General features: G+C 60.3%; 60 protein-coding genes (2 of these 60 cut by a window edge). 32 read left to right on the top strand and 28 right to left on the bottom strand.

The window, feature by feature from the left end; all coding sequences use genetic code 11:
- Both VW35_RS06540 and VW35_RS06545 read left to right on the top strand, forming a co-directional pair.
- Positions 1-1,102 carry the 3' portion of a THUMP domain-containing class I SAM-dependent RNA methyltransferase gene (locus VW35_RS06540; RefSeq protein ID WP_046142157.1) on the top strand. It extends 2 nt beyond the left edge of the window, so the window shows 1,102 of its 1,104 coding nt (coding positions 3-1,104); its start codon straddles the left edge of the window (only 1 of its three bases is visible, at position 1); the stop codon is at positions 1,100-1,102.
- Positions 1,103-1,228: 126 nt separating this feature from the next.
- Positions 1,229-1,597, top strand: a complete 369-nt coding sequence (locus VW35_RS06545; RefSeq protein ID WP_046142158.1) for a response regulator — start codon at positions 1,229-1,231, stop codon at positions 1,595-1,597.
- 362 nt (positions 1,598-1,959) lie between these two features.
- Here the strand turns inward: VW35_RS06545 and VW35_RS06550 are convergent, their stop codons facing one another.
- Entirely contained in the window at positions 1,960-2,937 is a 978-nt protein-coding gene (locus VW35_RS06550; protein WP_046142159.1) for a magnesium transporter CorA family protein, read from the bottom strand.
- A 386-nt stretch (positions 2,938-3,323) separates the two neighbouring features.
- Here VW35_RS06550 and carB point away from each other — a divergent pair, with 386 nt between their 5' ends.
- Together carB and catB are read left to right on the top strand one after the other, a co-directional pair.
- On the top strand, positions 3,324-6,635 hold the full coding sequence (gene carB, locus VW35_RS06555; RefSeq protein WP_046142160.1) for a carbamoyl-phosphate synthase large subunit: 3,312 nt from the start codon (positions 3,324-3,326) through the stop codon (positions 6,633-6,635).
- Between the two features lie 300 nt (positions 6,636-6,935).
- Positions 6,936-7,559, top strand: a complete 624-nt coding sequence (catB, locus tag VW35_RS06560) for a type B chloramphenicol O-acetyltransferase (protein ID WP_046142161.1) — start codon at positions 6,936-6,938, stop codon at positions 7,557-7,559.
- On the opposite strand, the gene VW35_RS06565 is transcribed toward catB, so the two are convergent.
- The 4 genes from VW35_RS06565 to VW35_RS06580 all read right to left on the bottom strand — a co-directional run bounded on the left by VW35_RS06565 (position 7,556) and on the right by VW35_RS06580 (position 10,723).
- Positions 7,556-8,167, bottom strand: a complete 612-nt coding sequence (locus tag VW35_RS06565) for a hypothetical protein (protein ID WP_152662505.1) — start codon at positions 8,165-8,167, stop codon at positions 7,556-7,558. The genes catB and VW35_RS06565 overlap by 4 nt on opposite strands.
- 66 nt (positions 8,168-8,233) lie before the next feature.
- Positions 8,234-8,599, bottom strand: coding sequence for a hypothetical protein (locus tag VW35_RS20480; RefSeq protein ID WP_052951546.1), 366 nt, complete (start codon positions 8,597-8,599; stop codon positions 8,234-8,236).
- A 76-nt stretch (positions 8,600-8,675) separates the two neighbouring features.
- Entirely contained in the window at positions 8,676-9,695 is a 1,020-nt protein-coding gene (gene ltaE, locus VW35_RS06575; RefSeq protein WP_046142163.1) for a low-specificity L-threonine aldolase, read from the bottom strand.
- A 50-nt stretch (positions 9,696-9,745) separates the two neighbouring features.
- The gene (locus VW35_RS06580) at positions 9,746-10,723 is read right to left on the bottom strand and encodes a class I SAM-dependent methyltransferase (protein ID WP_046142164.1); all 978 of its coding nucleotides are present in this window, start codon (positions 10,721-10,723) and stop codon (positions 9,746-9,748) included.
- Between the two features lie 498 nt (positions 10,724-11,221).
- On the opposite strand from VW35_RS06580, the gene VW35_RS06585 reads away from it, so the two are divergent.
- The 8 genes from VW35_RS06585 (at position 11,222) to VW35_RS06620 (ending at position 18,606) form a co-directional block, all read left to right on the top strand.
- Positions 11,222-11,431 (top strand): cold-shock protein, encoded by a 210-nt coding sequence (locus tag VW35_RS06585; protein WP_035080396.1) that lies wholly within the window; start codon positions 11,222-11,224, stop codon positions 11,429-11,431.
- A 233-nt stretch (positions 11,432-11,664) separates the two neighbouring features.
- Entirely contained in the window at positions 11,665-11,946 is a 282-nt protein-coding gene (locus tag VW35_RS06590; protein WP_046142165.1) for a hypothetical protein, read from the top strand.
- Between the two features lie 256 nt (positions 11,947-12,202).
- Positions 12,203-12,676: a transcription elongation factor GreA gene (gene greA, locus VW35_RS06595; RefSeq protein ID WP_046142166.1), complete on the top strand. Its 474-nt coding sequence runs from the start codon at positions 12,203-12,205 to the stop codon at positions 12,674-12,676.
- A gap of 155 nt (positions 12,677-12,831) precedes the next feature.
- The gene (gene trxB / locus VW35_RS06600; RefSeq protein WP_046142167.1) at positions 12,832-13,782 is read left to right on the top strand and encodes a thioredoxin-disulfide reductase; all 951 of its coding nucleotides are present in this window, start codon (positions 12,832-12,834) and stop codon (positions 13,780-13,782) included.
- 114 nt (positions 13,783-13,896) lie between these two features.
- Entirely contained in the window at positions 13,897-14,790 is an 894-nt protein-coding gene (locus VW35_RS06605) for a LysR family transcriptional regulator (RefSeq protein WP_046142168.1), read from the top strand.
- 140 nt (positions 14,791-14,930) lie between these two features.
- Complete coding sequence (locus VW35_RS06610) at positions 14,931-15,638, top strand: HAD family hydrolase (RefSeq protein WP_046142169.1); 708 nt, start codon at positions 14,931-14,933, stop codon at positions 15,636-15,638.
- 36 nt (positions 15,639-15,674) lie between these two features.
- Positions 15,675-16,163, top strand: a complete 489-nt coding sequence (locus tag VW35_RS06615; RefSeq protein WP_046142170.1) for a hypothetical protein — start codon at positions 15,675-15,677, stop codon at positions 16,161-16,163.
- 1,312 nt (positions 16,164-17,475) lie between these two features.
- The gene (locus VW35_RS06620; RefSeq protein ID WP_046142171.1) at positions 17,476-18,606 is read left to right on the top strand and encodes a hypothetical protein; all 1,131 of its coding nucleotides are present in this window, start codon (positions 17,476-17,478) and stop codon (positions 18,604-18,606) included.
- Positions 18,607-18,726: 120 nt separating this feature from the next.
- On the opposite strand, the gene VW35_RS06625 is transcribed toward VW35_RS06620, so the two are convergent.
- Complete coding sequence (locus VW35_RS06625) at positions 18,727-19,929, bottom strand: pyridoxal phosphate-dependent aminotransferase (protein ID WP_046142172.1); 1,203 nt, start codon at positions 19,927-19,929, stop codon at positions 18,727-18,729.
- A gap of 82 nt (positions 19,930-20,011) precedes the next feature.
- Entirely contained in the window at positions 20,012-20,428 is a 417-nt protein-coding gene (locus VW35_RS06630) for a DUF4864 domain-containing protein (RefSeq protein WP_046142173.1), read from the bottom strand.
- A 138-nt stretch (positions 20,429-20,566) separates the two neighbouring features.
- Here VW35_RS06630 and VW35_RS21265 point away from each other — a divergent pair, with 138 nt between their 5' ends.
- Positions 20,567-20,872: a hypothetical protein gene (locus VW35_RS21265; protein ID WP_152662506.1), complete on the top strand. Its 306-nt coding sequence runs from the start codon at positions 20,567-20,569 to the stop codon at positions 20,870-20,872.
- A 176-nt stretch (positions 20,873-21,048) separates the two neighbouring features.
- Here the strand turns inward: VW35_RS21265 and VW35_RS06640 are convergent, their stop codons facing one another.
- The 5 genes from VW35_RS06640 to VW35_RS06660 form a co-directional block, all read right to left on the bottom strand.
- The gene (locus VW35_RS06640) at positions 21,049-21,621 is read right to left on the bottom strand and encodes an SH3 domain-containing protein (RefSeq protein WP_046142175.1); all 573 of its coding nucleotides are present in this window, start codon (positions 21,619-21,621) and stop codon (positions 21,049-21,051) included.
- Between the two features lie 109 nt (positions 21,622-21,730).
- The gene (locus VW35_RS20485; protein ID WP_052951547.1) at positions 21,731-22,396 is read right to left on the bottom strand and encodes an SH3 domain-containing protein; all 666 of its coding nucleotides are present in this window, start codon (positions 22,394-22,396) and stop codon (positions 21,731-21,733) included.
- A gap of 123 nt (positions 22,397-22,519) precedes the next feature.
- Positions 22,520-23,152, bottom strand: a complete 633-nt coding sequence (locus tag VW35_RS06650; protein WP_046142176.1) for a beta/gamma crystallin domain-containing protein — start codon at positions 23,150-23,152, stop codon at positions 22,520-22,522.
- Between the two features lie 82 nt (positions 23,153-23,234).
- A complete protein-coding gene (yciA, locus tag VW35_RS06655) occupies positions 23,235-23,624 on the bottom strand; it encodes an acyl-CoA thioester hydrolase YciA (RefSeq protein ID WP_046142177.1) in 390 nt (129 codons plus the stop codon).
- Positions 23,624-24,220: a thymidine kinase gene (locus tag VW35_RS06660; protein WP_046142178.1), complete on the bottom strand. Its 597-nt coding sequence runs from the start codon at positions 24,218-24,220 to the stop codon at positions 23,624-23,626. Before VW35_RS06660 ends, yciA begins: the two co-directional genes overlap by 1 nt.
- A 292-nt stretch (positions 24,221-24,512) precedes the next feature.
- On the opposite strand from VW35_RS06660, the gene VW35_RS06665 reads away from it, so the two are divergent.
- The gene (locus VW35_RS06665) at positions 24,513-24,902 is read left to right on the top strand and encodes a DUF2147 domain-containing protein (protein ID WP_046142179.1); all 390 of its coding nucleotides are present in this window, start codon (positions 24,513-24,515) and stop codon (positions 24,900-24,902) included.
- Between the two features lie 3 nt (positions 24,903-24,905).
- On the opposite strand, the gene VW35_RS06670 is transcribed toward VW35_RS06665, so the two are convergent.
- From VW35_RS06670 to VW35_RS06680, 3 genes are all read right to left on the bottom strand, one after another.
- Entirely contained in the window at positions 24,906-25,811 is a 906-nt protein-coding gene (locus VW35_RS06670; protein WP_046142180.1) for a DMT family transporter, read from the bottom strand.
- 117 nt (positions 25,812-25,928) lie between these two features.
- Positions 25,929-27,149, bottom strand: coding sequence for an aminotransferase class V-fold PLP-dependent enzyme (locus VW35_RS06675; protein ID WP_152662508.1), 1,221 nt, complete (start codon positions 27,147-27,149; stop codon positions 25,929-25,931).
- Positions 27,150-27,392: 243 nt separating this feature from the next.
- Positions 27,393-27,989 carry a Spy/CpxP family protein refolding chaperone gene (locus VW35_RS06680; RefSeq protein ID WP_046142181.1) on the bottom strand — a complete coding sequence of 199 codons (597 nt, stop codon included), beginning with the start codon at positions 27,987-27,989 and terminating at the stop codon, positions 27,393-27,395.
- Between the two features lie 338 nt (positions 27,990-28,327).
- Here VW35_RS06680 and VW35_RS06685 point away from each other — a divergent pair, with 338 nt between their 5' ends.
- A complete protein-coding gene (locus VW35_RS06685) occupies positions 28,328-28,729 on the top strand; it encodes a hypothetical protein (RefSeq protein ID WP_046142182.1) in 402 nt (133 codons plus the stop codon).
- Positions 28,730-28,771: 42 nt separating this feature from the next.
- Here the strand turns inward: VW35_RS06685 and VW35_RS06690 are convergent, their stop codons facing one another.
- Complete coding sequence (locus VW35_RS06690; RefSeq protein WP_046142183.1) at positions 28,772-29,413, bottom strand: dihydrofolate reductase family protein; 642 nt, start codon at positions 29,411-29,413, stop codon at positions 28,772-28,774.
- Between the two features lie 115 nt (positions 29,414-29,528).
- On the opposite strand from VW35_RS06690, the gene VW35_RS06695 reads away from it, so the two are divergent.
- Positions 29,529-29,882: an ArsR/SmtB family transcription factor gene (locus VW35_RS06695; protein ID WP_046142184.1), complete on the top strand. Its 354-nt coding sequence runs from the start codon at positions 29,529-29,531 to the stop codon at positions 29,880-29,882.
- On the top strand, positions 29,875-30,345 hold the full coding sequence (locus VW35_RS06700) for an SRPBCC family protein (RefSeq protein ID WP_200896878.1): 471 nt from the start codon (positions 29,875-29,877) through the stop codon (positions 30,343-30,345). The genes VW35_RS06695 and VW35_RS06700 overlap by 8 nt, the downstream gene beginning before the upstream one ends.
- A 6-nt stretch (positions 30,346-30,351) precedes the next feature.
- On the opposite strand, the gene VW35_RS06705 is transcribed toward VW35_RS06700, so the two are convergent.
- From VW35_RS06705 to VW35_RS06725, 4 genes are all read right to left on the bottom strand, one after another.
- Positions 30,352-31,101, bottom strand: coding sequence for a phosphotransferase enzyme family protein (locus VW35_RS06705; RefSeq protein WP_046142186.1), 750 nt, complete (start codon positions 31,099-31,101; stop codon positions 30,352-30,354).
- Between the two features lie 5 nt (positions 31,102-31,106).
- Positions 31,107-31,628, bottom strand: coding sequence for a MarR family winged helix-turn-helix transcriptional regulator (locus tag VW35_RS06710; protein WP_052951549.1), 522 nt, complete (start codon positions 31,626-31,628; stop codon positions 31,107-31,109).
- A 9-nt stretch (positions 31,629-31,637) separates the two neighbouring features.
- Positions 31,638-32,324, bottom strand: a complete 687-nt coding sequence (locus VW35_RS06715; protein WP_046142187.1) for an FMN-dependent NADH-azoreductase — start codon at positions 32,322-32,324, stop codon at positions 31,638-31,640.
- A gap of 445 nt (positions 32,325-32,769) precedes the next feature.
- The gene (locus tag VW35_RS06725) at positions 32,770-33,018 is read right to left on the bottom strand and encodes a PilZ domain-containing protein (protein ID WP_046142189.1); all 249 of its coding nucleotides are present in this window, start codon (positions 33,016-33,018) and stop codon (positions 32,770-32,772) included.
- A gap of 313 nt (positions 33,019-33,331) precedes the next feature.
- On the opposite strand from VW35_RS06725, the gene uvrB reads away from it, so the two are divergent.
- Positions 33,332-35,818 (top strand): excinuclease ABC subunit UvrB, encoded by a 2,487-nt coding sequence (gene uvrB, locus VW35_RS06730; RefSeq protein WP_425283758.1) that lies wholly within the window; start codon positions 33,332-33,334, stop codon positions 35,816-35,818.
- Positions 35,819-36,108: 290 nt separating this feature from the next.
- Here the strand turns inward: uvrB and VW35_RS06735 are convergent, their stop codons facing one another.
- The 3 genes from VW35_RS06735 to VW35_RS06745 form a co-directional block, all read right to left on the bottom strand.
- Entirely contained in the window at positions 36,109-38,568 is a 2,460-nt protein-coding gene (locus VW35_RS06735) for an SIR2 family protein (RefSeq protein ID WP_161796866.1), read from the bottom strand.
- Between the two features lie 149 nt (positions 38,569-38,717).
- Complete coding sequence (locus VW35_RS06740) at positions 38,718-39,197, bottom strand: hypothetical protein (protein ID WP_046142191.1); 480 nt, start codon at positions 39,195-39,197, stop codon at positions 38,718-38,720.
- 2 nt (positions 39,198-39,199) lie between these two features.
- On the bottom strand, positions 39,200-39,679 hold the full coding sequence (locus VW35_RS06745; RefSeq protein ID WP_152662509.1) for a hypothetical protein: 480 nt from the start codon (positions 39,677-39,679) through the stop codon (positions 39,200-39,202).
- A gap of 116 nt (positions 39,680-39,795) precedes the next feature.
- On the opposite strand from VW35_RS06745, the gene VW35_RS06750 reads away from it, so the two are divergent.
- The 3 genes from VW35_RS06750 to VW35_RS20490 all read left to right on the top strand — a co-directional run bounded on the left by VW35_RS06750 (position 39,796) and on the right by VW35_RS20490 (position 41,232).
- The gene (locus VW35_RS06750) at positions 39,796-40,179 is read left to right on the top strand and encodes a hypothetical protein (protein WP_046142193.1); all 384 of its coding nucleotides are present in this window, start codon (positions 39,796-39,798) and stop codon (positions 40,177-40,179) included.
- Positions 40,180-40,561: 382 nt separating this feature from the next.
- Positions 40,562-40,855, top strand: coding sequence for a hypothetical protein (locus VW35_RS06755; protein WP_046142194.1), 294 nt, complete (start codon positions 40,562-40,564; stop codon positions 40,853-40,855).
- Positions 40,856-40,920: 65 nt separating this feature from the next.
- The gene (locus VW35_RS20490) at positions 40,921-41,232 is read left to right on the top strand and encodes an SH3 domain-containing protein (protein WP_052951551.1); all 312 of its coding nucleotides are present in this window, start codon (positions 40,921-40,923) and stop codon (positions 41,230-41,232) included.
- 3 nt (positions 41,233-41,235) lie between these two features.
- Here the strand turns inward: VW35_RS20490 and hemH are convergent, their stop codons facing one another.
- From hemH to VW35_RS06775, 3 genes are all read right to left on the bottom strand, one after another.
- A complete protein-coding gene (gene hemH / locus VW35_RS06765) occupies positions 41,236-42,258 on the bottom strand; it encodes a ferrochelatase (protein ID WP_052951552.1) in 1,023 nt (340 codons plus the stop codon).
- 86 nt (positions 42,259-42,344) lie between these two features.
- The gene (locus VW35_RS20495) at positions 42,345-43,961 is read right to left on the bottom strand and encodes a HoxN/HupN/NixA family nickel/cobalt transporter (RefSeq protein WP_161796867.1); all 1,617 of its coding nucleotides are present in this window, start codon (positions 43,959-43,961) and stop codon (positions 42,345-42,347) included.
- Positions 43,962-43,974: 13 nt separating this feature from the next.
- Positions 43,975-44,871 (bottom strand): LysR family transcriptional regulator, encoded by an 897-nt coding sequence (locus VW35_RS06775; RefSeq protein WP_046142572.1) that lies wholly within the window; start codon positions 44,869-44,871, stop codon positions 43,975-43,977.
- Positions 44,872-45,067: 196 nt separating this feature from the next.
- On the opposite strand from VW35_RS06775, the gene VW35_RS06780 reads away from it, so the two are divergent.
- Together VW35_RS06780 and VW35_RS06785 are read left to right on the top strand one after the other, a co-directional pair.
- The gene (locus tag VW35_RS06780) at positions 45,068-45,490 is read left to right on the top strand and encodes a MarR family winged helix-turn-helix transcriptional regulator (RefSeq protein ID WP_046142195.1); all 423 of its coding nucleotides are present in this window, start codon (positions 45,068-45,070) and stop codon (positions 45,488-45,490) included.
- A gap of 177 nt (positions 45,491-45,667) precedes the next feature.
- Complete coding sequence (locus VW35_RS06785) at positions 45,668-46,135, top strand: SH3 domain-containing protein (RefSeq protein ID WP_046142196.1); 468 nt, start codon at positions 45,668-45,670, stop codon at positions 46,133-46,135.
- A gap of 45 nt (positions 46,136-46,180) precedes the next feature.
- Here VW35_RS06785 and VW35_RS06790 read toward each other — a convergent pair whose 3' ends face one another.
- The gene (locus VW35_RS06790) at positions 46,181-46,618 is read right to left on the bottom strand and encodes a hypothetical protein (RefSeq protein ID WP_046142197.1); all 438 of its coding nucleotides are present in this window, start codon (positions 46,616-46,618) and stop codon (positions 46,181-46,183) included.
- A 111-nt stretch (positions 46,619-46,729) separates the two neighbouring features.
- Here VW35_RS06790 and VW35_RS06795 point away from each other — a divergent pair, with 111 nt between their 5' ends.
- Entirely contained in the window at positions 46,730-47,125 is a 396-nt protein-coding gene (locus VW35_RS06795) for a DUF2177 family protein (RefSeq protein WP_046142198.1), read from the top strand.
- A 1-nt stretch (position 47,126) separates the two neighbouring features.
- On the opposite strand, the gene VW35_RS06800 is transcribed toward VW35_RS06795, so the two are convergent.
- Positions 47,127-48,044 (bottom strand): DMT family transporter, encoded by a 918-nt coding sequence (locus tag VW35_RS06800; protein WP_046142199.1) that lies wholly within the window; start codon positions 48,042-48,044, stop codon positions 47,127-47,129.
- Positions 48,045-48,278: 234 nt separating this feature from the next.
- Here VW35_RS06800 and VW35_RS06805 point away from each other — a divergent pair, with 234 nt between their 5' ends.
- The 8 genes from VW35_RS06805 to VW35_RS06840 all read left to right on the top strand — a co-directional run.
- Complete coding sequence (locus VW35_RS06805) at positions 48,279-49,055, top strand: SDR family oxidoreductase (protein ID WP_046142200.1); 777 nt, start codon at positions 48,279-48,281, stop codon at positions 49,053-49,055.
- Complete coding sequence (uvrC, locus tag VW35_RS06810) at positions 49,052-50,938, top strand: excinuclease ABC subunit UvrC (RefSeq protein ID WP_046142201.1); 1,887 nt, start codon at positions 49,052-49,054, stop codon at positions 50,936-50,938. The genes VW35_RS06805 and uvrC overlap by 4 nt, the downstream gene beginning before the upstream one ends.
- An 87-nt stretch (positions 50,939-51,025) precedes the next feature.
- On the top strand, positions 51,026-51,379 hold the full coding sequence (locus tag VW35_RS06815; RefSeq protein WP_046142202.1) for a YciI family protein: 354 nt from the start codon (positions 51,026-51,028) through the stop codon (positions 51,377-51,379).
- Between the two features lie 99 nt (positions 51,380-51,478).
- Positions 51,479-51,982 carry a pyridoxamine 5'-phosphate oxidase family protein gene (locus VW35_RS06820; RefSeq protein WP_046142203.1) on the top strand — a complete coding sequence of 168 codons (504 nt, stop codon included), beginning with the start codon at positions 51,479-51,481 and terminating at the stop codon, positions 51,980-51,982.
- A gap of 96 nt (positions 51,983-52,078) precedes the next feature.
- Positions 52,079-53,080, top strand: coding sequence for an ABC transporter ATP-binding protein (locus VW35_RS06825; protein ID WP_046142204.1), 1,002 nt, complete (start codon positions 52,079-52,081; stop codon positions 53,078-53,080).
- The gene (locus VW35_RS06830) at positions 53,077-53,874 is read left to right on the top strand and encodes an ABC transporter permease (RefSeq protein ID WP_046142205.1); all 798 of its coding nucleotides are present in this window, start codon (positions 53,077-53,079) and stop codon (positions 53,872-53,874) included. The genes VW35_RS06825 and VW35_RS06830 overlap by 4 nt, the downstream gene beginning before the upstream one ends.
- 3 nt (positions 53,875-53,877) lie before the next feature.
- Positions 53,878-54,678, top strand: coding sequence for an ABC transporter permease (locus tag VW35_RS06835; protein ID WP_046142206.1), 801 nt, complete (start codon positions 53,878-53,880; stop codon positions 54,676-54,678).
- 359 nt (positions 54,679-55,037) lie between these two features.
- A protein-coding gene (locus tag VW35_RS06840; protein ID WP_046142207.1) for a 3-deoxy-7-phosphoheptulonate synthase crosses the window boundary here: on the top strand, positions 55,038-55,754 show its 5' portion. 357 nt of this gene lie beyond the right edge of the window; the window shows 717 of its 1,074 coding nt (coding positions 1-717); the start codon lies at positions 55,038-55,040; its stop codon lies beyond the right edge, outside the window.

Raw genomic sequence — 55,754 nt, forward strand, 5'->3', positions numbered from 1 at the left:
GACCGCCAGCTTCCCTATCTTTCTCGTCTCCACGCCAGGCCTTGAAGCCCCCCTCCGTGCCGAGGCCCTCGAAGCCGGCTTTGCGGGCGTAACCGTCAACGACGGCGGGGTCACCTTTCCCGGCAATTGGCCGGACGTCTGGCGAGCAAATCTCGTTCTTCGCGGTCCGACCCGCATCCTCGCCCGCTTCGCCGAATTTCGCGCCATGCACCTGGCTCAGCTCGATAAGCGCGCGCGAAAGGTCGAATGGGCAAAGGTCCTCCGCCCTGACATTCCGTTGCGCGTCGAGGCCAGTTGCAAGCGCTCACGGATTTATCACGCGGGAGCCGCCGCCCAGCGCGTGGCAACGGCCATTGCGGAGGAGTTCGGTGCGCCGATAGTCGAAGACGCCGCCTTGCGGATCATGGTGCGGATCGAGGATGACCTCGTGACCTTGAGCATCGATACGACCGGCGAATCGCTCCACAAGCGCGGCTTCAAGGAAGCGGTCAACAAGGCGCCGATGCGCGAAACCATGGCTGCCCTTTTCCTCCGCCAGCTCGGCTATGATGGCAGCCAGACTGTCCTCGACCCTATGTGCGGCTCCGGAACATTCGTCATCGAAGCCGCGGAGATCGCCACCGGCTTAATGCCCGGCCGCGAGCGCAGGTTCGCCTTCGAACACCTTCCGTCCTTCGATGCCGGTGCATTTGCGGCCCTTCGCTCTGCAGCCACGCCGAAGTCAACGGACCTCACCTTCTACGGTTCGGACCGCGACCCAGGTGCCATCCGCATGGCGCGCGAAAACGCGATCCGAGCTGGAGTCGATGGCATCACGCGCTTCGAGCAAACATCAATAGAAGACCTCGAGCCACCCCCGGGCCCGCCAGGGCTTGTCATCCTCAACCCGCCCTATGGCACGCGCATCGGCGACAAGGCCCCGCTCGTCACGCTGCATCGAATGCTTGGCGTCGTTTTGAAGACACGCTTCAAAGGTTGGCGGATCGGCATCATCACCGCGGACAAGAACCTCGCCGGAGCGACCGGCCTCAAATTCGAGGCGGCTCTGCCGCCAGTTCTTCATGGTGGCATAAGAGTCGCGCTTTATCGCGCGCAACTCTGATCCTCGCGCGCGCGTTAGTCGGTCGGATTTTAGTAAAATGCTAACCATGCTGACAGCCATGCACTGTCGGCATGCAACGAACCATGGCATTCCGGCTTCTTTCCTCGTCTGCAATGGGGAAGCCTGATGCCGCAACTCTCGAAAATCCTGGTCGTCGAAGACAATCCGCTTCTGCTGCTCGACCTTTGCGATCAGCTGGAAGAGTTGGGCTACACAACTGTGTCGGCCACAAGTGCAGCAACCGGCATGCGTCTCATCGACACTTCCGTTTCCGCCCTGATCACCGACATAGAACTCGGCAATGGTCCGGATGGCTTGGCGCTCGCCCGTCTTGCCGCCCGTTACCGGCCTGGTTTGCCAATCGTCGTTGTATCGGGCGGCGTGACGCCGACCGCGGCCGATCTTCCGCCCGGTGCCGTCTTCCTACCAAAGCCCTATTCTCTCGATGCGGTAGTGGCAGCACTTGAAGGCCAGTTGCTCGCCGTCGCGGCTTGAGCACAAAGCAAAAGCCCCGGCCGAAGCCGGGGCGATTGAGCCGCTCAGTTTGAAGCGGGAGGCGTCGTCGCCGGCGTCGCCGGATCAGTCGCTGGTGGGGTTGCGGTAGTGTTAGCTGGTGCATCGGCTGGCGGCGGTGGAGCATCTCCCCCACAAGCTGCCAAAGCCATGGCCGTAACGACAGCAAGAGCAGCAAATCGCAAGTTCTTCATGTCTACCTCGTCTGAAAATTTCTGATCGATAATGATCACGTCCATGTGAGGCGAGCATCAAGGCACTCATTGGGCCACTCTTGGGTCATTTATGGGCAGAGCATGCTGCTCATCCCGCCAGCGCTGCTTTAAGGCGCTCCTGATAAAGCACTAGAGCCAACCTTTCCTCTTGAAATAGACGAATGGCAGCGCTGCCGACAGCACCATTAGTCCAAGGGCGAACGGATAGCCGAAGCGCCATCCGAGCTCGGGCATGAACTGAAAATTCATGCCGTAGATCGAGGCGACAAGGGTGGGCGGAAGGAAGACCACCGCCGCCACCGAAAAGATTTTGATGATCTGGTTCTGCTCGAGATTGATCGCCCCAAGAGTTGCATCGAGCAGAAAGCCAAGCCGCGCCGAAAGCGCACGCGCGTGTTCGCCAAGCGAATTCGCATCGCGCTGGATCAGTCGCACCAGATGCTTGCTTTCCTTATCGCCGGCATTTTCCTCGAGCGCTGCATAGTAAGCGACGAGACGCGAAATGCTTACGAGGCTCTCCTGGATCATGGTCAGAAGTTCGGCCTTGTTGCCGATCAGCGAAATCACGCTTTCAAGGTCATGGGTCTTGGTGCTGGCCTTGGTCTTTGCCTGCGCCGTCTTGAAGACGCTGCGCGAAAGGCCGTCGGTCTCGTTGCCGATCCGCTCCAGCGCATCGGCCGTCCGGTCGATCATCGCTTCGATGAGGCCAAGCATGATCTCCTCGCCAGACCGGTGTACAGAGCCATTGGGTTTTTGGGCCCGGTTCGTGTAGGCGAGAAAAGGCTTGGGCTCGGCATACCGAACTGTAACCAGCGTCTTACCTTTGAGAATGAAGGTGATCGGCGTCTTGATCGGCGTTTCGGTGTCGAGATAGGCAAGGCCCGTCAGGGTCATGAACAGCGCGCCATTCTCTGCGTAGAGCCGGGCCGAGAGTTCGATCTCTTCCATTTCTGCGCGGCTAGGCACGGCAACGCCCAGCAATTGCTCGACGCGCGCCACGTCTCCGGCCTCCGGCGAAATCAGGTCGAGCCAGATCGGCAGCCCGCCGCTCTTTTCGGCGTCGAACGGCACAAGCTTGTCTTCGGTACGCGTGTAGATGCGCAGCATGGCAGCTCCTCTTGGTCAGGCAATTGCGGCCCACCGGAGCTGACCTTGGTCAGAACGTCAGGCCGTCAAACACTGTCGAATTCGACTTCGACTGTCGGGGTTCATGATGGTTCTTTCTGAACGGTGAAAACACGCGTCGCACCCGGCTGCATGCGCCTCCTCGTTACGTCTGTCAACGACCGTTCTTTCCTCTCATCAATGCACTGAAGCCAAGCGTGAGCCCCTTCCCTTATCCCGACTCTTCGGTTAGACAGCCCTCCTAACCACCATGTCCGGTCTTCTTCCCCGCGTTGCAGCGCTCAGTTGCCGTGCGGGTTTCGCGCGGACGGGTGTGTCCGGGCGATTCCTCCCCTCGCCCGCTTCCAAATTGTTAGAGAGCGAGCGCCATGCCAAAACGTACCGACATCAAATCGATCCTGATCATCGGCGCGGGCCCCATCATCATCGGGCAGGCTTGCGAATTCGACTATTCCGGCACCCAGGCCTGCAAGGCGCTAAGGGAAGAGGGCTACCGGATCATTCTGGTGAACTCCAATCCGGCGACGATCATGACCGACCCGGATCTCGCCGACGCCACTTACATGGAACCCATCACCCCTGAAGTGGTCGCCAAGATCATCGAAAAGGAGCGCCCCGACGCGCTCCTCCCCACCATGGGTGGCCAGACAGCGCTGAATTGCGCCCTGTCGCTGCGCAAGATGGGCGTTCTCGACAAGTTCGGCGTAGAGATGATCGGCGCCACCGCTGAAGCCATCGATAAGGCCGAAGACCGCGAGCTTTTCCGCGATGCCATGAAAAAGATCGGGCTCGATACCCCGCGCTCCATGCTTGCCCACAACACCATCGAGGCGCTACAGGCGCTTGAGGTGATCGGTCTCCCCTGCATTATCCGCCCGAGTTTCACCCTTGGCGGCACCGGCGGCGGCATTGCCTACAACCGCGAAGAATACCTTGCCATCGTCGAAAGCGGTGTCGACGCTTCCCCCACCAATGAAGTGCTCGTCGAAGAGAGCGTCCTTGGCTGGAAGGAATATGAAATGGAGGTTGTCCGCGACAAGAAGGACAACTGTATCATCGTCTGCTCGATCGAAAACATCGATCCGATGGGCGTCCACACCGGCGACTCGATCACCGTCGCCCCGGCCCTGACGCTGACCGATAAGGAATATCAGATCATGCGCGACGCCTCGCTGGCGGTCCTGCGCGAGATCGGCGTTGAAACCGGCGGTTCCAACGTTCAGTTCGGCATCAACCCCAAGGACGGCCGCATGGTCGTCATCGAGATGAACCCGCGCGTCTCGCGCTCCTCGGCCCTCGCCTCCAAGGCCACCGGCTTCCCGATCGCCAAGGTCGCCGCCCGCCTTGCCGTCGGCTACACGCTCGACGAACTCGAAAACGACATCACGGGTGGTGCCACCCCAGCCTCGTTCGAGCCGACCATCGACTATGTCGTCACCAAGATTCCGCGCTTTGCTTTTGAAAAGTTCCCCGGCGCCGACAACCGCCTGACCACGTCGATGAAGTCGGTCGGCGAAGCCATGGCCATCGGCCGCACCTTCCAGGAATCGTTGCAGAAGGCGCTGCGGTCGCTTGAAACCGGCCTCACCGGCCTCAACGAAATCGGCATTCCGGGCATCGGCGAAGGCGAAGACAAAAACGCCATCAAGGCCGCTCTCGGCACGCCGACGCCCAACCGTCTTCTTCACGTCGCCGAAGCCATGCGCCTCGGCCTCTCCAACGAAGACATTTTTGAAGCCTGCAAGATCGACCCCTGGTTCCTCGAGCAGATGCGCGGCATTGTGGACATCGAAGCCAAGGTCAAGCAGTTTGGCCTACCCCAAGACGCTGCCAACCTTCGCATGCTCAAGTCCATGGGCTTCTCCGACGCTCGCCTTGCCCAACTCGCTGGCGTAAAAACTTCGGACGTCCGCAAGCTGCGCCACAGCCTCGAAGTGCGCCCCGCCTATAAGCGCATCGACACCTCGGCTGCCGAATTCGCGTCGCCGACGGCATACATGTATTCGACCTACGAAGCACCGTTTGGCGGCAAGGTCGACGACGAAGCACGCCCGTCGGATCGCAAGAAGGTCGTCATCCTCGGCGGCGGCCCCAACCGGATCGGCCAGGGCATCGAGTTCGATTATTGCTGCTGCCATGCGGCCTTCGCTCTGGCTGACGCCGGCTACGAAACCATCATGGTCAACTGCAATCCGGAAACCGTGTCGACCGATTACGACACCTCCGACCGCCTCTATTTCGAGCCGCTGACCGAAGAAGACGTCATCGAAATCCTGCTGCGCGAAAAGCAGAACGGCACCCTCCACGGCGTCATCGTGCAGTTCGGCGGCCAGACCCCGCTCAACCTCGCCGAAGCCGTGCAGAAGGCCGGCGTGCCGATCCTCGGCACCCAGCCTGACTCAATTGATCTCGCTGAAGACCGCGATCTGTTCATGAAGCTCCTCAACCGTCTCGAGTTGACTCAGCCCAAGAACGGCATCGCCTACAGCCTTGAACAATCACGCCTTGTTGCCGAGCGCCTCGGCTATCCGCTGGTCATCCGCCCGTCTTATGTTCTCGGCGGCCGCGCCATGGCCATCGTCCACAGCGCGAACGAATTTGAGCGTTACATTCAGGACACGCTGACCGGCCTCGTGCCGCCTGATATCCTGCAGCGCTACCCCAATGACCGGACAGGCCAGATCAACTCTGTCCTCTCCGACAACCCGCTGCTGTTCGATGCTTACCTCTCCGGCGCCATCGAAATCGACGTCGACGCCCTCTGCGATGGCAAGGACGTTTTCGTTGCCGGCATCATGGAGCACATCGAAGAAGCCGGCATTCACTCCGGCGACTCGGCCTGCTCCCTGCCCCCGCGCAGCCTCCCGCCCGAAGTCATCGAAGAACTCAAGCGCCAGACCCGCGAGCTCGCTTTCGCCCTCAAGGTCGGCGGCCTGATGAACGTGCAGTACGCTTACAAGGACGGCACGATCTACCTGATCGAAGTGAACCCGCGCGCCTCGCGCACGGTGCCCTTTGTCGCCAAGGTCATCGGCGAACCCATCGCCAAGATCGCCTCGCGCATCATGGCCGGCGAAACACTTGCCAGCTTCAATCTCACCGAGAAGAAGCTCAAGCACATCGCCGTCAAGGAAGCCGTCTTCCCGTTCAACCGCTTCCCCGGGGTCGATACGGTTCTCGGCCCGGAAATGAAGTCGACCGGTGAAGTCATCGGCCTCGACAACAATTTCGCCATCGCTTTCGCCAAATCCCAGATGGGCGCCGGCCAAAAGGTCCCGACCGCTGGCAAGGCCTTCATCTCAGTCCGCGACGACGACAAGCAATACATCGTCGACATGGCCCGCCATCTCGTCGAAGCCGGTTTTGAAATCCTCGCGACCGGCGGCACCCAGCGCTATCTCGTCGACAACAATGTGCCCGCGACCAAGATCAATAAGGTCCTCGAAGGCCGCCCGCACATCGTTGACTCTATGAAGAACGGCGGTGTGCAGCTGGTGATCAACACGACGGACGGCCTCAAGTCGATCTCCGACAGCCGCGACATCCGCCGTACGGCACTTCTTGCAAAGATCCCCTACTACACGACCATCGACGGCGCCCTCGCCGCCGTCGAAGGCATCGTTGCCCTCCGCGAAGGCGGCCTCCAGGTCCGCGCCCTCCAGGAATATTTTGCGGCCTGACACTGGCACGAACTCACCTCCCCCTTCCAAGGGGGAGGTAGCGCCACTAGGCTCAAAGGGTCTTGGCAACGCTAGGCGTGAGTGAACACTAGACACGCCCCGCTCTCCCGCGCTACCAAACACCCACCATGAAGCTCACAGACCGAAGCAGCTCCATAGCGTTCCTGCACGCCTGACGCGCCCGAGGGAACGCCTTTTCAACCGGCTCCACGCGCCGGCGTTGGCTGCTGCGCGCCCTCCGGTTCCCCAACAGTCTGTAACCACGGTGCCGCCCTGCGGCCGCTGTTTCATGGAACAATCATGAACAACTATTTCGAAAGCCCATTTCTCGGCATCCCGCTCGATCAGCAGGTCACTAATCCCAACATCGTCGTCGGTCGCTATAGCTATTATTCCGGTTATTATCACGGCCACAGTTTTGATGACTGCGCCCGCTACCTGATGACCACGCCGGGCGTTGATCGCCTCGTCATCGGCGCCTTCTGCTCCATCGGCTCTGGCGCCGCCTTCATCATGGCCGGAAATCAGGGCCACCGAAACGACTGGGTTTCGACCTTCCCTTTTGCCTTTGTGCCCAACGCGCCCGAATTTGCCGGCGCCAACAACGCTTACCAACCAGCCGGCGACACGGTCATTGGCAACGATGTCTGGATCGGCTCTGAAGTCGTCGTCATGCCAGGCATCAAGGTAGGCCACGGTGCCGTCCTCGGCACCCGCGCCCTCATCACCAGGGATGTCGACCCCTACACCATCGTCGGCGGCAACCCCGCCAAGCCGATCCGCAAGCGCTTCTCGGAAGAGGACATCGCGCTCCTTCTCGAAATGAACTGGTGGGATTGGTCCGTTGAGCGCCTTTCAGCCGCAATGCCGCTCCTGACGGCTGGCGACATCAGGGCTTTGCACGCGTACTGGCGTGCCGGCTAACGAGAGCAATCGTGCGTCGTCGTTTCGGCCGAAAGTGCTCCTTCGACGACGCGCACCACGCTCGCTTCGATACTGCGCTGGCCGGCGCTGGCATCGCAACTGTCGATATAAACATCGGGAAGCGTTTGTACCACTTCAGGCGCTTCACCAACCTTGATCGCGCTCAGCCCGATTGCTAGCGTGCCCATGTTGTAAAAGCTGCCCTCGACCACGATCTCGTCGATGCCGTCACCATCGAAATCAGTAGCGGCGACCGGGCGCGCGAACGCAGAATCTTCCGGTAATGCCCAATCAGCGACCTCCGCATTCCCGTTAAAAATGACCAACCGCTGGTCGAGTTTCGGAAACGGGTCCGCAGCAACTGGCGCACCGTGGCTGACGAGATACGCGACCTGCTCAACGCCACCAGCCGTGAACGATCCGGTGACCTCACCCAAAACGCTGACGTCGCCGCCAATCTCGTCGGCAATGTCGCTCCATTGCTGAGGATCGGCCGATTCGAGCGCACTCGAGGCATTGTAGTCGATCAGGACATCCTCCTGCCCCAAGCCCGGTGTAGCCACCAGACCTATTGCGGAAACTACGCTCATGACCCGAAAGATCATCATCCCTACTCCTCTTCGTTTATCGAGATGTTGATGAGTGAAGTGGCAAAAACGCGGTGGCATGCGATCTTAGCGTGGAAAGTTGCCAGCAAGGACGATGAGCCAGCTCAAGACTGCGCCCACCCACAAGACGCTCATATAAGCCGCTCGGCGCGGCCAATCGCCCAACCCGCGTCGCTTGAGGGCGAAGCCGACCGGACCCGCCAATAGAAAGCTTAATGGCCAGATCAGCCCGACACCAACCAGCACGGGCCAGACCCAAGGTCCGTTCCATTCAGCCAGTGGCGGATAGAACAGCGAGACAACAGGAAAAGTGACGCCGTAAAGCGCCATGCCCAGCATCCCGAGGCTCGCAAACCCACCGATTAGGAACAAGACGAAGGCGATAATCGACCACTTGATCGCGCTAAGATAGACAAAAATCGCTTTGAGCATGGGCCCATTCGTGTCGCTGCGCCGAGAACCCTAATGCAGAGTGCGGCGGTAAAGCTGCCCGGGTTTCTGCCTTCCCTTACGCCAAGAACCGGTCGACGAGGTCCAGCGCCCGTTCGATATCCTCATCGCTGACATCGAGATGCGTCACCCACCGCTGCTGACCATAGCGGCCTGTGATGCCAACTCCATTGTCCCTGAGATAATCGCCTAGCCTTTCACCCAGCTCTGGCTCTGCCTCGACCCACAAAATATTGGTGTCCGGCGCCGTCACCTTCAGCACCTTATGCTGCATTAGCCCGTCCGCCAGCAGTTTCGCCCGCCGATGATCGTCAGCCAGCCGCCCGACATTGTTCTCGATCGCATAGATCCCGGCTGCGGCCAAAATTCCCGCCTGACGCATGCCGCCGCCGAGCATTTTCCTATAGCGCCGCGCCTTGTCGATCAGGTGTCTATGGCCCACGAGCACCGAGCCGACCGGCGCCCCAAGTCCCTTCGAAAGACAGATGGAAACGGTATCGAAAGGCTGCGCAAACTCGGAGATGCCAACGCCAAGCCGCACCACGGCGTTGAACGCGCGGGCGCCGTCAAGATGCAGACCCAAGCCATGCTTGCGTGCGATCGCGCCAACCTCGTGCATATAGTCGAGCGGCAATACCCGTCCGCCAAATGTATTTTCGAGCGCAATCACCCGCGTGATGGCAAAATGGCTGTCGCCCGGCGCCTTGATCGCCGCTTCGATATCCTTGGGGTCCATGGTCCCATCAGGTCGATGCGCGATCGGCTGCGGCTGGATCGAGCCGAGTACCGCGGCGCCTCCGCCCTCGTACTTGTAAAGATGCGCATTCTGCCCGGCGATGAATTCATCGCCCCGCTCGCAATGGCTCATCAGGGCCAGAAGGTTCGACTGCGTACCCGAAGGCACAAAGACCGCCGCTTCCTTGCCGACCAATCCTGCCATTTTCTGCTCGAGCAGATTGACGGTCGGATCGTCGCCAAAGACATCGTCGCCCACCTCGGCCGCAGTCATGGCCGCGCGCATGCCGGCGCTCGGCTTGGTAACGGTGTCAGAGCGAAAATCGTGGCGAATGCTGTTCATGCGGAGCCTCCAGTCGGACGCTCCCTTGTGCCAAGCGAAGAGAGATTTGGCTAGGCCGCGACGTGGTCGCCAGCCTCACAGTCGTTGGCAGCCGTCAGCTCGACAGCCGGCTTTTGTGCCACGACAAGAATGCCGGTAATCGGAGCGCCACGATCCATGCGTAACACAGCGGTTTCGAACCGCAGAATATCGAGCCCCGCCACCACCAACGCATCCCGCGTGGCTGCAATCCCATGTGCATAGCGAAGGCTCGGCCGCAAGAAGAGCGCCTCGTCCCCATCGTGCGCCTCGAGTGAAAAGGCCACGAGTCCGCCCGGTTTGAGCGCCGGCACGAGAGCCGCCAACACCGGCTGCAACGCACCGCAATAAATGAAGACATCCGCAGCCGTCATCAGGTCAGCCTCGGCGCGCCGCGTATTGAGCGCTGCTACCAGCTCAGCCTTTTGCAGGCTATCATAAATCCCTTTTCGTGCCGTTTCGGCAATCATCGCGGCCGAAATGTCGACGCCCTCGAGAAAATCGACCTTTGCCCGCAGCCGCTCTCCCATGAGGCCCGTTCCGCATCCGAGGTCGACTGCCTTGGCAAACCGCACGATCCCCAAACGCGCCATTTCCTCGCTCACCATCGCGTCCAGAATTTCCGGCACGCGATAGCCGAGCTTGCCGACCAACGCATCTTCGAACTGGGGTGCATATTGATCGAAGAGCGCTTCGACATAGCTCACCGCGGTACCCTCGCTCGCAGCGCCCGCATCATGCGCCGCAAGCTTCAATTGCGCGCCGAAAACGCCCTCGTCGTCGAGCGCCTCGAGCCGCCGCCAGGCCGAAATCGCGCCCGAAACGTCGCCGCTTTTTTCGCAATAGCTACCTAGAAGGTCCCAGCCCGCCGCCCATTCCGGCGCCAGTTCGAGCGCCTGGCCCATGAGCTCGGCCGCCGCGGCATGGTCGCCGCCTTCGGCCAGCATTCGGGCATAATCTGCCCGTCGGTCGGCAAGGACATCGCCGGATGAGTAAAACGCCTTGGCCAAGACGACGATCTTTCAAGAAAACCGCCCATCTCGGCGGCGCGCGGGATGTGCCGGAAATCGTCGACATTGGCAAGTCAAATGCTTGCGTTCAACTGCGTAAAGTCGAGGAAGGGACTTTTGCTCGCGAACCCACTGCGTTACAGTTGCAGTCATCTTCGTGGAGCACATTGCTCCTGGGAACACGCACCTCCCTTTTCGGCGTGTTGCATCCACCAGTCTCGCCCCGCCCAGGGAACCGAGATGTTACGATCCGGCGTCAAGTAGTCCTCGGCAGAAAGCTAGTTCTGCCGAGCCTTTTTTGTTGCAAAAAGCGCATATTGATGCTCCGAACTTTTCACGCTAGGGTGACCGGATCGAATATTGCGGCCGACTGATCTATAAACGCGAATGCCATTCGCCGTTGCTGACGTCATCTTCCGATATTTCGATATGATCTAGGTCTCAGTCAGGTGCATTGACGGGGACCTTCCAGAAGCGACTGCACGAGGGAACGCGCATATGGCAACGGGCACAGTTAAGTGGTTCAATGGCCAAAAGGGTTATGGCTTTATTCAGCCTGATGAGGGTGGGGCTGACGTTTTCGTCCATATTTCCGCTGTCCAGCGTTCGGGCCTGAACGGCCTGGATGAAGGCCAGAAGGTGAGCTACGAAATCGTCAAGGACAAGCGGACCGGCAAGTCCGCTGCCGACAATCTGACAGCCTCCTGAGCCTGAAGGTCTTCAGCTTTGTGAGGGGCGCGTCCTTTGGGTCGCGCCCTTTCATTTTGCCGTAAAGGGCTAGCCGGGCAAAAGCGCAATCGTCGAGGCGCTGTTGCGGCAAGCCATTGGTGGATGATCAGGTCTTGCGGCCAGCCCGGATCAATCTGCGGAAGCTCAGATCAAGGCGTCGGTAGGCGGGCTGGTGAAAACGGGGCCTCGCCAATCGAGACCTAAGCCGGCTCTTGGACGAAATACGGAGCTTTTCCAATCACGATCCCGAGCTGGCCGGCGTCCGAGACCATGTCGCTTCGGAACACGCTGAAGCCGCGTCGAGCTTTGCGGCTATGCAGGCGACCGGAGCCGTTCGCAAGCTGCCTTTTTCCGTGGCCCACGCGCTTATGCTCGGTCCGGCCTACGATTACCTCCACTACGCCTCTCCACCCGAAGCCTCCGAGGCCGAACGGATCGCATCCCTTTTTGCCGATGCCGCCTGGTCGAGCGTTGCGCCTGACTACGCTTCTTGAAAGCATCGGTGGAGGACCGAAGTCCTCATCACACACCGGCTTGACCGCAGAGCACTTGGCGGGCAAGTTGCGGTGCATCTCCCCCAAGACTTATCGTGACGCTTTGGCCGAACGCGTTTGGCGGGAGACATCATGCCAGGCGCCGGTCGAGGGACCGTCGCCACCCACAACTTGATCATGGCGCGCGGCGGTCTTTCCAGCGGAAATGCCAAGGCGCGCCGGATTCATTTGCCGATGCCTTTGGAGGCGAGACGACATGGATAAGATCCCGATGACCGTGCAGGGTCACAAGGCCCTGACTGCAGAATTCGAGCACCGCACCAGCAACGAGCGTCGTCGCATCATCGACGCTATTGCGGAAGCCCGCGCCCATGGCGATCTGTCCGAAAATGCCGAATACTCGGCCGCCAAGGAGCAGCAGAGCCTCAACGAAGGCCGCATCAAGGAACTCGAGACCATTCTGGCGCTCGCCGACATCATCGATGTCACCAAGCTGTCCGGCAAATCCGTCAAGTTCGGCGCCACTGTCACCTATGTCGACGAAGATACCGAAGAAGAAAAGACCTTCCAGGTCGTGGGCGACCCCGAAGCCGACGCTTCGGCCGGCCGCATCTCGATTTCCTCTCCCCTCGCCCGCGCCATGATCGGCAAGGCGGAAGGCGATTCGTTTGAGGTCGCGGCCCCCGGCGGCTCGCGCAGCTACGAAATCGTCAAGATCCGGTATATCTGACGCGCCGATCGCGCGTCCCGATCCAATATCCTGTGTCTTTCCGGCACAATCGCGGATCTTCGGACAGCGCACGAGAACGAGTGCCTTGAATCATATCCCCTTCGGCTCTTAAGTAGAGCCCGAGGGAGTTTTCCTTATTGTCGAGAGGCGTCGCGATGCACGCGAAAGTCGTCATCATTGGGTCCGGCCCGGCCGGCTACACCGCAGCGATCTATGCCGCGCGGGCAATGCTCGAACCTGTGATGATTCAAGGCCTTCAACCAGGCGGTCAGCTGACAATCACCACCGATGTCGAAAACTATCCCGGCTTTGCCGACGTCATTCAGGGCCCCTGGCTCATGGACCAGATGAAGGCACAGGCCGAGCATGTCGGCACCAAGATGGTCAACGACATCATTACCCATGTCAATTTCGATCGCCGCCCCTTCGTACTCACCGGCGACAGCGGCGACACCTACACTGCCGATAGCCTGATCATCGCGACCGGCGCTCAGGCCAAGTGGCTCGGCCTGCCCTCAGAGCAGAAATTCCAGGGCTTCGGCGTCTCCGCCTGCGCCACCTGCGATGGCTTCTTCTATCGCGGCAAGGAAGTGCTCGTAGTCGGCGGCGGCAACACGGCCGTCGAAGAAGCGCTGTTCCTCACCAATTTTGCCGAGAAGGTGATCATGGTGCATCGCCGCGGCGAATTCCGCGCCGAGCGCATTCTGCAGCAGCGCCTGTTCAAGCACCCAAAAATCGAAGTTCGGTGGCATCACGAGGTCGTCGAAGTTGCTGGCCAGGCCATGCCGCCATCGGTCAATGCCGTGATGCTCAAGGACAACGCGACCGGACGCGTCTATGAACAGAAGATCGACGGCGTCTTCGTCGCCATCGGCCACGCTCCGGCCACCTCGATCTTCTCCGGCAAGCTCGACATGAAGCCCGGTGGCTATCTGCAGGTCAAGCCGGGCACGACCCAGACCAATATCCCCGGCGTCTTTGCGGCCGGCGACGTGACCGACGATGTTTATCGCCAGGCGGTGACTGCCGCCGGCATGGGCTGCATGGCCGCGCTCGATGCGGAACGTTACCTTGCCGAACACGAACTTGCAGAAGCAGCGGAATAGGCTGCAACAGTATGTTCTGTGAAATGCGTAACTTCGTCATAATCCCTGCCCGACTTTTCGCTAAGTCGGGCGGCCTGCTGACTGGCTGACCGTTAACGAGAAAGCGTCAAGAACATGCTCGATTGGGACAAGCTCCGCATTTTCCACACGGCCGCCGAGTCGGGCAGTTTCACCCATGCCGCTGAAAAGCTGGGCATGAGCCAATCAGCCGTCAGCCGGCAGATCTCGGCACTCGAGGACGATCTCGGGCTCAAACTCTTTATTCGCCACGCCCGCGGCCTTGTGCTCACCGAAGTCGGCGAGCAGCTCTTCCGCACTGCGCACCGCATGCACTGGGAGCTGCAGCAGGTCGAAACCCAGATGTCGGAAAGTCAGGATGAGCCCACCGGGCCCCTGATCGTTACGACAACGGTCGGCATCGGCTCCACCTGGCTCTCGTCCCGCCTCGACGAGTTTCTCAAGCTTTATCCGCTGATCCAGCTCGAAATCCGCCTCAACGACTCCGAGCTCGACCTCGCCATGCGCGAGGCGGACGTCGCCATTCGTTTGCACCGTCCAAATCAGTCCGAAATGATCCAGCGCAAGCTGTTCACGGTGCACAACTACTTCTACGCCAGCAATTCCTATGTCGACGAACATGGCATGCCGCGCTCGCTTGATGATCTCGATAATCACCGCATCATCAGTTTTGGCGAGCCGGTGCCCTCATATCTCGGCGACATCAATTATCTCGAGCGGCTTGGGCGCTCGGAATCGAGCCCGCGCCGCGCTGTCCTCAAGGTCAATGCCATCTACGGCATGATGCAGGCCTGTCGGGCCGGCATAGGCCTTGCCATGCTGCCGGCCTACGTCACCGAAAAGGAAGACGGGCTCATCCAGGTCCTGCCCGAGGTCGAGCTGCCGGCCTACGAAGCCTATTTCGTTTATCCGCCGGCCCTCAAGAACTCCAAGCGCGTCGGCGTCTTCCGCGACTTCTTGGTCTCGAAGGCCAGGGAATGGAGCTTCTGAGGTCCGTCCTCCCCGGACTTGAATTACATAAAGCCACCCCGCCAAGGCGGAGGGCAGAGGCTGGTTTTCCCAAATCCCCCGCTTTCTCCCTATGAGCGCGCGCCCGAGGGTCTGGCGGGCCCGAAACCGCGAGTCAGCAATTGCCCCGCATCACCACTATCGCCTTCGACGCCGATGACACGCTCTGGCAAAACGAACAGTTCATCCGCCTTACCGAGCAGCGTTTCGCCGATCTTCTGGCGCCCTATACGGACACCCCGGACCTCAACGATCGCCTCGTCGCTGCCGTAACGCGCAACCTGCAGTTCTATGGTTTCGGCATGAAGGGCTTCACTCTCTCCATGGTCGAGACCGCCCTTGAGGTCACCGCGCACCGCGTCCCCGGCACGATCATCGCCGAGATCCTGGCCTCCGGCCGCGAACTGCTGAGCTATCCCATCGAAACCTTGCCCTATGTCGATCAGACGCTGGACCATCTCCAGTCGCGCTATCGCCTGATCCTTGTGACCAAGGGAGACATCTTCGATCAAGAGCGCAAGCTCGCAGCCTCAGGACTTGCCGAATATTTCAGCGCCATCGAAATCGTCACCGACAAGACAGTCGCCACCTATGAGCGAATTTTCGCCCAGCACACCGACGGCGCGGCGCATACCGTCATGGTCGGAAATTCATTGCGCTCCGACATACTGCCGGCCCTCGGCGCGGGAGCCTTCGCTGTCTATGTGCCACACGACCTCACCTGGTCGTATGAGCACGCCGAAGAACCAACGAATGATCCACGTTATCGCCGCGTCGAGCATCTGGGCCACTTCGAGACGGCACTCGCCGAATTTGCCGCGCTGGATTAGGCTGAGCGCCCAGGGAGGCAGACGACGAAAATTGGTATGACCATAGCCTGCGCGCCGCTTTTGCTGATGCCACTCGCGGCGCATGCGGCAGGTCCAGAGACGCCAGAGGCCTTCGGCCAGCTCTTTTGCAAAGCGAGCGTCGCTGGCGACATGGCTGAGGTTGAAGCCAACCTTACCCCGTGGTTAGCGGGTCTCATCGCTGAAGCCCGCGCAAGGAACGCCGCGGCAGAAAGGGCGTTCCCGGACGAAAAGCCACCGCTCGGTGATGGCCTTCCGTGGCGTAGTTGGCAAGACTATGCGGATGGCTGCGCCGTTGGGCCCGTGACCAAGACAGCTGATCGGGCAGGCGTCGAGATCCGGTACAGCTTCGCTTCCTCCCCTGATGCGAACTACACCGACAAACTCGTCCTCGTCCCGTCAAACGACACGCCGTCGTTTTGGCAACTCGACGATATCGAGCTGATCGACCAGACAACGATGCGCACAAATTTGGCAGCTGCTTTGCCCACATCGCCCAGCAATTAGGCTGCGTCAGCACGTCACACCGTGTGGCTTTGCCATTGAATTTGTTATGGTATTCGCTCCAGCATGCACAAAATGCATGCCTGACATGTCAGATACCTGGTTGGCGAATAAGCAAGCCGCCCATATATCGAGCACATCACAGCGCGGTTGTTTCTCCTCCTCCCTTGCATCGCGCTGCGTTCCCTCCTTCGGGTTTCGGCCCGACCCTCCTAATGGCTTCGCTCTCCCCTCGGGCGAAGCCATTTCTTTTTCTCCTTTCATCAATCCATGTTCTGGCTGCATCGGTGGGCGCGTCTTCCGCCGCTTTGCGCCGCGAGCCCTGCAAAAATGCATGGCTGACATGTCAGTCACGGGATTGCCTACTAAGTCAGTAGAGTACATATAGGGCGTGTCGCTGAGACGCGCTCCGAACTCCTCCTCCCTCGGACCCCGTATCGCGACACCGAGCTGCGGGTCTCTCCTCCTCCCTGACCCAAGGCTCACGGCAGACGGCATACCCTCCTCCCTTGCCTCTGCCCCACTTTCGATTTGGCTTCGGCCCAGTCATCAGGCCCCAACTTCGGTTGGGGCCTTTTTTTTCTGGCAAGCAACCGATCGAACGACCACTGATTGAAACGACACCGGTTTGGATACGCCTGCATCCGCCTCACCGCGTCCTTACTTGCACAAACAACGTTTCCGCTTCAGAACGCCGCCATTCCCTCTGCCCTACCATACAAGCTGCCCAATTTTTGGACAGATTGTCGCTGTGCCTAATGCATAGCTGGCATTCCCGCTCATGCATTGCTGACCAACGGGTCAAAATCTATATTCGGTCTTGTCGATGCGGCGCCGCTCCTTATCCTCCTCCCTAGGACCCGCGACGCTCGGCACCGGGTTGTAACCGAATCCTCCTCCCTCGGTTGTAGCCCACCGGTCTGACGCAAATCCTCCTCCCTTGCGTCCGGGCCATACTTTGCGATTTGGCTTCGGCCTTAAGCATTCAGGCTCCAGCTTCGGTTGGAGCCTTTTTTCTTTCCAATTCTGCATGGCAGACCTTCCGATTGCGCGTTTGTGTGCGCATCACCGGCGGCGGATAGTAGTGCGTGAAGGCGGTGTACGTGGTGCCCGCCCCTCCAAGGTCAGCGGCTTGCCGTTGTCCCCTGGCCCCACCCATCCCCTCGGGTGGGGCCTCTTCATTTCAGCAGCCCGACAGATTTGACCCGGCAAAAACTGCCGCTTGCTCATCCTCCGCAACTCAGAGCATTGATACCACTACGGAATTTTTCGGCATAACCCTTGCTTAACTCTCTTCAGCAAGGAGAATGCCCCTATGGTCGCCATAACCGCTGCCACCTATTACTCGGCCTATTCGACCACGAGCTCGAACCAAGCGACGAGCGCAGGCCAGACGACGGCCATGAGCGCTTCTGCCGCCGGCGCGGCTTCTTCCAGCACCACGAGTGCCGCAACCTCGATCACGCTCTCCGATGCCGCAAAGGCAGCCTTGGGGGAGCGGTCTTATGCAAGCGTTCTCGTCGACGCGCGGGAGAAGCTCACCGCACTCCTGGAAGCCGCCGGCCGAAAATCCCCGCTGCAAAACGGCGAGCTGGCGCTCGATGTCTCGAGTCTTGATTCCCGCGAGATTTACGCCATCGCCAGCGACAGCACGTTCACCGCCGATGAGCGCGAAGCCGCCAAGCTCGAAATGCAGCGCCGCATGGAGGCGGCCCTCGCCGGACCGTTGGCAATCGCCCGCGTCACTGGCAGCTACACCAACCTCTACACCGCCGCCGCTAGCTTTCTTGATTCCTTGGGGCCTGAAGAAAAGGCCAGCGACGACTGGAAGGCGGCGCGTGCGGCGGTTACCGAAGGCCTCAAGCAACTCGACAAGGATCCAAAAGCCTTGCCGGAAGCCGGCGAGAACGATCCGGTCGCAACTTATATCGACCTGCTTGAAACCCGCGGCGCGCTCGATCAGTCGATGGCGACGCTCGCCACCAATGCCCGTGCCGCCATCGACAAGCGCATCGCCGAAATCCACGCAGCGGGCCGCGTCCCTTCGTTCAAGGCAAATGCCGCAGCCGGCACCTATGTAGATCTCTCGGGTCTCTCCAGTCGATCGCTTTCCGCCATCGTGCTCGATGAGGAAGGCCAGTTTTCGTCCCAGGAAGTCGCCGCTGCCAAGGCGCAGCTGCGCAGCAAGTCGAGCGCTGTGCTCATGGCCGGGCTCAAATCGGCTGGCCAATCGAGCGACCCGACAGCCTTCAGCCAGAACGTCATATCTGCCTTTTCCTCGCTTAGCCCCGAGGAACGCCAGGCCGCAGGATGGTCCGACAAGCTCTATGAAGCCGCTGTCGCGAACTATTCGACCTCCAACAAGCTGCTCGAAATGTTCAACCAGCTCAGCTCCAACACCTCGGCCAACTCAAGCTCCGGCGGACTCGTGGGACTTTTGGGCTGAAGCCCGGCCGGAACAACGCCCTCCCCACCATCGTCATTATCGCCGGGCTTGTCCCGGCGATCCATCTCGCCTCCGCATCCGCCGACCTAAGTCACCATGCGGCTGCAGCAGCGCCAGAGCTCAGGATATTCCCGCGCAAAACTGCTGAATGCGTCGAACGGCCTCTTCCAGTTCCGCATTGCTCGCCGCGTAGCTCAGCCGGAAGTGTCCCGGCAGCCCAAATGCCGTGCCATGCACCAAAGCCACTCCGGTTTCCTCGAGCAGCCCCATGACGAAATCTTCGTCCGTGTTGAGCACCTTGCCACCCGCGCTGGTCTTGCCCAGGAGCCGCTTGCACGAAGGGAAAACGTAAAACGCGCCCTGCGGCGTAAGGCAGTCGAGCCCGGTATTGGCATTGAGCCCCTGGACCACAAGGTCACGCCGCTCCTGGAACACGCGCCGCCAATCCGCCAGAAACGCCTGCGGCCCATCCAGCGCTGCGACCGCCGCCCATTGCGAGATCGACGTGGGGTTAGAGGTCGATTGCCCCTGCAGCTTCGTCATTGCCGCGAGAAGCGGCCGCGGCCCCGTACAATAGCCGATCCGCCAGCCCGTCATCGCGTGCGACTTCGATACGCCATTCATTGTCAGCGTCCGCGCCTGCAGTTTCGGCTCGACCTGCGCGATCGTCGCAAATGTTCCGCCGTCATAGACGAGCACTTCGTAGATATCGTCGGTCAGGATGTGCACATGTGGATGGCGCAATAAAACGTCGGCCAAGCCCCGCAATTCCTCGGCAGTATAGGCAGCCCCCGTTGGGTTGGAAGGCGTATTGAGGATCAGCCACTTCGTCTTGGGCGTGATCGCGGCGTCGAGTGCTTCGGGCGCCAGCTTGAACCCTGTCGACGCGTCCGCGACCGCAAACACTGGCTCCGCCCCACAGAGCCGCACGATTTCGGGATAGCTGACCCAATAGGGCACCGGCACGACGACCTCGTCCCCCGGATTAAGCGTCGCCAATAAAGCGTTGAAGATGATCTGCTTGCCGCCCGAGGACACGAAGCAATCCGCCGCCGTGACGTCCAGCCCGTTGTCGCGCTTGAACTTGCGCGCCACTGCTTCCTTCAGTTCGGAAATGCCGTCGACATTGGTGTAGCGCGTCTTCCCCTCATCCATAGCCTTCTTGGCGGCGTCGCGCACATGTTCCGGGGTATTGAAGTCCGGCTCGCCGGCAGAGAGCGCAATGATGTCACGGCCCTCTTCTGCCAGGAGGCGTGCTTTCTGCGTGATCGCCATTGTCGCCGATGTGGCGACGCGTCCAAGTGCGTCCGAAACAAAAGCCATGCATGCCTCCGAAAATGCCGGTGGCATCAATAAGCATTCAGCCCGGGCCCGGCAACCGCTCAGTGCCGGAGCGTAGCGCGCTTCACACACCCAGCCCCGGAACCTTGCGCAGGACTACCCCCTGTACCCGCCAGCCCACATTGGGTTCATCAACCATCTGATAGACGGCCTCGTAAAGGCTCTGATCCTGGCCAACGAGATTGACCACTTGCAGCACCAAGCCGCCCTCGGTCTTCTCGAACCGCCCGAAATCGAATGAACGCGACTCGACGATCGGCCCATATCCTGATCGCAAAATGTCGCTCAAGAACTTGTTCGGATCATCATAGCTGCTGCGAAAGCCGGCACCCGCAAGATCCAAGGCGGCTCGTACCGAACCGTCCTTTAATGCGTCGATCTGATCGGTGACCACAGCCTGCCAAGGCGCGGTGTCCTCTTGAGCCATCGCGCCCCAACTTGACGCCATAAACACGATCGACAGAAAAATCTTTGCAAACAAGATCTTGGCCTCCTGCCATGCAACGGCGTCACAGTTTCGCCACCAAATCGTCAGGCCGTCACCCTATTGGGTCACAGTGGAACCCCATTTCCATGGTGTCCTGAGATCATTGCTAGTGAACTGCGAGACGCTGGTCCCATGTCTTTATCTACGTCCCCTGCCCGTAAAAGTTTCAAACGCCCTCTGGCGATTGTCTCCGGTATTCTTGGGTTCGCTGCAGCCGCCGCTGCCATCGCATCGACTGTCAGCCCGGCCGTGGCTGCCGATATCGCCGCTCAGCCTGATACGCAGGTCGCCGTGTTCATGGTCCCGGTCACGCTGCTGATCCTCGCTATGATGTTCGAGGTCGGCCGATCCGTCTGGCGCAATCACATTCCCTCGTCAGCACCTGCCCGCCGCCGCGTTGCCTTATCCACTGGCAATACGCCGCGCGCCGGCCGCTAAGGTGCGACTACTTCTTGCCCTCCAAAGCCTTATAGCCGGCCTATGCCGGCTTTTTTTTGTGTCCGCGTCGCACCGCGGCCAGCGATCCGTGACAGCACGCCTCGATGTTCGGCGCAAAAAGCAAACGCGGCGGGAAACACCCGCCGCGTTTAAAAATTTTGGCTCGAATAAACCCGCTAGTAGACGCGGATCGAAGAAAGGTTGCGAGCAAGATATTGGTGCAGCACCGGCTGGCTCTCGATGATCCGCTCGCAATAGGATTGGAAGCCGCGATCCCGGCACGCCGCTGCCGAAACGTTGCCGTTGATTTCGACCGACAAGAAGCGGTTGTCATAACCATAAAGCTTGAGGTCAGTGAAAACTTGGCCCGATTTCGCGCAGAGAGAAGCGCCGGTAAAATTGCGACCTTCGTAGAAGCACACGCTGCCCGGGCCGCCGGCAGGATAATCCGGCTGGATTGAAAAAAGCGGGCCTTCAGGCGTTTTACCGAAACCGACGCGCTCGCGGCTCGTCCAGCCGCGATCGGGGCCATTGTCCACGAGACACCAGTTCACCTGGCAGCGGAGAACCCGAATGGCGCTATTTTCCGCAACTTCACCGGAAACTTCGTAGGCCGCCCCCGGCCCCGTGCGCAGCGTCAAATCCTGCAGTGCCCAGCCGTGCGATCCGACATCGGAAAACGCAAAAGCCGGTATCAGCAAGGAAAGGCCGAAACCGACGGAAAGAACAGCGCGGAGAAACGACTTCATCACAGAATCCACCAAGCGAGACGCCGTGACACTATCTTATCGCTGGGGGCCGGCCAAGCCTTGGCGGTAAAGACAAAAACGGCGCCGCATCTCTGCGGCGCCGCTTTGATTACTGAACGCGAATGGAGGCGATGTAATCGTCGAAATCGTTGAGCGAGCTGGCGCTCGTCGTATATGTCCGGCAATTACGATAGCGTGGCTCGGAGCAGACCTGCACGGCAAGACCATCCTCGTTCTCGATCGAGGAGATCCGATCGGTCCAGGCGGCAAGATCGCCGACATTGTCGCCGCTCTCAAGACAGAAGCTCTCGCCGCGGAAACGGCTGCGATCATAAAAGCACACTTCGCCAAAGGTCGGCTGCGGTGGCTGCACTACCGGCGGGCGCGGCGGACGCGGCGGCTGCTGGTTGCCGACACCGATGTTCACGTTCGGACCATTGGGGCCGAGATTGAAGCCAAACGAGATACCCGGCTGACCCGGATTGACCGGAGCGCCGCCTGCGGCAGCCAGATACTGCGCCGAAATCCAGCCATCGGGGCCGGGCTTGGCGATATAGCACCAGGAGCCCTGACACTGCTGCACGTCGACCTGCTGGCCTCGGCGAACCGTGTCGACCACGGCATAGTTCGTGCCCGGACCCTGACGCACGTTGACGTTGCTGGTCACGGTGCCCGGAGCAGCCTGCGCAGCGGGCAGGAAGACGACCAGCGCAGTCGCTGCCACCGCAACGGCGGTGGTCACATTGAGCAGGGTTTTGCGGGTATGGCGGTTCATGACGTTTCCCTCTTAAACCGTGTCCGGATGTTTGACGCTCTAACGTGCCGGCACGGTAATTCTTTGCGATCAAGAAACGGCCCGGACAATCAAAGAGTTCCGGGCCGCTTCAGAATCAGGACTTCAATAGACTTCTAGCGAAGACACGCGACGATCGATGCCGCTCGGCAGGCGCGACGTGTCGCGACGCAGCGTCACGCAATTCCCATAGAGATTGTTGTCGGCGCAAAGATCGACCCGCGCACCGCCAAAAACCTCGACCGACCGGATGCGATCATTCCATTCGCGCGGCAGCCGCGAATACTCGTCTCCTTCATCGAGGCAGAACGATGCCCCGTTGAAATTGCGCTCGGTGTAGAAGCACGCACCTGCCTCCTCGTACACCGGCGGCTGGGGCCGGGGCGGCTGAGGCTGGGGCCACGGTTGCGGCTGCGGCCAGGGCTGCGGCTGTGGACGCGGCGGTTGCGGCTGGGGCTGGGGCTGAGGCTGAGGAGGTGGCGCGCTGAAGCTTAGTGCATTCTCGGCCATCCAGCCCGAAAGCCGGCCGCCCATGCCGCTGATCTGGCACCAGCCACTGCCGTTGCAATTGGCATCGACTGGCGTGCCCTTCGTGATCGAGCCGGCATATTGATATTGGGTGCCTGGACCCTGATAGAGATCGGTTGAGCTATTGGCAAAGGCCGGCGCCGCGTTGGCGGCGGAAACCCCGGCCAGCAGAGCAAAAGCTGTGGCAGCAGCGACGAAAATGGATTTCATGGGATCAGCCCTCCGGGCATAGTCTCAGGTGTGGCGCCAGTTCTCGCGCACGCTGCCTGAACGCAGGCTGAATGGGAAAGTTTCAGTCGCGCGGTATGGGCCGCTTCTGCCCGTCTTCGTCGAGCGAAACATAGACGAACCGCGCTTCCGTCACCTTCTTCCGATCATCGAGCCGGTTGCGCCGCACCCACGCTTCAAGCCCGATGGTGATCGACGTGTTCCCCACCTTTTCCACGCTCGTATAAACGCAAAGCACATCGCCAACCTTGACCGGCGCGATAAAGGTCATGGCTTCGACAGCCACCGTCACCACCCTGCCCTTGGCACGCTCGACGGCCGAAATGGCGCCCGCAATGTCCATCTGGCTCATTACCCAGCCGCCAAAGATATCGCCAGCCGGATTGGTGTCCGCCGGCATAGCGAGCGTGCGGATCGTGAGCTGTCCCTTGGGTTCTTTTGCAAGCGTTTCCATCAATCGGGTCCTTTCACTGGCCAGCGCCCCACCGCCTCTTCCCAATGTTTGCGGCAGAGCGAAAGATAGACCGATTTTTCGATCGCCACCTGATCGCCATCGGTAAGCACGCGTCCGTCCATGCCTTGGCGCACCACCATGGTCGCCTTGGCGCCACAGGTGCAGATCGTGCGGATTTCGCGCAACACATCGGCAATGGCCAAAAGCTCCATGGAGCCGGGAAACAGCTTGCCCTGAAAGTCCGTCCGCAACCCAAAGCACATCACGGGAATGCGGAGGCGATCCGCAACGCGCGCCAGCTGCCAAACCTGATCTCGCGCTAAAAACTGCGCTTCGTCTACGAAAACGCAATCGACCTTGGACTCTTCCTCGAAGTCGCGGATCGATTGATAAAGATCGTCGCCCGGCGAATAGAGTTCGGCCTGTTCGCTGATCCCGAGCCGCGACGAAATCAGCCCCACTTCGCCTTCCGCATAGAGCGCCGAGGTGTAAAGCAGCGGCCGCATGCCACGCTCGCGATAGTTATAGGCGGCCTGCAGAAGCAAGGTCGACTTGCCCGCATTCATCGCCGCATAGGAAAAATAGAGCTTGGCCATCGTCTGCCCCGAAAAGGTCCCCCCTTTTGGCGCAGCGGCGGCGCGGGGGCGAGGTCGATTCTGATCGCTCCACAAAAAAGGCCGCCCGCAGGCGGCCAGGCTTCACGCGGCAAAGGCCATCGGACCCTTGGGTCGCCTCGCGGTCCTGGGGCGTGCGAGGCGTCTCCGGCATGCATGGGGAACCCGGAGTCGGTGTAGGTTAAATCGCTTTGATGACGCCCTGATGACCGCCCTCGTTCAGCCGGCATTCAGGCAGCGGCAGTCAGTATCGCAGCATCGGTGGAGATTGTTGATGTTCCGTTTTACCCGTCATTTCGCCTTTGCTCTCGCAGCCCTCATCGCGGCGCCTGCGTTGGCCTCTCCCGCTGGCATCTGGGAGATCGAGATGCGCGACTCGCGCTACGAAGTCACCCTGTGCGGCGATGGCAGCCAGCTCTGCGCCAAGTTAATCTGGCTCGGTAACGGCGCAGACAATGCCGAGAACCTGCCATATCTGAACACCATGCTCATCGATCATGCGCGCCAGACCAAGCCCAATCAGTGGAAGGGCGACCTCAGCATCTATGGGCAGAAGGCCGGCGGCACGATCACTATGGTCGGCCCCGACCAGATCACGCTCAAGGGCTGTGTCGCTTTTATCGTCTGCCGTACGTACCAGATGTATCGTTACGCCGGCCAGTGAGCCTCAATTAGTCGATCGCGGTTCATGAACTTGGCGCCGGGCGATCAGTGCTGGCACCGTCTCGACCATGACGATCGCGAGAAACATCAGCGCAGCGCCAAAATAGCCGACAGGCGGCAGGCGGTCGCCCATCACCACGGCTCCGCCGAGCGCGGCAAAAAGGCTTTCTGCCGAAAGAATGATGGCCGCATTGGCCGGCGGCACATATTGCTGGCCCACGGCCTGGAGCGTGAAGCCGACCGCCGTCGAGAGAACCGCCGCGTAAGCCAATTGCATCCAGGTTCCGGAAATCTGGGCCAGTGTGGGCGCTTCGGTCGGCACCGCGATAAAGGCCGCCAAAGTTCCTGCCACGAGAAAACTGATTGCCGAAACAAAGATCGGCAGTCCCGTTTCGTTAGCCAAGTGCCCCAGCGTCAAGACATGCATGGCCCAGAACACGGCACTGCCGACGATCAGCCAATCCCCCGAATTGAAGGTGTGCAGCCCGCCCCCGTTGAGATAGTAGATGCCCACCAGCGCCAGCGGCACCCCGACATAAACGATCCAGTGCGGCCGCGATCGGAAAACGAAATAGCCGATCAGCGGCACGAAGAAGACATATAGCCCGGTTAAAAACCCGCCATTGGTCGCAGTCGTCGTCGAAAGCCCCGCCTGCTGAAGCCAGGATCCAAAAAAGAAGGCAAGGCACAGCACCGCGATGAGCGACCAATGCCGCGGTGTCAGTGCCACCTTCCGGCGCCGACACTCATATAGCGCCAGCGGCAGCACCAGAAGCCCACCGATTATATAGCGTACCCCGGCAAAGCTCAGCGGCCCGATGGAATCCATCGCCGACTTCTGCGCCACAAACGCAAAGCCCCAGAACATGGTGCACAACAACAGCAGCAAGGCAGCAAGTGGACGCGGCATTTTTTAACTCTTGTTTCCCACCGGCCGTCACCGGCGTGCTCTGTACTTTGATCGAGGCCAAGCGAAACGGCCTCGGGATTAGCCCGAGGCCGACGACCTGAGGCGTTGAATCACTCCCTAAAGCTCAGCATCCAAGGCCTTGATGAGATTCGAGATTTCCTCGGGACTCGTATAATGCACGAACGACAGCCGCAGGACGCCGTGTTGCGGATCGATGCCCAGTGCTTCCATCAAGCGCCAGGCGTAGAAGTTGCCCCCCGACGCCATGATCCCGTGCTTGGCAAGCCGCTTGGCAACGACCGCACCAGGCTCGGCGTGATGCACCGCAATGGTGGGGGCGCGAACCTCCGGATCTGCGGGTCCGATGAGCTTCACGTCGTTACGCCCGTTGAGATAGTCGAGCAGCGGCCGTGCCAAAGCAATTTCCTGCGCCCGCATTGCTGCGTGGGCCCGGCGGAACGGGTTGCCCTCACGACCGGCAATCTCCGCAACCTGTTCGAGATAATCTGCGATGCCGGCCGAAGCCGCGATCTGGGCATGATCAGGTCCCGCAGGTGTCAGTCGATAGCGCGGCTTGGCGTCATTGAAAAAATGCCCTTGGTTGGGCAACTGCGCCGCAAGTTCAGGCCGCACGGCCATTACGCCCTGATGCGGCCCATAGGTCTTGTAGGCCGAGAACAGATAGATGTCTGCGCCGAGTGCCTTGAGATCCGGCAATCCATGGGGCGCGTAGCTGACCCCATCCACCGCAAGCACTGCCCCAAGCGCCCGCGTCCGCTCGGCCACCGCCTCGACGGGATTGATTTCGCCCACGATGTTTGAACAGTGCGGCATGGCGACGAGCTTGACCTTGCCATCGAGCACTCGGTCGAGGGCTTCGAGCGACAGCCGTCCAGTCCCGCCGTCGACGTTCCACTCGCGCACCTCGATGCCGCGCGACGCCAGACGGCGCCAGGCGCCGCTATTGGCTTCGTGATCCTGGTTGGTAACGACGATCGCGTCGCCCTCTTTGAGCCAGCCGCCAAAGGCATGGCCCAGAACATAGCTGTTGGCGGAACTCGATGGCCCGAAATGGATCCAGTCCGCCGAAACGTTCAGCGCTTCGGCCATGCGCTCATAGGCCAGGTTCATGGCCTCCCCGGCTTCGATCGAAGCGGGATAGACCCCATAGGGCTGGACCTTGGTCGCGCGATAATAGTGCTCGAGCCGATCGAGCACCGTCTTGGCCGTATATGACCCGCCGGCATTCTCGAAAAACGCCTGACCTTGCAGGCTCGGTTCGGCGAAGGCGGGGAAAAGCGCGCGGATGCGCTGAGGATCAAGAGGCAGGGAGGTCATGTCGGGTCCGTCATCAGAAGCCCGATTGGTAGTCGACCACGCGACAAAAGCAAACCCTCCGACCCACCCGAAGGTCAATTCGTCCGGCAAGACGAATTTGGGTCGGAGGCCAGGCGAGCAAATGCTCTACCGGCACCGGCTGTTGAGAGCCGGGGTCTGGCGACAGGAAGGACCGCTTCGGGGCACAGGCCCCCTGTCGCTCATCGCTCCCCCACCGAAGGAATGCGGGAGCGGACTTAAGGCTTAGCCGCCGACGCCGTGACGCGGTCCACCCTTGTGGTTCGGGCTGCGCGGACCATCATCGCGACGACCCTGGGGCTGAAGCTGTGCCTTCTGCTCATCGGTCAAACTGTCGAAAAACGCCGTCACCGCTGGCTTCACGGCTTCAAGTGCCGTCACATGCGCCTTTTCCATGACGATGCGTGCATCGAGCCGGTCAACGAGGCTCGGCGGCGTCGGCGTTGCGCCTTCAGCCGAAGGCTGGGGCCGCAGGCCTTCGGTTGCCTTGGCAAAATCGTCGGCAGCTGCCAGCGCATCGGTCTTGAGCGTATCGAGCAGACCCTGCTGTTCCTCGGTCAGCGTCAGGCGGTGGCTGAGCCGGACAAGCGCGACCTCGATCGCCTCGCCGCCTCGGCCGAAATCGAGAAGGTCGCCCGGGCCACCGGGACGACGCGGGCCGCCGTCATGGCGCATCGGGCCGCCTTCCGGACCGGCTTCCGGCTGGCTGGCAGTGGCATCGGGAGCGGGCGGCACGGGCTGTGCCATGGCAGGAGCTCCGGCGGAAAGGCCGACTGCGGTCAGCATCAGTGCCGCCAGGGTCTTTTTGGAGATCGTGTTCATTGTCTTTCCTTGCATGGGAAGCCGGCACCACCGGCATGAACGCGACCATAGACCACACTGCCTATTGCTGAGATTGCGAGAGCATGAACACTTGGCAAGATCGGTAATGTTCGCCCTCAACCCCGTCACAAAATCGCAGCGCCAGATCAACTCGACCGGCCAGACCGGCAACCATCGGCGGCGACGGGTTTGCTTCCCCGGCATCATCGGGAGACGTCTAAACTCAACGGGTCAGCTCCGGCTGCGTCGCTGGCAAAGTGTTCGCGAAATCGTTATTATGGCTCCGCCGCGCGGATGTTGAGAGTCTACTATCCGCCCGGCTTTCGGGGGAAATCATCATGCCTGCAATTTCGCATCTCTTCTTTCGCGCCGGGATTTTGTTCCTGATCGCCGGCATTGGTCTCGGCCTTGCCATGTCGATCAGCCAGAACCACGACGTCATCGGCGCACATGCCCATATCAATCTGCTCGGTTGGGTCACGAGCGCCATTTTCGGCGGGTACTACGCGCTCAATCCGGCCAAGGCCGAAGGCCTGCTGCCCAAGATACACTTCTGGATCTATACCGTCGGCGTCGTCATGATGGGCGTTGCGCTCTATCTGCTGCTCAAGGGCAATACCGGTGCCGAGCCATTCGTCGCGATCGGTTCCTTGCTGACTGCCGCTGGCGTTCTCATCGCGGCCTATGTGTTCTTCGCGCCGGCCCATCGCGGCAGCGCGCGCATGCAGCCTGCCGAGTGATCGATCACGGCCGCCCGCTGTCAGCGAGCGGCCAACCGTTTTCTAGCGAGAATAGATCAGGTGTACGACGCCGCTTTCCGCCGTTTCGGACCTGACCGAATATCCAAGCTCCAAGCCACGCAAGTCATCCCAAAGCCGGATGCCACTGCCGAGGATGATCGGCGCTATTCCCACATGGAGCTGGTCGACGAGCCCTGCCTTGAGAAAAGCACGAACCGTCGTCGGTCCACCACCGATGCGCACGTCCTTGCCACCGGCCACGGCCTGAGCCTTGGCAAGCGCCTCTTCCGGCGACGCGCTGATAAAATGGAACGTCGTGCCGCCAAGCATCTCGATCGGCGCCATCTGCCTGTGCGTAAGGACGAAGACCGGGCACTGAAACGGCGGCTCGTCGCCCCACCAGCCCTTCCAGTCCGGATCGTCCGGATGGTTGTTGAAGCCGAACATGCCAGCGCCCATGATCTCGGCGCCGATATTCTCAAAATAAGCCCGGGCATACTTGTCATCGACACCCGTCGTGCCCGCGCCACTTTTATCTTTGAACACCCGCTCCTTGAATGTCCGCGTAGCAACATAGGCCGCAACCAGCCGTCCCCAATCCTCCCCAAATGGATTGTCCGGCGTTTGATCCGTCGTTGTCGCAAAGCCATCCAGCGAGATGTTCAGGTCTACACGAACAGCCACTACATCCTCCAACTCTCGTCATCACTAAGGTACTTACCTTCATATTCCTATCTCCACACTAAGGCAACTGCCTTTTTATCATTGACCGCGCCGAAGCCCCGCCCTACTCTTTCTCATGCCCTATCACTCAACGCCCCTCGACCTTGCGTTTCATGCCCTCAGCGACCCCACCCGTCGCGCGGTGATATCTCGCCTCGCCGATGGTGAAATACCGGTCAGCGTCCTGGCCGAACCCTTCGACATGGCGCTGCCGTCCTTCGCGCAACATCTCAAAGTGCTTGAAGATTGCGGCCTGATCGCCAGCGAAAAGCGCGGCCGCAGCCGCTGGTGCCGCCTGGTCCAGTCGCGCTTTGACGAAGCGGCCGACTGGATGCAAGCCGAGCGCCGCCGCGCTGCCGGAAGGCTTGATCGGCTCGAAGCCTATCTCGATAAAACCGATAAGGAAGATCGCCGTGGCGACAATGATTGACACCTGGTCACTCGATCGCGAGATCGTCCTCGTTAAGGTCTTGCGGCATCCGCGAGAAAAGGTCTTCGCCGCCTGGCTCGATCCGCAAGCGCTCGCCCAGTGGTATGGCCCCGACGGTCTGGAGATCGAAACCCACGAAGCCGATATCCGCGAAGGCGGCCATTGGCGCTTCGACATGGTCGGCGTATTCGAAGGCAAGCCTCAACGCTTTCCCGGCCTCATGCACTTCGTCGAAATCGTGCCGAACGAACGCATCGTCATGAATTACGGCACGCCAGACCCGAACGATCCCGACCGCTTCCGCGTGACCGTCACCTTCGATGTCCAGGCCGATGGCAAGACCATCCTCACCATGCGCCAGCTCCACCCGAGCCGCGCGCGCCGCCAGGTGGTCATCGGCTTTGGCGCGGTCGAATATGGAATGCAAACGCTCGATAGCCTCAATCGCTGGCTCTCGCGCTGACGCGCACTATTGCGCGACCGGTCGAACCTCGGCCAGCCGGCGCTCGGCATAGTCGTCTTTCCAGCAGACCGTCGCCTCCCATGCCGCCGCTGCCTGTTCGGCTTTGTCGCGCTCGACCCCCACCAGCCCTGCCCCATTATGCGGCAAGACCAGATCGAGCTCCGACACATCGACATGCGCCTCGTCCCAGTCGATCAGCGCAACCCGATCCGCCGTCATGCGCACATTGCCCGGATTATTGGGATTGCCGTGAACGACGCTCATCGGCCGGCCCCGCATCCGCGCCCATGCCGCACGGCACCGCGTCACCGCCTCAGCCGGCATGGCAGTGAGATCGATACGGGTGCCGGAAGTCTGGACGAGCAGATCCAGCGAGGATCGCCAGCCCGGCCGCTGCGGCCATGCCCGTGTCAGTTCATGCAGATGCCGGACGGTCGCAGCTACACGCTCCCAATCGCCCTCCGTTTCCGGCGGACTGCCTTCCATGTACTGCATGACCACAAGACCATCGACGAACGGTCGGCCATCCGCTGCAGGAATTGGCACCGGCACATGAAGGCCGTTGCGATCGAGATGATGCAGCAGTTCGGTTTCCCAGGCGAGGTCGGCGTCGCTCCGCTTGCCCAGCCGGGCCACCGCGAGGCGTCCGCCGATCCGCACGCTCCAGACATCGTTGGAACTGCCGCCTGTCAGGCGCTCGACCCGCTCCGCATCCGCGCCCCACTGCCGAAGTGTCTCCCAGCCCGTCTTGGCCATGAAGCCTATCGGCTTTCGCTCGCGAGCGAAGCGCGGCAAATCTCCGCTGTCTCTGCTTCGTCGAGGGGCGGCTTGAACCCTTCGCCCACCCCAGCCACGCGAAACAGCCAGGTCTGAAAGAGCTTCGCCTCATCGCCCCCGAGCCGGGCCAAGAGACCGTGCTCAACCGCCTGGACTGCCTTGCTGTGCTGGGCAAGCGCCTTGACGCCTTGCTCGGTCAGAACGATATGGCGACTGCGCCGGTCGTTGGGATCCGTCACCCGCTTGATAAGGCCCTGCCCTTCGAGCCCATCGAGTAGATAGGTCAACGTCGTCTTGTCCAGCCCGATCTTTTCGGCGATCGAAATCTGGCTCTGGCACCTTTCGCGATCGACGATCGACATGACCAGAAATGATCGCGAGCCGCCCGGCAGCCCATTGAGGGCTGCCTCGACCTGCTTTTGATAATCGCGCAGAAGCTTCGCCAACGCCCAACCAAGGCTGGCAGCAGACAAGAACTCGTGGTCTTTCGGCTCGGCTTTGCTCATGACCTCTCTTTAGCGGGCGCCAACCGCCAAGTCGAGAACCGTGCTGTCGGCAAGCCGGCGTGCCAGCGCGCGGGCCTGCGTTTGCGCGGTCGAATGGGCGTTGGCGAGATTTTCCGCAGCAGCGCCGCGCAGGGCTTCCATCGCTGGCGTGACATCGGCAAGCGTTAGTTCCACTTCGACGATCTCGAGGTCGAGTTTCAACACATCGGCCAGCATGCGACGATACCAGGCCGTTGCGTGATCCCAGCCATGGCGCGGCGTGCCCGGCCCGTACCCACCGCCCCGCGTAATGATCAGCTGCGCAGGACGACCCGCAACCGCTGGCGTGGCGCCCGGTGCAAAGCGCGGCTCGGTGAGCAGCAGGTCGACATAGGCTTTGAAGTGCTGAGAAACGCCGAAGTTGTAGAGCGGTACGGCGAAGATTACCGCATCGGCGGCTTGCAGTTCATCTGCAAGCTGCCGCGCCAGTGCAAGACCCTCTGCCTGCTCCGGTGTGCGCTGCTCCGCCGGCACATACGGCCCGAACACTGCCCCAGCCCAAGCGGTCGCCGGCAGAGGCGTCAGCCCCACGTCGCGCCTGATGACATCTGCGCCGTTCAGTTCCGCCATGAGTGCGCTTTCAAGCGTATCGGCCACGGCGCGGCTGACGGAACCGTCGAGGCGGATACTGGCGTCAACGCGGTAAATCGAAGGCATCGTCTGCTCTCCATAAAATCTTCAATGCAGATCATCTATTTTATAGACGATATTAGGTCAATACCATTTCTGCGCATCAGCAATGTGGTCAGTCGGTTCTTGAAACGCAGCATTCAGAGGCAGTTCAGCCGATCGGACGCCAGCCGGCCTCAACAAGCGGGAGGGGCGGAGGACCTAACCCGCAGTTTGAGGGAAACTGAAACGACCAGGATTTTCACTGTCGCCGCTACCGTCTTGACCGCCAAGGTGCTCATTGGCAGAGGTGCCGCGTTCGCTTAGCGTGGCAGTGCCACCAGCGGGGCCAATGGTCCGCAAGTTCCTTGGGCATCGGCAACGGCGGCCAACATCGGCCCGTCAAGATCATCGGCACCGGCAAGGTCAAAATCTGCCGCGAACCAACTTCGCCAGCGGCTGCTCCGTCGACTTCTCAAGCCAATTCCTGGCTCTACATAAACTCCGCCCCGCTGAACTGCTCATGGGTCCATACGAGCCGGCAGCTCTGCATCTGCCGTTCGAAGAGCAGCGTGAAGCGTCCTGGCAGCGCCTCGCCTGCCGGCAACTCGATCAGCGCACCGGCTGGCGACAGGTCGACGATGGCGACGGCCAGGCGCTTCAACCCATCCTCGCTCACCACATTCGCCGGAATATTGACCGCCAGGCGCTTCTGCTTGCGCCGCTCGATGAAGGTCTTCATCCTTTCAAGAGGCGCGCTAGTGGCGAATGTGAACCTAACAGGGGCCGTCGCATTTTATTAAGGTTGCGACTGCCTCTCCGCCGTTCCCTCTCCGTTCACAATATGTTAACAACTGCACTCCGTTCCCCCTGCTGACATTGGCTGACAGGACCCCCATCTATGGGTTCTCCTGCCCGTCCCCGTCCTGCTGAGAAGAGCCATGGCCCCCAAGTCCACACGCCCCGGCAAAGCCGAATTTTCCATCGACGAGTTCTTCGCCGAAATCGAAAAGGCCGAGGACATCCAGGCGAGTAAGCCCCTTTATGCCGAGCGCATGAAGAACAAGCGCGCGCTCGATCGCGCCGAGGCTGCGGAAAAGGCAGAGCCGAAAACCGCGCTCGAAAAGCGCCGCACCACCAAGGCGAACTACGACACCGCCACCGGCATGGCGCCCAAAACCAACAAGACCAAGATCAACTCGGTCGACCGCGTCGATTTCGACGGTTTCGGCGAAGCCCCGCAGGCTGGCTTCGGCCATATGCCGAGCAAGAAGGTCACCGCGCGCGAGATTTCCCGCGCCGCCGCCGCTGATCCCGAAGCGCAGGCAAAACTCCGCGAAGCCCTCGACGCCTCGGTCAAGAAGAACAAGGCCAAAAAGGGCGAATCCCTCGAGAACGCCCAGACCGTTGGCATCACCGCCACGGTCAAGGCGCTCGAGCAGATCATTCTCCACGGCCGCAAGGAGGTGGAAGGCTCCTCCCCCTGGGTGCCCCACCGTCCCGCGCGCCCGGCCAAGCTCGAAGGCGGCAAAGCCTTCAAGCTCGCGACCGAATACGTCCCCCGCGGCGACCAGCCGACCGCCATCGCCGAACTCGTGGAAGGCATCGAGAATGGCGAAACCGACCAGGTCCTCCTCGGCGTCACCGGCTCGGGCAAGACCTTTACGGTCGCCCAGACCATCCAGCGCACCCAGCGCCCGGCCCTGATCCTTGCGCCAAACAAAACCCTCGCCGCCCAGCTCTACGGCGAGTTCAAGCACTTCTTCCCGGAAAACGCCGTCGAATATTTCGTGTCCTACTACGACTACTACCAGCCGGAGGCCTACGTCCCCCGCACGGACACCTATATCGAGAAGGAATCCACCATCAACGAGCAGATCGACCGCATGCGCCACTCGGCGACGCGGGCGCTGATGGAGCGCGACGACGTCATCATCGTCGCCTCGGTCTCGTGCATCTACGGCATCGGCTCGGTGGAAGGCTATTCCGCCATGATCGTCGATGTCTCCCAGGGCGCCACCATCGACCAGCGCGAAATGCTGCAAAAGCTCGTCGCCCTGCAGTATAAGCGCAACGAGCAAAGCTTCACCCGCGGCTCCTTCCGCGTCCGCGGCGATACCGTGGAAATCTTCCCGTCCCACTATGAAGACGCCGCCTGGCGCGTCTCGCTCTTCGGCAACCAGGTCGAAAAGATCGTCGAGTTTGATCCCTTGACCGGCAAGACCGTGGGCGAGCGAAAATTCATCCGCATCTATGCGAACTCGCACCACGTCACCCCGCGCGCCACCACCACCGGCGCCATCAAGATGATCCGGTCCGAACTCGCCGCGCGCCTCCAGGAGCTCAACGGCGCCGGCCGCTTCCTCGAGGCCCAGCGCCTCGAACAGCGCACCCTCTTTGATCTCGAAATGATGGAAGCCACCGGCTCCTGCGCCGGCATCGAAAACTATTCGCGCTACTTCTCCGGCCGCAAGCCCGGCGAGCCGCCCCCGACGCTCTTCGAATACCTGCCCGACAATGCGCTGGTCTTCGTCGACGAATCCCACGTCACCATCGGCCAGCTCGGCGCCATGTATCGCGGCGACTTGCGGCGCAAGGCGACGCTCGCCGAATACGGCTTCCGCCTCCCCTCCTGCATGGACAACCGCCCCCTCCGCTTCGAGGAGTGGAACGCGATGCGCCCGCAATCGGTCTATGTCTCGGCCACCCCGGGCTCATGGGAAATGGAACAGGCCGGCGGCGTCTTTGCCGAACAGGTCATCCGCCCCACCGGCCTCATCGATCCCCCGGTCGAAATCCGCCCCGCCACCCATCAGGTGGACGACGTCATCGACGAGATCCGCCAGACCATCGCCAAGGGCTATCGCACCCTCTGCACGGTGCTCACCAAGAAGATGGCCGAAGACCTCACCGAATACATGCACGAGCAGGGCATAAAGGTCCGCTACATGCACTCGGACGTCGACACCATCGAGCGCATCGAGATCATCCGCGACCTGCGCCTCGGCGCCTTCGACGTGCTGGTGGGCATCAACCTCCTCCGCGAAGGTCTCGACATTCCCGAATGCGGCCTCGTCGCCATTTTGGACGCCGACAAGGAAGGGTTCCTCCGTTCGGAAACCTCCCTCATCCAGACCATCGGCCGCGCCGCGCGCAACGTCGATGGCCGCGTGATCCTTTATGCCGATAAGGAAACCGGCTCCATGGAACGCGCCCTCGCCGAAACCAACCGCCGCCGCGAAAAGCAGATCGCCTATAACGAAGCCAACGGCATCACGCCCCAAAGTGTGAAGGCGCGCATCAACGACATCGTCGACAGCGTCTACGAAAAAGACCACGTCACGATCAGCATCGGCAAAGGCAAGGACGGCAAGGAGAAGGTCGTCACCGGAGACAACCTTGCGACGGTCATCAAAGACCTCGAACGCGAAATGCGCGAGGCCGCGACGAACCTTGAGTTTGAGAAGGCTGCAAGGCTCCGCGACGAAGTCAAACGCCTCCGCGAAATGGAGCTCGATACCCTGTCGGGCGAAGTCGACTAAGCCGCTTTCTCGAATTTTCGAGACTTCGAGGCGTCCGGACAACGTCCGGCAAATCGCTCCAGTGGAGCGATTTGAGGCGAGAAGGCCATGAGAGCTGCGCTCGAATGGCCGAGCAAGACTGCGCGACGAGGTCAAGCGGCTCCGCGAGATGGAGCTGGACACGTTGTCGGGGGAAGTGGATTAGGAATATTCCGGAGTCAAGCGTATGCGGCTATCCGTCGACAGATCGCCCCAGTGCAGCGATCTGTCGACTGGATTACCTAGTGCGCAAGCGTCATGGAAAACGCACGCTAACTGTTCTGAACTACCAAGCGCGCCCGACGCACTTGTTCGCGCAATTTTGACGTCTCTCCCCGTTGAGATTTTGGCAACTGCTTGTTATCGTCTAAAATCGATTTCATCGTGTCTAGAACAATGCCAATTTCAGACATAGTGTTTCTTCCAATCTCGTCTATTTTTGAATCCAACAATTCCAAAATATATGTCGCAGATCTGATAGGATATATTTTTGTCTGCAATGGATTTGCCAAGGAGGATGTCAGATCTTCGAGTGCAATAGAAATTTCAGCTTCCTTAATTTTGTAGGACGGCTGGGCATTTTTCATCAGTAGCAATCGAATTCGCTGATCAATAATTTGGTCGTCATCATAGTCCATCCCCTTCTTTTCAGCTAAACCTAAGGCAGTGTTGAGATAGGTTTCAGCGTCCGGGATGTCTTTCCTTTCCATACATGACATAGCGTACTGCAACCAGAACTGATCGTTCAGCCGAATTTTTTTAACTTTAGACAGCCGACTGTACACGGCCTCAATAGTCTTTGCTGCGTCGCTGCCCTCGCCAAACAAGCGAGTTAGGAAGCGGAACTTCATAAGTTCCTTTAGATTCTCTCGTGAATCCCCACCTGATCTAGAGTCATTCGAACTATAGGCGGTCTCACGGACGATCCGCGAGTAGACATCAACAATAACGTCTTTATTCAGATCGAACCTTCTGAATATGTGATCAGCTAGTTGCGCTGACGTAAACAAGTGCCAATTCCGATTTGGAGAAAGGAAATCGAAAATATCATCTTTCGCTAGAGCAGATCTAAACCCATCCTCATCAATATTTAGCCAAGCGACAATCTGATCCCAGCGCACGTGCTTCTGACAGAGCGAAGCGACCAGTATTGCCACAAACGGGGTAAGATGTTCTTCGTTATTCCTGAGGAAAAAATCTACTATATTTGCGATCTTCTTAGAAATGCTGGAACTTTGAAAGACCGAAACGACAATCGATCTATTCTCAGCGCCACAATCTTCGCTGAGAAATTTCACTCTCTCAGTTGGGCTCATCTCAATCCGCTGCTCCCAATAACCCCAGCGTTCAAGAAACTGATCCCACGAGTTTAGTTCATCTGCACTCAACCGATCCAGCGCCACCTCCCGAACAGCACCGGAAAGCAATTCAGTTGCCCTGCCGAACTTCAGCGAACCAAAACTATCGCGTGTAGTGCAAACTAAAATTGCGCTATCATGCAGACGCTCTCCAATATATTTTGATATGTTTCGATATCTTATAAGATCATCAACAATAAAGATGCATTTTTCTTTTCTTGAAAGAATCGTATCCACATCGCGATAAATTTCAATTAGCGTAGAATCTATTATGTACGCAGAAAATCCATCTTCTATCGCGCACACCGTAAGTTGCCCTAAAAAGGTGGACTTCCCGTTGCCAATATCTGATGTGATCAAAAATCGATTAACGCCACGGGTCTTCGGTGACAAAATCTCCCCAATTTTGGACGTATGGTCGACACAGTACACGTCCGAAGGATCTATCTTCCGACGCTGAGCGCTGAAACAATCGCGATTAAATTCGCCTGTCAGAATTAGACTATCAACGTCCCCCTTTGTGACTTCAGTCACCGGCTCAGGCCGTTCCACGGCCTTCAGGAACACAAGCCCCGAGTCTCTTATTACCGGCTCGTGCGCTTGCGCCTCCAAAGCAGCCGCGAGCCCCTCGACACCTATGCCAGCGATATCGCCAAACTTCTGCAAGCGGGCATTCGCGACAGCCCCTTGACCTGGTTTCGCTATGACCACGGACTTACGTCGTAGACTGTCGCCTAACGTCACGATCCGGGACGCAATTTCCGTGTCTCGCACAGAATAACCAATAAAGAATATCTGCGAAGCGGCATGAATTTCATTTACAAATGCCGCGTACAAATCCGAATCTTTACTTCTAACATCAAGATAGTTTGACTCTGAGAGAACTAAGCTAGCAACTCCAGACCTCTCTGATAAATCAAGAGCGCGACCATGAAGATAATATAGAGGAATTTTGTCAGTAAGTATAAAATTCGGACGCCTTATGGGAGATACAACTTGTATTTTGTCCTCCGGCAGCGCGCGCTCGACTATGTCGTCAAAGTTCGTTGTAAAAATTGCACGCCATGGCAGGTTAAGTATCGTTTCCTGCACTGGGGCAGGTTTGCAAAAGGTGAGACGCTTTCCGAGATAGGCAGCAAGTTCCGCTCCTCGTGAATTCGCCTCAAAGAACTCGGCAATATCCGTAAGGCTAGAACCAGGCTCTGGCGGAACATTTGCAAGCTTCCAGAGCTCGTCTGTCAATTCAGACGAACTCGGAACTTTCCTGGTCCCACCACTATCTCCCGCAAGCGTTGAGAAACCTGCCCCCAAGAAACATATCGCCGAGCCCGAAATGGCATGCTCAATAGCTTCGGCTAACCTGTCTTCGTTCACAACATCCCCCAATATGAACCTTCAGGTTTGCATAGCAGCATTTACTAATTTCACAATCACCTCGCAGATTTACTCGGCATTCTCGGAGGTTTCCGCTCATCGCGCGGTATGCGCCGTCATGGGGGGGGTCAAGGACACGCCTCCCGATCTCACCCCAACCAAAGCCTAAACCGCCGATCCACTTCCGCCCCCGGCGCAAAGTCCTGCACCAGTCGCACCAACTCCCGTGGCTTCACCGCCAGATGGCTCGCCGGCACCAGCACATGGCCGCCATCCTCTAGAAAAATCTCCAGCGTCCAGCCCGAAGACTGGCTGCCGCTGCGATAGCCGAGCGCACGAAAATGCTCCCAGGGAATGACCTTTGGGACACCAGCCCGATGATCGACTAAGCCGTCCGGCGACATGGTCAGCTGCGGCGAGCGGTCGAGCAGTTTGATCAGGTCGTAGCCGCCGAACACCGCGCCGCCGGCGATCAACACGACCGCCAGCCACAGCACCTCTCCCGCTTCGCCCCGCGAAAACGCCTGCGCCAGCAACAAAACCCCGAAAACCACCATCGCGAGTTTTATGACCACCAGCAGGATGCTGATCGGGCTGTGATCGGTATAGATGTGGACGGTCCTGTCCATGCCTAGTCTGCCGGACAGGCGGCAAGGATCCGGTCGATTTCGCCCTTGCCGCTCTTGGCGTCGAACTTTTGATGCTCCACCCCGTCGAGGGTGACGGAAAACCCGCTTTGCAGCAGCGCCGTCAGCTCGGGCCCGAAGCGCGTGATGGTCCCGACTGAAAACCCGTTATAGTCGACAATCGGGCTTTCGAATGCGAAGCGCGTGCCCTCGTTCTCGAGCACAACCGCAACAGGCGCGGCATCGACCGCCGCTGGCGCGTCGACATAGATCGTCAGCACCACGTCGGCAAAGCCCTCCGAGCAGCTGACCGCCGCCTTGACGTCGCCTGTGCCCGGTTCGTACCAGGCGAGGATCAGTTCGGGCGCGCCGCCGAAATCGTCCACCTGCAGGTGCCAGCCCTCGGGCAGCGTCTCTGCCGCGACAGCGCTTCCCGACGCCACGGCAGCGATCGCCAAAAATCCCAGATGCCGCAAACCCCTCATGTGTGCCTCCTCCGCTCCAGCCCCAGTTTAGTGCCGGTCCGGCCCGTCTGGCCACGGGATTTATCCCCTCCCCCTCCGGCGCCGCGCACACTCCTCAATCGGCAACGGAGGCAGCAATGAGCGGCAGACCCATTTTGAGCGATCGGCGCATCGTCAATTACAATCGCCTGCAGAGCGACGTCACGGCGATGTCCTATGTCATCCGCTTCAACAAGCCCGGCGGCGCCCTGGGCCTCTCGACGATCCGCGCCTGCAATCGCATGATTACGCTGGCCAACCGCCTTTATGCGCGCGAGCATGGCCTGCCGCGCTTTCGCCTTCTCGTCGAGGACGAAACCTTTACCATGGCCGACCTCGCCATCCTCGTCACCCGGCTCACCGCCGCCGGCCTGACCTTCGAGGAGCGCTATGCCCGCTATACGGCGGACGGGCTGCGGTCGGCGCAGCGCGTCTACGCCCCGGCGCTCGACGCCGACGGCTTTCCATCGAAGCATCTGTGACGCCAGAAAAGAAACTTATGCAGCTTATCCCCGCCCCGGAAAACCTGCGCCATACTGCCCCCGTTCCGTCAGTCACGCGGCCCCTACGCAGGGCCGGGCGGAATGGCCGGTGGGGGAAGGCGTTCCTCCGGGTGGGGATAAGAATGCGGCAGCCATACCAGAAAAACAGGGTATGCCTGAACCGGACCCGCTGGCAACTCTGGCCTGTGACGGGCCCTTGGACCGTTCTACCCTAGTCGGAAGGCCCAAAGGCCGCCCGTTACCCGTGTCACCGTAAGCCGCAAGGCCGGGCGGCGTTTCGGCACGTCCGATCAAACGGCTCAATCACCGCAATAAGAAAGCTTCGTTGGACGCGTCCGGCGGCGCGCGGCACACTCGCCTCATGAGTGACGCTGATTTTTCCGATCGTCTGTCCAATGGCGGTCCCCCGCTCGACGACGATGCACCACCCTGGGGCCGCAACGGCATCGGCCGCTATTTCGAATGGGCCGCCGCCAAGAAGAAGGCGTTCGACGCCCCCTACGACATCGCCGTCCTCCGCGCCCGCCGCGCCGCGATGCTGGGTCTCACCTACGAGGAATTCACCCTCGAAATCCTCGAGCGCGGCCGCTATCTCGGCGCCGGCGACACCGAGCGCATCGCCGAGATCAAGCGCAAGCGCCCGATCCGGTATTGAGGCCGGGCTTGCAACCAGCCCGCTTTGGGGCCATTTACCTCAAAAGTCGATCCGGAGCGTCCCCGATGCGAACCCTTGCCGCCGCCACCCTTCTCGCCGCCCTCGCCGTCACTCCGGCCATGGCTGAGCCCATCGCCCAGGTTTCGGGCGGCAATGTCGCCGTGCGCACCGGCCCCGGCTCGCAATACCGCATCATCGGCGCCCTGACCAACGGCACGCAGGTGCTGCTCGATTATTGCACCACCGATGACGAATGGTGCCACGTCGCCGATCTCGGCTGGGTAGACGCCGCCTGGATCGTCGGCTGGTCCGCCAAGATCGCCGTCACCCCGCCCGGATTCTTGTCGAACCCGACAGTCGAGCAGAAGCTGTTCTAGGCTTCAGAGCCAGCCGCTCAGCTCCCGGCGCACCATGGCCTCGATCATGTCCATGCCGCCGGGGCTGTCGTTGAGGCACGGGATATAGGCATAGTTCTCCCCGCCCGCCTCCATGAATGTATCCTTGCCGCCCATCGAGATCTCTTCGAGCGTTTCGATACAGTCCGCCGAGAACGCCGGCGCCAGGATCGCGACCTTCTTGATCCCCTTCCCCGGCAACGCTTCCAGCGTCTTGTCAGTATAGGGCTGCAGCCATTCCGTCGGCCCGAAGCGGCTCTGGAACGTGACCATCAGCTTTTCCCTCGGCCAGCCCAGATACTCCCGCACCAGCCGTGTCGTCTTGTAACACTGGCAGTGGTAGGGATCGCCCTTCTTGAGATATTCCACCGGCATGCCGTGATATGAGGTGATCACCACATCGGGCTCGAAATCGAGCTTGGCGACGCCGTCACGGATCGAATTGGCCAGCGCTTCGATATATTTGGGGTCCTCGAAATAAGCCGGCGCCGTGCGCACCGCCGGCTGCCAGCGCATTTCTTTGAGCGCATCGAACGCCTTGTCGTTCGCCGTCGCGGTGGTCGTCGCCGAATATTGCGGATAAAGCGGCACCAGCAGGATTTTCTGGCACCCCGCCGCCTGCATCTTTTCAAGCACGCTTTTCGTCGAAGGATTGCCATAGCGCATGGCATATTCGACCATCACGCCGTCACCCGACATCCGCGCCGCCAGCGCCTCGGTCTGCGCCCGTGTGATCACCCGCAACGGGCTCTCATTGCGCTCTTTGTCCCAGATCTGCGCATAGGCATGCCCCGCCTTTTGCGGCCGGAAATTTAGGATGATCAGGTTAAGGATCGGCCACCAGATGAACTTGTTGGTCTCGATCACGCGCGGGTCGGACAGAAATTCTTTGAGATACCGTCGCACGCTCCAGAAATCGGTTGCATCAGGCGTACCGAGATTGAGCAGCAGCACGCCCACCTTTTGCTTCGGAACGGGCGGATGATCTTTGGGCAGATGCTCGGACATTTTAGGGGGCCGGTCTTGGAATGAGTCCTGAATTTGGCCGCACCATAGCCGCTTCTCGCCCCGCCGCAAGGCGGCACTGGGTCGCGCTAGAGGCTCGCGATCAAGAGTAGAATGCCGAAAAGCAGCACCAAAGCCGCACCGGCGAGCTCTGCCCACCAGACGATCCGCTGCGCCAACACACTCTCTTCGCCCCCGAGGCGGCCGAGCAACCCCTTGGCACCCACGGCGAGCGAAGCCAGAACCGCGACCGTTATGGCCGTGCCGAGCCCCATCAGCAGCACTGAAGCGACACCGGCCGCCAGCAAACCCTGCGACAACGCAAAGACCATGACCACCAACGCCCCGGAACAGGGCCGCAGCCCCACGGCCAGCACCACGCCAAGTTGCTCACGCCAATTGCCACTCAAATCTGCCGGCGAGACGGCATGATGCATGTGCTCGGGATGGTCGTGGTCGTGGTGGTGGTCTTCATGTGCGTGATCATGCCAGATGTCCTGCCGCGCCTCCGGCGCATGGTGGTGATGGTGTCCGAGACCGAAAATCTTGCGGATCACGAGCCAGGCGCCGAGCGCTGCAACGAGCCCATAGCTCAGAACGCCAACCCAATGCGCTGCATCGCCGATCGCCGTGCTGGTAAGGCGCAAGAGGCCCGCCAGCACAAGCACGAAAGCGATGGCCACAAGGGACTGAAGCAAAGCCGAGACGGCGCTGAGCGCGATGCCGCGGCGCAGTTGGTGTTCGTTAGCCAAGACGTAGGACGAGATGACCACCTTGCCATGGCCAGGACCGGCAGCATGGAAGATGCCATAAAGAAAGCTTAATCCACCAAGGACCCAAAAGGCCGTCCAGTCGTTACGCAAAGCGTCGAGCGAACGCGTCATTGCACCATAAAACGCCCGCTGCTGATCCTGCAGCCAACCAAAAAAACCCGACCGCGGCAGGTTCAACCCCGGTTCAGGCGGGGGACCGCCAAACGGGGCCGAGGGCCGGCTGACGGCAACCTGTTCCGTCGCTTCGAGGGCTGTCGTTGGTGCCGGTGCTTCGGCGCAGGAAATAACGATCATCCCCTGTGTGCCGCGCATCGCCGCAGCGAGATCAGGCGGTAGCTCCAGAACTTCAGGACCCAGCGAATAGAGCCGCTCTTCAGTCGCCTTATCCATCGGTTGCGGCGGTACCAATTCCGCTCCACAACTGGCTGGCGCATTGACGAGAGTCACATCGCCCACATCGGCAAAGCCGATCGCGACGTAATACTCGGCGTCATAGACGCCAAGTTCGAAGCGGTGTCCGGGGGCTACCGGCTCTTCGGCGTCGATGGAAAAATCGAGCGTTACGCGATTGTCCCGGTAGACCATTTTCTGGTCGCCAGCCGCCGCGAAGGCCATGCCATCGCCCGCAAACGTATAAAAACCATAGTCCGCCAGGCCGACCATGTTCTCGTCGGCAAGCTCCTGCAGTTCGGAGCTGTCGACAGAGCCGTCGTTATTTTTGTCGAGCCCCTGCACTGTCCAGACCGAAAAGGCGCTGTCGAACGTCCAGTGATGGCGGAGCCCGGTGATCCGGCCTTGCGCATCGAAGACGACGTCAACCTTGGCATCGATGAAGATATGCGGGTGAGCAATCGCGGGCTGAGCGAGACCGAGGAAAACCACGATCGCGGCAAGAAAGTGTGCCGCTCCTAAAACGAGTCGCGAAAAACTCACGCCAGACATTCCGTCAATTAATCGGGTGGGTGGCGAACCAGTCCACCAGATGGTCGATCAGCGCCCGGACTTTACCAGCCAGATGACGACGATGGGGATAAACCGCCTGCAACGTCTGTCCTGTCGGCAAGAAGCCCTGCAGCACTGGCACGAGTTCTCCGCTCGCAACCAGCGGATCGGCGAGATAGGAGGGCAATACGACGAAACCAAGACCCATGACCGCTGCCGTGCGCGCGGCGAGTGGCGAGTTGACCCGCAAGGGGCCGGTTACCGGCACTGAAATGGTTTTGTCATTCTCGATGAAGCGCCAGTTCGACTGACCCTGGAGATTGACGTCGACGATGCAGGGCAAGTGCCGCAAATCGTCCGGATGCTTTGGCGTGCCTAGCGTTTTGAGAAGGCTCGGCGCCGCCCCCACCACCACATGCATGTCGGCGATCTTGCGGGCGATCAGCGAGGAGTCCGCCAAGGTCGAAATGCGCAAGGCAACGTCGATACCCTCATCGACGAGGTCCACATAGCGGTCCTCAAGTCGCAGATCGAGCGCCACTTTCGGGAACTTTTTGAGATATTCGAAGATTGCCGGCGCCAGCGTCGACTCGCCGAAATTACGGGGCGCCGATACGCGCAGCATGCCACGTGGCTCCGCTGTCTGATCGGTAATCGTGGCGTCGAGGTCGTCGAGCTGCTGAAGCAGCGATGAAGCCTCGCGGTAATAGGCCTCCCCTGCTTCGGTCAGGCTCAATTTCCGCGTCGTCCGATTCATCAGCCTCACGCCGAGGTAATCCTCAAGATCGGTGACGTATTTGCTGAGCAGCGCCTTTGATCGTCCATGCAATCTTGCTGCAGAGGAAAACCCCCCCGCGTCAAAGACTTGCACGAAAGCTCGGATGCGGGCGAGATCCTGCAATTTGGCCTCCACTCAAAGATCAGACGCCTCGCGTCCACCCGCATTCGCCTCGGAGCATTATGCTGCCAGGCCTCGGCAATCCACGCATAACTCATCTGCAAAGAGTGAACAATAACGCCCCTTGGTCGTTGCCTGATTAACGATAGGATGGAACCGTCATCGACGCGCCACGGGAGTTCGGACTATTTTTCCGCTCATGTCCAAACCGTCACCAAATTCCGCGCTCTATCGGCTCATCGCTGCCGGCCAAATGGCGCATAAGGCACTTCTCGTGCCGCTCAAGGAACGTGGTTTGGAGCCTGGCGACGATGCGGTGCTCTTTGAACTCGGCCGCTCTGGGGCGACGGAAATCGATCTGGCTGAAAAGCTGGGCCTCCCGTCCGAGCACTTGATCAACCGTTTGTCGCGTCTGATCGAGCGGGACCTGATCGAACGCCGAGCCGTGGGTCCGGAGTTGGTACCCGGCGTCGCGCTGACGGATCGCGGGATCCGTATCCGGAACAGCCTTGCGGATCACTGGGCGCAGCTCGAAGAGGCGCTGATGGGCGAACTAAAGCCCAAACAGCGCCGGAAGTTCGGCAACATTCTGCGCCGGTTCACCGAACTTCTACAAATTTGACGGCGGCCTTGGGGCCGGGGCAACGCCAACGAGTTTCGCGCATTTTCAATCCAAGCGTTATCGCTTGGTGCCGGAAGGGCTTTCCTGAATCTAAAGGCTCCGTTCAGTCTGGGTTCATCCGGGATGCGCTTAATAGGTGTCAGGCATAACAAGCTACCACACGTAAGGAGATTTCGAATGGCTCCACATCGCAAACTGCTCGCATCCGGCCTCGCCACCATGGCCGTGCTCGCGACCACGGCAGCGGCCTTTGCCGCTCCTGCGATTGCAACCGGCAATGTCAATGTTCGCTCCGGCCCGGGCACCGGCTATGCCGTTGTCGACGCCCTGCGCCGTGGCGAACGGGTCGATATCCAGTACTGCCGAGGCAGCTGGTGCTTTGTTGAAAAGCGCGGCCCGGATGGCTGGGTCTCGGCAAACTACCTGGCCCAAGGCGGCAACGGTGGTGGTTGGAACGACTATGATCCGCCGCCGCCGCCGCACTGGAACCCGCGTCCACCCCGGCCGCCGCATTGGAACCCGTCGCCGCGACCGCCGCACTGGAACCCTGGCCCATCGCGTCCTTATCCGACGCCCTACCCGACCCGTCCTGGCGCCAGCTTCTGCTTCAACGGCCCCAACGGCTACTTCTGCGCCGGCAGCTAACCGGCAAACGCAAACTTGCAACACCGGGCCGTCGCGCCCGGTGTTTCAGTCTACGGTCAGGCGTTCGACTTCAATGCCGTGCTTTTCAAGCGGAAGCCTCGCCCGCCGCGCAAGAAATTCGCTAAGCCCGTAGGCGACGACCGCGCCCACCGCCATCGTGATTCCAAACCCGCGCCAACCGTCCTGGCTGGCGATGACGATCGCGGAAAACAACGTGACTGCCCCCGCGCCCAACAAGATCCAACCACGCCGCAGCAGCGCCTGGCGATAATTGTGCGCGCTGGCATGCAGCAGGTCCCGCAGTTCACTATCGCTCATGGCAACAAGCTCACGGTTGGTGCGCTCTCGCCGGATGGTCTCGATGTAAGCATCGACGCGGCGCATCGTCAGGGCCTCGCGCGTTCGCGTGACCTTGCCACGGCTGAGGATGCTCCACCCTCCACCGATCAGCATCAGCACCAAAGCAATCTGTATGAGCCACATATATCAGCCCCCTTCTATGACCCATGACATGCCCATTCGTGCGGTGTGGTGCAAGTGATCCACAACGCTTGGCTGGACGTTCAACTTTCAATTCACACCGAGGGGCTAGCCGTGACCAAGTATCTGATCCTTTACGCCGCCGTCGCGCTGGTTTTTTTCCCGCTCGATTTCATCTGGCTTTCGACCATGGGCAAGAATTTCTACATGCCCGAGCTGGGCGATCTGATGCAGGATCGTCCCAACCTGGTCATCGCCGGCCTCTTCTATCTGGCCTACGTCGCGGGCGTAGTTGTCTTGGTCGCCGCGCCTGCCGACGGCGACATTGTCAAAGCACTCCTTTATGGCGCTGTCCTCGGCTTTGTTGCCTATGGCACATATGACCTGACCAATCTTTCGACCATTTCCGGCTTCTCGCCGAAGGTTGCTGCGGTCGACATGGCCTGGGGGACAACGCTAACCGCCGTCAGTTCAGCCGCCGGCGTCTGGATTTCGCGCTTTTTCGCCTGAATTATTCTTCGCCGACTGGCGCCACCCCGACGACCGGTACGCGCTTCTGACGTTCCCGGGCCATCACGATGAGCCCGGCAATGACAATGATGCCTGCGCCGAGCAGCGAAATGGGATCAATCCATTGCCCGAAGATCACGATGCTGAGGACAATGGCCCAAGGCAGCGAGAAATAGTTGAAGGGCTGGAGCACACTGGCTGGCGCCATCGTCAGGGCATAAACCATGAGACCATGGCCTATGCACGTCGTCGCCATGGTGAGGATGACCATGGCAAAGTCGGGCCAGGCCATTGGCTGCCAGAAGAAGAAGCCCACGGCGCTCGACATAACGAGGCCAACGACGGAAGCATAAGCAAGGCTCGTCGCCGCGCTATCGGCCCCCGAAACCTGGCGCGTCAGGACAATATAGAGCGCGTAGAGCGTCGCCGAGGCGAGACCAAAACCTGCGCCCCAATCAAGCGGCACACCGCCTGGCCGGAGGATGACGAGCGCGCCGACAAGCCCCGCCCCCACTGCCGCAAAACGAAAAATGCCCACCTTCTCGCCGAGCAGAGGAATGGCAAAAACCGTCACCAGCAACGGATAGACGATCACGATCGATTGCAACTCGCCCAAAGGAACGGTCTGCAGCGCAATCGCGAAACACCAGATGTCGGCCATCAAGAGGACGCCCCGCATGATCTGCCGCTTGGGCATCTTCGATCTCAGCGCTTGCCGCAACGGCGCCTGCCTCGCCACGATCACGAGGGCAAAGATGGTAAAGCCCCAATAGCGCATCATCGTCGTCTGGAACGGGGAATATTCCTGCACCAGCAATTTGGCCACGGCATCCTGGATGCCGAAAGTTGCGATTGTCGTCAGCGTGAGAGCGATGGCACGGCCGCGGTTTTCCGCAGCATGAAGCGAAGAGGGAGGCATGGTCACCGGAAGGCTATGTGGCGCTTTGCATCCGTGCAGCGCACCCGCACGCTACCGCAAGCGCTCAATGCTGACCATCGAGGTTCTCGCCTGAGCTGCGAGGCGCTCACAATGTCCTGCTGCCGGCTTCTGTCAGCGGGCTGGTCCAACACGCCGTCACGCGTCGGCATGTAGTTGTTCTCCTATCCGATCCATGATTGAAGGGGGCCGGCGAACCGGCCTATTGTCCTGCCGATGTCTCAGCTCAGAACGAATCAACCCGGTCCCGCCCTCGTCACCGGCGCCAGTGACCGTATCGGCGCAGCGATCGTCCGTGCTTTGTCCTCCGCGGGCTACCCGGTGGTTATCCATTTCCGATCGGGCGCCGCAGGAGCGAAGACGCTTGTCGACGAGATCACCTCCCAAGGGGGCCGAGCAGCTTCGCTGCAGGCGGATTTGGCAAACCGTGACGCGCGGGAAAGCCTCATCGCTAAGGCTGCCGGTTTTTTCGGCCCGCTCACTGTTCTGATCAACAATGCCTCGGTCTTCGAGCCGGACAGTAGCCGCGATGTGATCGACGAGACGTGGGACAAACACTTTTCGATCCACGCCGAAGCACCCATATTTCTCTCTCGCGACTTTGCAGGCCAACTGCCCGCTGGCATTGAGGGAAATATCATCAACATGATTGACGAGCGGGTGCTTCATCCGAGCCCGGCTTATTTCAGCTATACCCTCTCCAAATCCGTTCTCTGGACGGCCACCCAGACCATGGCGCAAACCTTCGCGCCCGCGATCCGGGTCAATGCCATCGGCCCAGGACCTGTCTTGCCCCATTCCGGCCAAAGCGACTCGGACTTCAAAGAGAGCATCCAGTCGCTACCGCTCAAGCGTCACGCCGATCCCGAAGCGATCGCCCAAGGCGTACTCGCTATTCTTTCCATGTCGTCGTTCACGGGCCAGATGCTCGCGCTCGATGGCGGCAAGCATTTGGATTATCCGGCCCGTAGGGGCCCAACTCCTCGAAAATGACCGATACCGAAACGCGCCTTCCCGTCCCCTCCGGTCCGGAGGTCATCCGAAATTTCGTCCGCACCCTGCCCTCGGCGCCGGGCGTCTATCGCATGCTCGATGAAAACGGCGAGGTGATCTACGTCGGCAAGGCGCGGAGCTTAAAGTCCCGCGTCACCAATTATACGCGACCCGAAGGCCTCTCCGTACGCATTCAGCGGATGGTCATGGCGACGGTTTCGATGGAGTTCGTGCGCACCGAGACCGAGGCAGAGGCTCTGCTGCTTGAAGCCAACCTCATCAAGCGTCTCAAGCCGCGCTTCAACGTCCTGCTGCGCGATGACAAGAGCTTCCCCTATATCCTGATCGCTACGGATCACGAGGCGCCCGAGCTCACCAAGCATCGTGGGAGCCGCCGTCGTCCGGGACATTACTTCGGCCCCTTTGCTTCGGCGACCGCCGTCGGGCGCACCATCGCGAGCTTGCAAAAGGCATTCTTGCTGCGCAACTGCTCGGACAGCTTTTATGCCGCCCGGACGAGGCCTTGCCTGCAATACCAGATCAAGCGCTGTGCTGGGCCATGCACGCGCGAAACCAGTCTTGAGGCCTATGGCGAACTGGTCGAAGACGCGCGCCTGTTTCTGACCGGCAAATCGCAATCGGTTCGCGATCATCTGCAGCGCGACATGGCCAAGGCAGCAGAAGAACTCGATTTTGAGCGCGCGGCACTTCTGCGCGATCGTCTGTCCGCCCTTGCTCTTATCCAGTCGCAGGGCGATGCTACTGCAAAAAGCGTCGAGGAAGCCGACGTTTTCGCAATTCATCACGAAGGCGGCCAGTTCTGCGTTCAGGTGTTCTTTTTCCGCGCCTTTCAGAACTGGGGCAACCATGCCTTCCGCCCAAAAGCCGATGACACCCTGTCCGATGCCGAAGTCCTCGAAGCCTTTATCGCCCAGTTCTACGAAGACCGCACCCCGCCGCGTCTCGTCCTGTTAAGCCACGAACTCAGCGAACCCGACGTCATCGAGGAGGCGCTGCGTAGTCGCGCGGGCTATAAGGTGCGCATTGAGACACCGCAGCGTGGCGAGAAGCGCGATCTGGTCAATCATGCGCTCCAGAACGCTCGTGAGGCGCTCAGTCGCCAACTCGCCGAGGGCGCATCGAACCGTACCCTTCTTGAAGGCGTCGCCAATTGCTTCGGCCTCGACGAGCCTCCCCGCCGCATCGAGGTCTACGACAACTCCCACATTTCCGGCACCAACATGGTCGGCGCCATGATCGTCGCGGGCGAAGAGGGTTTTTCCAAAAAACACTATCGCACCTTCAACATCCGCTCCGATATCACGGCTGGCGACGACTTTGGGATGATGCGCGAAGTGTTGACCCGCCGCTTCTCGCGCCTCGCGTCCGAAAGCGAAACCGATGCCGAAGACGAACAGACCGGCATGCCCGATTGGCCCGATGTGGTCTTCATCGACGGTGGGGCCGGTCAATTGAACGCGGTTCGGCAGGTCATTGCCGAACTCAATCTCCCCAAGGAAGTAACGTTCATCGGCATCGCCAAAGGTGAAGAACGCGACGCCGGGCGCGAGAAATTCTTCATGGAAGGTAAGGACGCCTTCATGCTGCCCCATCGCGATCCCGTGCTCTATTATGTCCAGCGGCTTCGCGACGAAGCCCACCGGTTCGCCATCGGCACCCATCGCGCCAAACGCAAGAAGGATGTCGTCAAAAACCCGCTGGACGAAATCGACGGCATCGGACCGACCCGCAAACGCGCTCTGCTCAATCACTTCGGATCGGCAAAGGCCGTGGCGCGCGCCAGCCTCCTCGATCTCGAAAGCGTACCGAGTATTTCGAAGGCCATGGCCCAACTGGTCTACGACCACTTCAACCGGACCTGAGCGTCGAAAAGTTGAAAAAATGTCGGACCGGTGTCGAAATCTGCCACCCTCGCGCGTCGCGTCATTAGATCAACATTGGAGCCTCCGATGAAATTCCTGACAATGGTGAAGACCCTCAATCCCGAAGTCGCGCGCCAGCCGCCACAGGCGCTGATGCAGGCGATAGTGCAACTGGGTATGGAAGCTGGTGCCAGAATGACCGAAACCGGCGGCATGTCTCTGGCCGGCACGGTGTCCACTCGCCAAGGCCAGTTGCTGACCGATGGTCCCTTTGCCGAGGCCAAGGAAATGGTCGGCGGTTACGCGATCTACGAGCTCGATTCCGATGCCGAAATCGTCCGCTGGACGGAACGCTTCGTCGAGCTTCACCGCAAGCATTGGCCGGAATGGGATGGCGAGGTGACCATTCTCCATCTTCAGCAATTCAATATGGCCGGCTGAACCTTAGCGCGCCGAGCGATGTGATCGTTGCCGGCGTTCCCGGCCGCAACCTCATCGGTTTGAACTCGTTCCGCTCCTGACCAAATCAGGAGCTCGACCATGACCGACGACAACAATCACATCCTCTCCCAGGACGAAGCTATCGACCGCATCTGGGAGCTCGCCGACAAGATCGACATCTGCATGCTGACGACCTGGGATGGCCGCAATCAGCGCAGCCGTCCCATGTCTGCACGTGTGCGCCGCGAAGAAGACGCCATCTATTTCCTGACCGACCTCGAAGGCCACAAGCTCGATGAGATCGAAGAATATCCCAACGTTTCGCTCGCCTGGGCAGACAATGGCGGGCACAAATACGCTGTCATTGCAGGTGACGCTGTCGTTTCTAACGACCGCGCCAAGATCGCCGAGCTTTGGGAAAGCTTCGACAAGGCCTGGTGGGACGACGAAAACGACCCGCAGATCCGCCTGCTCAAGGTGACACCGGACCAGGGTGAAGTCTGGGACAGCCCGAACACGCTCATCGCAGGCGCAAAAATGCTCTTCGCGGCAGCCACGGGCGCCAAGCCCGATATGGGCGAAACCGGCAAAGCCCAAATGTAATACCCAAGGCCCGCGCTCAGCCCGCGGGCCTTTTTCTATCCCCTTACCACGCCCCGAGAATCGGTTAGCCTTGACCCGCTTTGGGGAGGGCAAGAAATGGCGATCATCGCGGCGTCTTCGGTCGAGAAGATTTTTCGCCAGCCCAAACGCCAGTCGGGCTTCGGCGGCGCTCTTCGGAGCCTTTTTTCCCGCGAACATACCGAGGTGCGCGCCGTTGATGGCATCTCCTTTGCCATCGAGGGAGGCGAAGCCGCAGGCTATCTCGGCCCCAACGGCGCCGGCAAATCCACCATGATTAAGATGATGACAGGCATCCTAGTGCCATCGTCTGGCACGGTGGAGGTCCTCGGCCGCGAGCCCCATTCCAATCGCATCACCAATGCCGCCGAAATCGGTGTCGTCTTCGGCCAGCGCAGCCAGCTCTGGTGGGATCTGCCGGTGCGCGATAGTTTTGACCTCAACCGCCACATATACGATATCCCGGCGTCGCGCTTTGCCGACAACCTCGCCCGCCTCACCAGCATGCTCGATATGGCCGGCTATATCGACCGCCCCGTCCGCCAGCTCAGCCTTGGCCAGCGCATGCGCGCCGAAATCGCCATGGCGCTGCTACACGATCCGAAAATCCTGTTCCTCGACGAACCGACAATCGGCCTCGACGTGGTCGCCAAGGACGTGGTCAGAAAATTCCTCGCCGAGGTCAATCGCGAGCGCGGCACCACCATCATCCTTACCACCCACGATCTCGTCGACATCGAGGAAATCTGCCCTCGCCTCATCATGGTCGACGATGGCAAACTGCTCTTCGATGGCGAGCTGCGGCACCTGCGCACAGCCCTCGGATCCCGCCGCCGCCTCAAGCTCGAATTCGGCACCGACCCGGGCGCGATTACCCTCAAAACCGCACAACTGGTCACCGACGAGGGCCTAGCAAAACACTTCCTGCTCGAAAGCCAGCAGACCTCTATCCTCGATGTTCTGACAGAACTCGGTTCCGGCCATGATCTGAAAGACGTAAAACTCGAAGAGCCCAATATTGAAGAGGTCATCCGCACCTTCTACCAGAATAAACCCGCCCTCGCGGGAGCTAGGCCATGAGGGCTGCTTCCTATCCCGCCTTCGCGCTCACAGCCTTTCAGTCGCGCCTTGTCTATCGCAACCAGGTTTGGGCCAGCGCCTTCGGCGATCTCGTCAGCATTTTCGCGCGCATAGCCATCTTGACGGCCGCCTTTGCCGGCGCAGCCCAGGTCGATGGCATCACCCTGCCCGAAATGGTCACCTATGCCCTGCTCTCAGGCCCGCTGCTCTATTGGGAATATTCGCGCGTCCTCTATGATGTGGGTGACGCCGTCCGCACTGGCGACGTGGCAGTTTTTCTCCTGAAACCCCTCCATTACCCGAGCTATCTCCTCAGCACCCATTCCGGCCATTTCGCCTTCGAATGCGTCGCCATCGTTGTCCCGGTGGCCCTCATCGTCGGCTTTACCGTCGGCCTCCTGCCGCCTGCCAGCCTGTTCCACGGCCTGATGTTCTTCCCCTATTGGGCCGTCTCCTGGCTGATCCTGTTCATCCTCGCATGCCTCTGCGGCCTCCTCGCCTTCTGGTTGCTCACCGCCTTCTCGCTCGAATGGTTCCTCATGGCGATCATGTCGCTCTTCTCTGGCGCCATCATTCCCCTCTGGTTCCTGCCGACTCCGCTCGCCACGCTCTTCGGCTACCTGCCCTTCGCCTGGATCAGCTACTATCCGGCCGCAGTCTACCTCGGCAAACTCGACGTCACCGCCACCTGGCTCCATCTCGGCATCGGCCTCTTCTGGCTCACGGTGCTGAGCGCCGCCGTGCTCGCCCTCTGGGCCAAGGCGCGCCATCGACTCATCGTACAGGGAGGCTAGAAAATGTCCCGCTCCCTCGCGGTCGTCCCCCATCTCGTCCGCATGTATGTGCGCACCCGCTTGGAATATCGCGGTGCCATGCTGCTCGCGTGGTTCGCCCAGGCTCTGAGCTATGCCGCCACCTATACGGCCATCGCCCTCCTGCTTCTCCGCTTCGGCAATCTCGGCGGCTGGACCTGGAGCGAAATGGCGCTGCTCCTCTCCTTCCATCTCCTCGCCTATTCCCTCGGTGCATCGCTGAGCTTCACCCAGTTCCGCGACATCGAGGAAAAGGTGCGGCTCGGCACCTTGGACGCCGTCCTCATCAAGCCCGTTAGTCCGTGGGTTTACCTCGTCTTCTCCGGCCTCAACATCGGCTATGCCGGTCACATCATCCTCGCCGTCGGCCTCATGGCTTGGGCCGTCACCGAAGTTGCCGTCGATTGGTCAATCCTGACAGCGCTATACTTCGTCGCGGGCCTCCTCAGCGCCGCCATGGTCACTGCCGCCATCATGACCATGATCGGCGCCACAGCGCTCGTCTGGGTCCGCTCAAAACACCTGTTTTCGATCTTCTTCGGCTTCTGGGAATTGGCCCGCTACCCGCTCAACATTTTCCCTGTCCCGCTCCAGATCCTGATGCTGACCATCGCCCCGCTCGGCTTCCTCGCCTTCGTCCCGGTCGCGGTAACCCTGGGCAGGCCCGTCCCCCTCCTCGGCGATTGGGCCGCACTGACATCCCTCCTCGCTGGCCCCTTAGCCGTCACCCTCGGAGCCCTCCACTGGCGCCACTGCATCCAAAACTATCAGGGCGCGGGCGGCTAGCTCGTACTTTTACACCGCGTCATTCCCACTCTCGATTGTCACCCCGGCGAAGGCCGGGGCCCATCCTGAGATCTCAAGATGGATCCCGGCCTTCGCCGGGATGACAGACGGCGGATGCGAAACTAGCGCCACGCCCCCTCCTAAAGTCGGGACTCGACAAGCCCCAACTCCTCGGCTAGCTTCCCCGCCATGATCAACGCAGCGACCTTTTATTGGTATTTTAGCTATCCGCTCCCGGCGGAGGCTATCGCGCGCGTGTCCTGATCCCGACAAGACCAGACCCAAATCGCAAGCCAGCCGCCCGACTTCCGAGGCGGCTTTTTTCTTGGCCCCTCGAAAACCACTCCGAGGACTAAGAAATGCTCAAATCCACAGACGACCTCCGCATCACCGAAATCAAACCGCTGACCACGCCCATCGAGGTCATGCGTCAGCATCCGCGCACCGACGCTGCCACCCGCACCGTCATCGCCGCCCGCCACGATTTCCATAATATCCTTACGGGACAGGACGATCGTCTGGCCGTCATCGTCGGCCCCTGTTCCATTCACGATCCCAAGGCGGCCATGGACTATGCCACCCGCCTCGTCGCCTTGCGCAAATCCCTCGGCGATCGGCTCGAAATCATCATGCGCGTCTACTTCGAAAAGCCCCGCACCACTGTGGGCTGGAAGGGGCTCATCAACGACCCCGATCTCGACGGCAGCTTCAACATCACCCAAGGTCTGCACACTGCGCGTACGCTCCTGTTGGATATTGCCAATCTCGGCCTGCCTGCCGCCTGCGAGTTCCTCGACATGACGACGCCGCAATACATTGCAGATCTCGTCTCATGGGCGGCGATCGGCGCGCGTACGACGGAGTCGCAGATTCATCGCGAGCTGGCGTCGGGCCTTTCTTGTCCGGTCGGCTTCAAGAACGGCACCGACGGCAACGTGAAGATCGCCCTTGACGCGGTGCTGTCTGCCTCTCAGCCACACCATTTCATGGCCGTTACTAAGGACGGGCGCTCGGCCATTGCCGCGACGACCGGCAACGAAGATTGCCACATCATCCTTCGCGGCGGCAAAACTACG

The organism is Devosia soli (assembly GCF_000970455.1).
Classification (GTDB): domain Bacteria; phylum Pseudomonadota; class Alphaproteobacteria; order Rhizobiales; family Devosiaceae; genus Devosia; species Devosia soli.

Coding starts and splice junctions, on each gene's coding strand:
- VW35_RS06545 (WP_046142158.1), top strand. CDS start 1,229: ATGCCGCAACTCTCGAAAATCCTGGTCGTCGAAGACAATCCGCTTCTG.
- VW35_RS06550 (WP_046142159.1), bottom strand. CDS start 2,937: ATGCTGCGCATCTACACGCGTACCGAAGACAAGCTTGTGCCGTTCGAC.
- carB (WP_046142160.1), top strand. CDS start 3,324: ATGCCAAAACGTACCGACATCAAATCGATCCTGATCATCGGCGCGGGC.
- catB (WP_046142161.1), top strand. CDS start 6,936: ATGAACAACTATTTCGAAAGCCCATTTCTCGGCATCCCGCTCGATCAG.
- VW35_RS06565 (WP_152662505.1), bottom strand. CDS start 8,167: ATGATGATCTTTCGGGTCATGAGCGTAGTTTCCGCAATAGGTCTGGTG.
- VW35_RS20480 (WP_052951546.1), bottom strand. CDS start 8,599: ATGCTCAAAGCGATTTTTGTCTATCTTAGCGCGATCAAGTGGTCGATT.
- ltaE (WP_046142163.1), bottom strand. CDS start 9,695: ATGAACAGCATTCGCCACGATTTTCGCTCTGACACCGTTACCAAGCCG.
- VW35_RS06585 (WP_035080396.1), top strand. CDS start 11,222: ATGGCAACGGGCACAGTTAAGTGGTTCAATGGCCAAAAGGGTTATGGC.
- greA (WP_046142166.1), top strand. CDS start 12,203: ATGGATAAGATCCCGATGACCGTGCAGGGTCACAAGGCCCTGACTGCA.
- trxB (WP_046142167.1), top strand. CDS start 12,832: ATGCACGCGAAAGTCGTCATCATTGGGTCCGGCCCGGCCGGCTACACC.
- VW35_RS06605 (WP_046142168.1), top strand. CDS start 13,897: ATGCTCGATTGGGACAAGCTCCGCATTTTCCACACGGCCGCCGAGTCG.
- VW35_RS06615 (WP_046142170.1), top strand. CDS start 15,675: ATGACCATAGCCTGCGCGCCGCTTTTGCTGATGCCACTCGCGGCGCAT.
- VW35_RS06620 (WP_046142171.1), top strand. CDS start 17,476: ATGGTCGCCATAACCGCTGCCACCTATTACTCGGCCTATTCGACCACG.
- VW35_RS06625 (WP_046142172.1), bottom strand. CDS start 19,929: ATGGCTTTTGTTTCGGACGCACTTGGACGCGTCGCCACATCGGCGACA.
- VW35_RS21265 (WP_152662506.1), top strand. CDS start 20,567: ATGTCTTTATCTACGTCCCCTGCCCGTAAAAGTTTCAAACGCCCTCTG.
- VW35_RS06640 (WP_046142175.1), bottom strand. CDS start 21,621: ATGAAGTCGTTTCTCCGCGCTGTTCTTTCCGTCGGTTTCGGCCTTTCC.
- VW35_RS20485 (WP_052951547.1), bottom strand. CDS start 22,396: ATGAACCGCCATACCCGCAAAACCCTGCTCAATGTGACCACCGCCGTT.
- VW35_RS06650 (WP_046142176.1), bottom strand. CDS start 23,152: ATGAAATCCATTTTCGTCGCTGCTGCCACAGCTTTTGCTCTGCTGGCC.
- yciA (WP_046142177.1), bottom strand. CDS start 23,624: ATGGAAACGCTTGCAAAAGAACCCAAGGGACAGCTCACGATCCGCACG.
- VW35_RS06660 (WP_046142178.1), bottom strand. CDS start 24,220: ATGGCCAAGCTCTATTTTTCCTATGCGGCGATGAATGCGGGCAAGTCG.
- VW35_RS06665 (WP_046142179.1), top strand. CDS start 24,513: ATGTTCCGTTTTACCCGTCATTTCGCCTTTGCTCTCGCAGCCCTCATC.
- VW35_RS06670 (WP_046142180.1), bottom strand. CDS start 25,811: ATGCCGCGTCCACTTGCTGCCTTGCTGCTGTTGTTGTGCACCATGTTC.
- VW35_RS06675 (WP_152662508.1), bottom strand. CDS start 27,149: ATGACCTCCCTGCCTCTTGATCCTCAGCGCATCCGCGCGCTTTTCCCC.
- VW35_RS06680 (WP_046142181.1), bottom strand. CDS start 27,989: ATGAACACGATCTCCAAAAAGACCCTGGCGGCACTGATGCTGACCGCA.
- VW35_RS06685 (WP_046142182.1), top strand. CDS start 28,328: ATGCCTGCAATTTCGCATCTCTTCTTTCGCGCCGGGATTTTGTTCCTG.
- VW35_RS06695 (WP_046142184.1), top strand. CDS start 29,529: ATGCCCTATCACTCAACGCCCCTCGACCTTGCGTTTCATGCCCTCAGC.
- VW35_RS06700 (WP_200896878.1), top strand. CDS start 29,875: ATGATTGACACCTGGTCACTCGATCGCGAGATCGTCCTCGTTAAGGTC.
- VW35_RS06705 (WP_046142186.1), bottom strand. CDS start 31,101: ATGGCCAAGACGGGCTGGGAGACACTTCGGCAGTGGGGCGCGGATGCG.
- VW35_RS06710 (WP_052951549.1), bottom strand. CDS start 31,628: ATGAGCAAAGCCGAGCCGAAAGACCACGAGTTCTTGTCTGCTGCCAGC.
- VW35_RS06715 (WP_046142187.1), bottom strand. CDS start 32,324: ATGCCTTCGATTTACCGCGTTGACGCCAGTATCCGCCTCGACGGTTCC.
- VW35_RS06725 (WP_046142189.1), bottom strand. CDS start 33,018: ATGAAGACCTTCATCGAGCGGCGCAAGCAGAAGCGCCTGGCGGTCAAT.
- uvrB (WP_425283758.1), top strand. CDS start 33,332: ATGAAGAACAAGCGCGCGCTCGATCGCGCCGAGGCTGCGGAAAAGGCA.
- VW35_RS06740 (WP_046142191.1), bottom strand. CDS start 39,197: ATGGACAGGACCGTCCACATCTATACCGATCACAGCCCGATCAGCATC.
- VW35_RS06745 (WP_152662509.1), bottom strand. CDS start 39,679: ATGAGGGGTTTGCGGCATCTGGGATTTTTGGCGATCGCTGCCGTGGCG.
- VW35_RS06750 (WP_046142193.1), top strand. CDS start 39,796: ATGAGCGGCAGACCCATTTTGAGCGATCGGCGCATCGTCAATTACAAT.
- VW35_RS06755 (WP_046142194.1), top strand. CDS start 40,562: ATGAGTGACGCTGATTTTTCCGATCGTCTGTCCAATGGCGGTCCCCCG.
- VW35_RS20490 (WP_052951551.1), top strand. CDS start 40,921: ATGCGAACCCTTGCCGCCGCCACCCTTCTCGCCGCCCTCGCCGTCACT.
- hemH (WP_052951552.1), bottom strand. CDS start 42,258: ATGTCCGAGCATCTGCCCAAAGATCATCCGCCCGTTCCGAAGCAAAAG.
- VW35_RS06780 (WP_046142195.1), top strand. CDS start 45,068: ATGTCCAAACCGTCACCAAATTCCGCGCTCTATCGGCTCATCGCTGCC.
- VW35_RS06785 (WP_046142196.1), top strand. CDS start 45,668: ATGGCTCCACATCGCAAACTGCTCGCATCCGGCCTCGCCACCATGGCC.
- VW35_RS06790 (WP_046142197.1), bottom strand. CDS start 46,618: ATGTGGCTCATACAGATTGCTTTGGTGCTGATGCTGATCGGTGGAGGG.
- VW35_RS06800 (WP_046142199.1), bottom strand. CDS start 48,044: ATGCCTCCCTCTTCGCTTCATGCTGCGGAAAACCGCGGCCGTGCCATC.
- VW35_RS06805 (WP_046142200.1), top strand. CDS start 48,279: ATGTCTCAGCTCAGAACGAATCAACCCGGTCCCGCCCTCGTCACCGGC.
- uvrC (WP_046142201.1), top strand. CDS start 49,052: ATGACCGATACCGAAACGCGCCTTCCCGTCCCCTCCGGTCCGGAGGTC.
- VW35_RS06815 (WP_046142202.1), top strand. CDS start 51,026: ATGAAATTCCTGACAATGGTGAAGACCCTCAATCCCGAAGTCGCGCGC.
- VW35_RS06820 (WP_046142203.1), top strand. CDS start 51,479: ATGACCGACGACAACAATCACATCCTCTCCCAGGACGAAGCTATCGAC.
- VW35_RS06825 (WP_046142204.1), top strand. CDS start 52,079: ATGGCGATCATCGCGGCGTCTTCGGTCGAGAAGATTTTTCGCCAGCCC.
- VW35_RS06830 (WP_046142205.1), top strand. CDS start 53,077: ATGAGGGCTGCTTCCTATCCCGCCTTCGCGCTCACAGCCTTTCAGTCG.
- VW35_RS06835 (WP_046142206.1), top strand. CDS start 53,878: ATGTCCCGCTCCCTCGCGGTCGTCCCCCATCTCGTCCGCATGTATGTG.